Annotated in this window: 50 protein-coding genes, 1 tRNA gene and 1 pseudogene (1 of these 52 running past the window's edge); 11 read left to right on the top strand and 41 right to left on the bottom strand. The window is 44.2% G+C overall.

Translation table 11 applies throughout. The annotated features are described in order from the left end of the window. The 11 genes from recJ to K2Y18_07285 form a co-directional block, all read right to left on the bottom strand. On the bottom strand, positions 1-1,420 hold the 5' portion of the coding sequence (gene recJ, locus K2Y18_07335; GenBank protein ID MBX9805547.1) for a single-stranded-DNA-specific exonuclease RecJ. The gene continues 386 nt to the left of window position 1, outside the view; only the first 1,420 of its 1,806 coding nucleotides appear in the window; the start codon lies at positions 1,418-1,420; the stop codon falls past the left edge of the window. 96 nt (positions 1,421-1,516) lie between these two features. Next, entirely contained in the window at positions 1,517-2,011 is a 495-nt protein-coding gene (gene mlaD, locus K2Y18_07330; protein ID MBX9805546.1) for an outer membrane lipid asymmetry maintenance protein MlaD, read from the bottom strand. 27 nt (positions 2,012-2,038) lie between these two features. Further along, the gene (locus tag K2Y18_07325; protein MBX9805545.1) at positions 2,039-2,509 is read right to left on the bottom strand and encodes a DNA starvation/stationary phase protection protein; all 471 of its coding nucleotides are present in this window, start codon (positions 2,507-2,509) and stop codon (positions 2,039-2,041) included. Positions 2,510-2,699: 190 nt separating this feature from the next. After that, on the bottom strand, positions 2,700-6,305 hold the full coding sequence (locus tag K2Y18_07320) for a vitamin B12-dependent ribonucleotide reductase (protein ID MBX9805544.1): 3,606 nt from the start codon (positions 6,303-6,305) through the stop codon (positions 2,700-2,702). A 259-nt stretch (positions 6,306-6,564) separates the two neighbouring features. Then, on the bottom strand, positions 6,565-7,026 hold the full coding sequence (locus K2Y18_07315) for a copper chaperone PCu(A)C (protein MBX9805543.1): 462 nt from the start codon (positions 7,024-7,026) through the stop codon (positions 6,565-6,567). A gap of 107 nt (positions 7,027-7,133) precedes the next feature. Next, the gene (locus K2Y18_07310) at positions 7,134-8,564 is read right to left on the bottom strand and encodes a DNA photolyase family protein (GenBank protein MBX9805542.1); all 1,431 of its coding nucleotides are present in this window, start codon (positions 8,562-8,564) and stop codon (positions 7,134-7,136) included. 51 nt (positions 8,565-8,615) lie between these two features. Next, positions 8,616-9,284, bottom strand: coding sequence for a site-2 protease family protein (locus K2Y18_07305; protein MBX9805541.1), 669 nt, complete (start codon positions 9,282-9,284; stop codon positions 8,616-8,618). Positions 9,285-9,289: 5 nt separating this feature from the next. Then, positions 9,290-10,357 (bottom strand): beta-N-acetylhexosaminidase, encoded by a 1,068-nt coding sequence (nagZ, locus tag K2Y18_07300; protein MBX9805540.1) that lies wholly within the window; start codon positions 10,355-10,357, stop codon positions 9,290-9,292. Between the two features lie 15 nt (positions 10,358-10,372). Further along, positions 10,373-11,566, bottom strand: a complete 1,194-nt coding sequence (locus K2Y18_07295) for a hypothetical protein (GenBank protein ID MBX9805539.1) — start codon at positions 11,564-11,566, stop codon at positions 10,373-10,375. After that, a complete protein-coding gene (gene argS / locus K2Y18_07290) occupies positions 11,567-13,318 on the bottom strand; it encodes an arginine--tRNA ligase (protein MBX9805538.1) in 1,752 nt (583 codons plus the stop codon). An 84-nt stretch (positions 13,319-13,402) separates the two neighbouring features. Continuing rightward, positions 13,403-13,476 (bottom strand) — tRNA-Cys (locus K2Y18_07285). Positions 13,477-13,597: 121 nt separating this feature from the next. Here K2Y18_07285 and K2Y18_07280 point away from each other — a divergent pair. The 4 genes from K2Y18_07280 to K2Y18_07265 all read left to right on the top strand — a co-directional run bounded on the left by K2Y18_07280 (position 13,598) and on the right by K2Y18_07265 (position 17,575). After that, entirely contained in the window at positions 13,598-14,305 is a 708-nt protein-coding gene (locus K2Y18_07280; protein MBX9805537.1) for a protein-L-isoaspartate O-methyltransferase, read from the top strand. Then, positions 14,305-14,640: a sulfurtransferase gene (locus K2Y18_07275; protein ID MBX9805536.1), complete on the top strand. Its 336-nt coding sequence runs from the start codon at positions 14,305-14,307 to the stop codon at positions 14,638-14,640. Before K2Y18_07280 ends, K2Y18_07275 begins: the two co-directional genes overlap by 1 nt. 319 nt (positions 14,641-14,959) lie before the next feature. Further along, positions 14,960-16,495, top strand: coding sequence for a TolC family outer membrane protein (locus tag K2Y18_07270; protein MBX9805535.1), 1,536 nt, complete (start codon positions 14,960-14,962; stop codon positions 16,493-16,495). Positions 16,496-16,765: 270 nt separating this feature from the next. Continuing rightward, a complete protein-coding gene (locus K2Y18_07265; GenBank protein MBX9805534.1) occupies positions 16,766-17,575 on the top strand; it encodes a DUF2497 domain-containing protein in 810 nt (269 codons plus the stop codon). Positions 17,576-17,587: 12 nt separating this feature from the next. On the opposite strand, the gene K2Y18_07260 is transcribed toward K2Y18_07265, so the two are convergent. Continuing rightward, complete coding sequence (locus K2Y18_07260; GenBank protein ID MBX9805533.1) at positions 17,588-18,571, bottom strand: hypothetical protein; 984 nt, start codon at positions 18,569-18,571, stop codon at positions 17,588-17,590. Between the two features lie 340 nt (positions 18,572-18,911). Here K2Y18_07260 and K2Y18_07255 point away from each other — a divergent pair, with 340 nt between their 5' ends. Then, positions 18,912-20,732 (top strand): hypothetical protein, encoded by a 1,821-nt coding sequence (locus K2Y18_07255; protein MBX9805532.1) that lies wholly within the window; start codon positions 18,912-18,914, stop codon positions 20,730-20,732. A 137-nt stretch (positions 20,733-20,869) separates the two neighbouring features. Here the strand turns inward: K2Y18_07255 and K2Y18_07250 are convergent, their stop codons facing one another. From K2Y18_07250 to K2Y18_07205, 10 genes are all read right to left on the bottom strand, one after another. Then, on the bottom strand, positions 20,870-29,131 hold the full coding sequence (locus K2Y18_07250; GenBank protein MBX9805531.1) for a hypothetical protein: 8,262 nt from the start codon (positions 29,129-29,131) through the stop codon (positions 20,870-20,872). Positions 29,132-29,464: 333 nt separating this feature from the next. Then, complete coding sequence (gene secF, locus K2Y18_07245; protein ID MBX9805530.1) at positions 29,465-30,406, bottom strand: protein translocase subunit SecF; 942 nt, start codon at positions 30,404-30,406, stop codon at positions 29,465-29,467. An 11-nt stretch (positions 30,407-30,417) separates the two neighbouring features. Beyond that, the gene (gene secD, locus K2Y18_07240) at positions 30,418-32,025 is read right to left on the bottom strand and encodes a protein translocase subunit SecD (protein ID MBX9805529.1); all 1,608 of its coding nucleotides are present in this window, start codon (positions 32,023-32,025) and stop codon (positions 30,418-30,420) included. After that, the gene (yajC, locus tag K2Y18_07235; GenBank protein MBX9805528.1) at positions 32,022-32,423 is read right to left on the bottom strand and encodes a preprotein translocase subunit YajC; all 402 of its coding nucleotides are present in this window, start codon (positions 32,421-32,423) and stop codon (positions 32,022-32,024) included. The genes secD and yajC overlap by 4 nt, the downstream gene beginning before the upstream one ends. A gap of 144 nt (positions 32,424-32,567) precedes the next feature. After that, positions 32,568-33,362 (bottom strand): M23 family metallopeptidase, encoded by a 795-nt coding sequence (locus K2Y18_07230; protein ID MBX9805527.1) that lies wholly within the window; start codon positions 33,360-33,362, stop codon positions 32,568-32,570. A gap of 467 nt (positions 33,363-33,829) precedes the next feature. Continuing rightward, on the bottom strand, positions 33,830-34,582 hold the full coding sequence (gene surE / locus K2Y18_07225; protein ID MBX9805526.1) for a 5'/3'-nucleotidase SurE: 753 nt from the start codon (positions 34,580-34,582) through the stop codon (positions 33,830-33,832). Between the two features lie 9 nt (positions 34,583-34,591). After that, positions 34,592-35,884, bottom strand: a complete 1,293-nt coding sequence (gene serS / locus K2Y18_07220) for a serine--tRNA ligase (protein MBX9805525.1) — start codon at positions 35,882-35,884, stop codon at positions 34,592-34,594. A gap of 25 nt (positions 35,885-35,909) precedes the next feature. Beyond that, on the bottom strand, positions 35,910-36,668 hold the full coding sequence (gene tatC, locus K2Y18_07215; protein MBX9805524.1) for a twin-arginine translocase subunit TatC: 759 nt from the start codon (positions 36,666-36,668) through the stop codon (positions 35,910-35,912). After that, positions 36,668-36,913: a Sec-independent protein translocase protein TatB gene (gene tatB, locus K2Y18_07210; GenBank protein ID MBX9805523.1), complete on the bottom strand. Its 246-nt coding sequence runs from the start codon at positions 36,911-36,913 to the stop codon at positions 36,668-36,670. The genes tatC and tatB overlap by 1 nt, the downstream gene beginning before the upstream one ends. A gap of 12 nt (positions 36,914-36,925) precedes the next feature. Further along, positions 36,926-37,114, bottom strand: coding sequence for a Sec-independent protein translocase subunit TatA (locus K2Y18_07205; GenBank protein MBX9805522.1), 189 nt, complete (start codon positions 37,112-37,114; stop codon positions 36,926-36,928). A gap of 222 nt (positions 37,115-37,336) precedes the next feature. On the opposite strand from K2Y18_07205, the gene K2Y18_07200 reads away from it, so the two are divergent. After that, complete coding sequence (locus tag K2Y18_07200; protein ID MBX9805521.1) at positions 37,337-37,921, top strand: DNA-3-methyladenine glycosylase I; 585 nt, start codon at positions 37,337-37,339, stop codon at positions 37,919-37,921. 258 nt (positions 37,922-38,179) lie between these two features. Here the strand turns inward: K2Y18_07200 and K2Y18_07195 are convergent, their stop codons facing one another. From K2Y18_07195 to K2Y18_07185, 3 genes are all read right to left on the bottom strand, one after another. After that, complete coding sequence (locus K2Y18_07195; protein MBX9805520.1) at positions 38,180-38,428, bottom strand: SDR family oxidoreductase; 249 nt, start codon at positions 38,426-38,428, stop codon at positions 38,180-38,182. Further along, positions 38,425-39,147: a hypothetical protein gene (locus K2Y18_07190; GenBank protein MBX9805519.1), complete on the bottom strand. Its 723-nt coding sequence runs from the start codon at positions 39,145-39,147 to the stop codon at positions 38,425-38,427. Before K2Y18_07190 ends, K2Y18_07195 begins: the two co-directional genes overlap by 4 nt. Before the next feature lie 103 nt (positions 39,148-39,250). Continuing rightward, positions 39,251-40,048: a hypothetical protein gene (locus K2Y18_07185; GenBank protein ID MBX9805518.1), complete on the bottom strand. Its 798-nt coding sequence runs from the start codon at positions 40,046-40,048 to the stop codon at positions 39,251-39,253. A gap of 256 nt (positions 40,049-40,304) precedes the next feature. Between K2Y18_07185 and K2Y18_07180 the strand changes: the two genes are divergently transcribed. Both K2Y18_07180 and K2Y18_07175 read left to right on the top strand, forming a co-directional pair. Beyond that, positions 40,305-40,778, top strand: a complete 474-nt coding sequence (locus tag K2Y18_07180; protein ID MBX9805517.1) for a GNAT family N-acetyltransferase — start codon at positions 40,305-40,307, stop codon at positions 40,776-40,778. A 66-nt stretch (positions 40,779-40,844) separates the two neighbouring features. Continuing rightward, on the top strand, positions 40,845-41,369 hold the full coding sequence (locus K2Y18_07175; protein MBX9805516.1) for an AAA family ATPase: 525 nt from the start codon (positions 40,845-40,847) through the stop codon (positions 41,367-41,369). A gap of 58 nt (positions 41,370-41,427) precedes the next feature. Here the strand turns inward: K2Y18_07175 and K2Y18_07170 are convergent, their stop codons facing one another. The 11 genes and pseudogenes from K2Y18_07170 to K2Y18_07120 all read right to left on the bottom strand — a co-directional run bounded on the left by K2Y18_07170 (position 41,428) and on the right by K2Y18_07120 (position 51,800). Then, the gene (locus K2Y18_07170) at positions 41,428-43,056 is read right to left on the bottom strand and encodes a hypothetical protein (protein MBX9805515.1); all 1,629 of its coding nucleotides are present in this window, start codon (positions 43,054-43,056) and stop codon (positions 41,428-41,430) included. A 106-nt stretch (positions 43,057-43,162) separates the two neighbouring features. Then, positions 43,163-44,155 carry an aminoglycoside phosphotransferase family protein gene (locus K2Y18_07165; protein ID MBX9805514.1) on the bottom strand — a complete coding sequence of 331 codons (993 nt, stop codon included), beginning with the start codon at positions 44,153-44,155 and terminating at the stop codon, positions 43,163-43,165. A 6-nt stretch (positions 44,156-44,161) separates the two neighbouring features. Continuing rightward, complete coding sequence (locus K2Y18_07160; protein ID MBX9805513.1) at positions 44,162-44,596, bottom strand: GNAT family N-acetyltransferase; 435 nt, start codon at positions 44,594-44,596, stop codon at positions 44,162-44,164. Beyond that, the gene (locus K2Y18_07155; protein ID MBX9805512.1) at positions 44,593-45,489 is read right to left on the bottom strand and encodes an alpha/beta hydrolase; all 897 of its coding nucleotides are present in this window, start codon (positions 45,487-45,489) and stop codon (positions 44,593-44,595) included. Before K2Y18_07155 ends, K2Y18_07160 begins: the two co-directional genes overlap by 4 nt. Before the next feature lie 184 nt (positions 45,490-45,673). Further along, positions 45,674-46,504 (bottom strand): GNAT family N-acetyltransferase, encoded by an 831-nt coding sequence (locus tag K2Y18_07150; GenBank protein MBX9805511.1) that lies wholly within the window; start codon positions 46,502-46,504, stop codon positions 45,674-45,676. Continuing rightward, positions 46,505-47,150 (bottom strand): annotated as a pseudogene (locus K2Y18_07145) (alanyl-tRNA editing protein). Positions 47,151-47,238: 88 nt separating this feature from the next. Next, positions 47,239-47,766: a dihydrofolate reductase family protein gene (locus K2Y18_07140; protein MBX9805510.1), complete on the bottom strand. Its 528-nt coding sequence runs from the start codon at positions 47,764-47,766 to the stop codon at positions 47,239-47,241. Between the two features lie 98 nt (positions 47,767-47,864). After that, on the bottom strand, positions 47,865-48,878 hold the full coding sequence (locus K2Y18_07135; protein ID MBX9805509.1) for a hypothetical protein: 1,014 nt from the start codon (positions 48,876-48,878) through the stop codon (positions 47,865-47,867). A 222-nt stretch (positions 48,879-49,100) separates the two neighbouring features. Next, on the bottom strand, positions 49,101-49,853 hold the full coding sequence (locus K2Y18_07130; GenBank protein ID MBX9805508.1) for a MerR family transcriptional regulator: 753 nt from the start codon (positions 49,851-49,853) through the stop codon (positions 49,101-49,103). 59 nt (positions 49,854-49,912) lie between these two features. Continuing rightward, positions 49,913-51,301, bottom strand: a complete 1,389-nt coding sequence (locus tag K2Y18_07125) for a carotenoid oxygenase family protein (protein ID MBX9805507.1) — start codon at positions 51,299-51,301, stop codon at positions 49,913-49,915. Further along, positions 51,294-51,800 (bottom strand): hypothetical protein, encoded by a 507-nt coding sequence (locus tag K2Y18_07120; GenBank protein ID MBX9805506.1) that lies wholly within the window; start codon positions 51,798-51,800, stop codon positions 51,294-51,296. Before K2Y18_07120 ends, K2Y18_07125 begins: the two co-directional genes overlap by 8 nt. A 298-nt stretch (positions 51,801-52,098) precedes the next feature. Here K2Y18_07120 and K2Y18_07115 point away from each other — a divergent pair, with 298 nt between their 5' ends. Continuing rightward, a complete protein-coding gene (locus K2Y18_07115) occupies positions 52,099-52,458 on the top strand; it encodes a TfoX/Sxy family protein (protein MBX9805505.1) in 360 nt (119 codons plus the stop codon). A 175-nt stretch (positions 52,459-52,633) separates the two neighbouring features. Further along, the gene (locus K2Y18_07110) at positions 52,634-52,831 is read left to right on the top strand and encodes a hypothetical protein (protein ID MBX9805504.1); all 198 of its coding nucleotides are present in this window, start codon (positions 52,634-52,636) and stop codon (positions 52,829-52,831) included. Positions 52,832-52,922: 91 nt separating this feature from the next. Here K2Y18_07110 and K2Y18_07105 read toward each other — a convergent pair whose 3' ends face one another. Further along, positions 52,923-54,329 (bottom strand): hypothetical protein, encoded by a 1,407-nt coding sequence (locus tag K2Y18_07105; GenBank protein ID MBX9805503.1) that lies wholly within the window; start codon positions 54,327-54,329, stop codon positions 52,923-52,925. A gap of 119 nt (positions 54,330-54,448) precedes the next feature. Between K2Y18_07105 and K2Y18_07100 the strand changes: the two genes are divergently transcribed. Next, positions 54,449-55,279, top strand: a complete 831-nt coding sequence (locus K2Y18_07100; protein ID MBX9805502.1) for a LysR family transcriptional regulator — start codon at positions 54,449-54,451, stop codon at positions 55,277-55,279. Positions 55,280-55,379: 100 nt separating this feature from the next. On the opposite strand, the gene K2Y18_07095 is transcribed toward K2Y18_07100, so the two are convergent. From K2Y18_07095 to K2Y18_07080, 4 genes are all read right to left on the bottom strand, one after another. Further along, on the bottom strand, positions 55,380-55,901 hold the full coding sequence (locus K2Y18_07095) for a hypothetical protein (protein ID MBX9805501.1): 522 nt from the start codon (positions 55,899-55,901) through the stop codon (positions 55,380-55,382). Between the two features lie 14 nt (positions 55,902-55,915). After that, positions 55,916-56,404: a YbaK/EbsC family protein gene (locus K2Y18_07090; protein MBX9805500.1), complete on the bottom strand. Its 489-nt coding sequence runs from the start codon at positions 56,402-56,404 to the stop codon at positions 55,916-55,918. A gap of 79 nt (positions 56,405-56,483) precedes the next feature. Further along, positions 56,484-56,987, bottom strand: a complete 504-nt coding sequence (locus tag K2Y18_07085) for a hypothetical protein (protein ID MBX9805499.1) — start codon at positions 56,985-56,987, stop codon at positions 56,484-56,486. 106 nt (positions 56,988-57,093) lie between these two features. Further along, positions 57,094-57,525, bottom strand: coding sequence for a hypothetical protein (locus K2Y18_07080; GenBank protein MBX9805498.1), 432 nt, complete (start codon positions 57,523-57,525; stop codon positions 57,094-57,096). Positions 57,526-57,671 lie beyond the last annotated feature (146 nt).

Genomic DNA, 57,671 nt, shown 5'->3' with positions numbered 1-57,671 from the left:
GGTTCGATAGGAAGTCATAGAATTGATCATAAAGATCACGTTTCACAGTGAAGCCTGCCGCCATCGGATGCCCACCCCCATGAACCAGAAGCCCCTGATGGCAGGCCGCATGCATAGCAGTGCCAAGATCAACGCCAGAGACAGATCGGCCTGATCCTTTGCCCATATCATCCGTGAAGCTTATGACGCAAGCAGGGCGCCCATACCGCTCTTTCAGGCGGCTGGCGACAATCCCAATCACTCCTGGATGCCAGGCTTCCCCCTTCACGAGAAGAAGAGATTTTGTTTTCAAATCCGTTGTTTCCACAAGATTAATGGCTTCTTCCAAGACGGTCGCTTCAATTTGTTGACGTTCCCGATTCAATGCATCCAGACGTATGGCCAGAGTACGTGCGTCTGTTTCATCGTTCGTTGAGAGAAGGCGTGCCCCGAGGTCAGCAGCGCCGACCCGTCCCCCGGCGTTGACCCGGGGGCCAATCATAAAGCCGAGATGATAGGCAGTGGGCGCTTCCTTTAAGCCCGAAACATCCGCTAAAGCTGTTAAGCCTACATTTTGGCGCCACTTTGCAATCCGCAACCCTTGGGTCACAAAAGCCCGATTAAGACCGGTCAAAGGCATCACATCGCAAACGGTCCCAAGGGCCACAAGGTCAAGGAGAGTCATCAGGTCTGGCTCAGGCCCCTCAAACCAATTGACCTCACGAAGTTTGCGTTGAAGGGCGACCAGAAACACAAAAGACAATCCGGCAGCACACAAGGTTTTGAGTGGCGATTCCTGATCAAGACGGTTGGGGTTGATGATTCCATAAGCTTCTGGCAAAGAGGTTTGCGCGACATGGTGGTCAATGACGATAACATCCAAGCCAAGGGCTTTGGCTGCTGCCAATGGTTCAAAAGAGGTTGTGCCACAATCAACCATAATAACAAGGGTATGCCCCTCCTTTTTCAAAGTCTGCATCGCTTCAACGTTGGGGCCGTACCCCTCGTCGATGCGGTCAGGTATATAGATTCGAATATCCTTCTTCAGAAAGGCAAAGTAACGGTGAAGAAGGGCGCAAGATGTCCCGCCATCCACATCATAGTCTCCAAACACGGCAATTTTCTCATCAGCCTTTATGGCCGCAACTACGCGATCAACTGCCTGATCCAGATCCTTTAAATGGGAGGGATCCGGCAGGAGATTACGCAACGTAGGTTCTAGAAAGGCGGGGACATCCTCTAAGGCGACGCCACGATTCGAGAGCAATTGCCCGACGGAGGGGGAGAGGTCATAACGCTGGGTAATCGCAAGGGCTTGCCGTTCATCGTGGGTGCGAAATTGCCAGATCTTTCCAGATATAGATAACCTTCCCTCAAATAATGAATCTGGGGACGCGGTGGCTTTTGAAGGGTGATCAAGGGATTCTTTAAGTATATTCATTCATAATTGTCCCTTGCAATCCTAGTGAGATTTGTTGTTATTCTTCACTACCACATCGGGCTTATGGAAACAATCATTGACGATAGGGTTAGAGTTTTAGACTGTATTCTTCTTCTTTGATTTCTTTTCTTTTTTTTCCTCTTTCTCGTTGTCTTTTCCAGAGAAGAGGTATCTGCCGATCAGCGCTTCAAAACTGACCGAGGATTGGGTGTAACTAATCACCCCTCCTGGAGCGAAGATTCTTTCATCGCCTCCCGGAATAAGGGCGATATATTTGCCCCCCATCAAGCTTTCGCTTGTGATTTCGGCGGCTGTATCAACGGGTAATTTTAAGTCATTACTCACCGTTAAAACGACCTGGGCTAGAAAAGTTTTGGGATCGACATCAATCTTGGTGATACTTCCAACTTTTACACCACTAACCCGGACATCATTGCCGACAGTGAGCCCATCGATCCGGTCAAATGAGGCAACGAGTGGGTAACCACTATAGACGCCGCCTTTGCTAGAAGTATATGCGAAAACGAGAAAGAACGAGGCAATGATTAAGACAATAGCTCCCATCACAGCTTCAATCATATTGGTTCGCATGAATCTTTCCTTATCATTCTTTCAAAATCATTCAAGATGGCTGCGGAGCATCCAGGCAGCCTTTGAATGGATTTCCATTCTTCTGGTTAACATATCAACTGTTACGTCATCATTATTGGTTTCAGCAACATCTAATACTTCTTTCAAGCGTCGAACCACAAGCTCATTGTCGAGGACAAGTTGTCGCAGCATGTCAGCAGAATCGTAAATATGATGTGTTTCTTCCTTCACGGCAGAAATTCCGGCAAATTCTGTAATAGAGCTCGGCGCCCAGTATCCAAGCGTTCGAATGCGCTCTGCAATCATGTCTGTGCCTTCGATCAAGTCTTTATAAAGCTCTTCAAAGAAGTGATGGAGAGAATAAAAATTAGCTCCTGTCACGTTCCAATGGAAACTGTGGGTTTTTGCATAAAGAATAAAAGTATCCGCAAGCACCCGACCTAAGGCTTGTGTGATCACTTTACGATCTTTTTTGGGCATCCCAATGTCCATAATCATATTCGGTGTCTCCTGACCAAATGGCTTAAGTTCAGCTGTTTTATTTAGCATACAAAATGAGGAATTAACAAGGGGTTAAGGATTAAAAAATCCTTGGGGCAAACTGTTAACGATATTTGATTTTATTGGTTTTGATAAATTGGTGTTGTGTACCTCCCCCTGCAGGGGGAGGCCGCACAATCTTAATTCTTTAAGAACATCCGCTTGTGGCGCCGCAGGTGTTGCACTTCAGACAAGTTCCATTACGAACCATCGTAAAGTTGCCACAATCTCCACAAGCATCCCCTTCATAGCCTTGCAAACGCGCACGACGGGCGCTATCCAGGGCTGATGGTTTGTTGCGAGCATTAACCGCAAATCCGTCTGTGCCTGTTGCTGCGAGGACATTTGACTCTTCCCCTCTTACAGGCAAAACATAAAGATTATTGGGGCGCGCTTCTAAGGATTGTCCCATTTCTGCTTTAATTTCGTCTTGGACTGAAGCCACGATTTGGACTTCCTCCGTTGAGGCGGTAGGGTGGAGGGTCGAATCTCCAATCGTGTCAGGACGCAAATCCATATCCCCAATTTGAACATGGGCCAGGTCATGGCGCCCCAGGTAAGTGATCGCAAGTTCTCTAAAGATGTAGTCTAGAATAGACGTTGCCATCTTAATGGTTTGGTTGCCTTCTACCATTCCGGACGGATCAAAACGCGTAAAGGTGAAAGCCTCTACGTATTCATCTAACGGCACACCATATTGAAAGCCAATGGAAATTGCCATGGCAAAGTTATGCATTAATGACCGGAAGGAAGCACCCTCCTTGTGCATGTCGATAAAAATTTCGCCAATGGATCCGTCCGCATAGTCGCCGGTACGTAAGTAAATTTTATGGCCTCCAACAGAGGCTTTTTGCGTGTAGCCTTTGCGTCGGTTGGGCAATTTCTTACGTTGAGACGCTTGGTCGGCTTTTTCAATAAGGCGTTCCACAATGCGCGTGGCGATTGCTTCTGCTTTTGCCCCATTTGGCATGTCACAGAGCTCGTCAGAATCTCCTTCTTCAAACAGGGAAGAATTGAGAGGTTGAGAAAGTTTTGAGCCGTCGCGGTAAAGAGCATTTGCTTTCAGGCAAAGCTGCCAAGACGTCAAATAAGCTTGCTTACAATCTTCTATCGTTGCGTTATTTGGCATATTGATGGTTTTGGAAATTGCCCCTGAGATGAAGGGTTGAACAGCTGCCATCATATGAATATGACTATCGATTGATAGGAACCGTTTTCCTAATTTGCCGCAAGGGTTCGCGCAATCAAATACGCTTAAGTGCTCATCCTTCAAGTGAGGAGCGCCTTCAACGGTCATGGTGCCACAACAGTAATTGTTGGCGAGTTCAATTTCTGCTTTGGTGAATCCGAGTTCAGAAAGCATATCAAAGTTAAAGTCATTTAACTGTTCATCAGTGAAGCCCAATGTTTTTTTGCAGAATTCTTCACCCAATGCGTACTTATTGAAGGCGAACTTAATATCAAAAGCACTGGCGAGCCCCTCGTTAAGTTTATTCAAAATTTCATCCGTAAATCCCTTGGATTTGAGGGCTTCAAAGTTGATGCCAGGGGCGTCTTCGAGCGTCCCATGACCAACTGCATAAGCGATAATGTCTTTCATTTGGTCAGACGTATATCCGAGGACGGTGAGCGCGCGTAATACCATTTGATTGATGATTTTAAAGTAACCACCGCCGGCTAATTTCTTAAATTTCACAATCGCAAAATCAGGTTCAACACCAGTTGTGTCACAGTCCATAACAAGACCAATAGTACCTGTTGGTGCAATCACCGTCGTTTGAGCGTTGCGATATCCATACTTTTCACCAAGCTTAACTGCTTCATCCCAAGACGCTTTTGCTGCATTTGCAAGCCCAGCCAAAGGGCAATCCTTACCCTTTAAAGGAACAGGCAAAATTGTCAGGCCTTCATAGCCTTTGGTTTCCCCATGTGCCGCCTGGCGATGGTTACGCATCACGCGCAGCATTGCATCCTTATTGGGCTCGTAACCAGGAAAAGTTCCAAGCTCTTTGGCCATTTTTGCAGAAGTCGCATAGGATATGCCGGTGAGAACAGCAGCGAGAGCTCCCGCAATAGAACGTCCCTCTTTGCTATCGTAAGGGATTCCCAACGCCATCAAGAGTCCGCCGAGGTTGGCATAACCGAGCCCAAGCGTGCGGAATTCATAAGACCCTAAAGCAATTTGGCGCGAAGGGAACTGAGCCATCATTACGGATATTTCTAAAGTGACAGTCCATAAAGCCGTGGCATGCTCATACGCTTCGATATCGAATGATTCTTGCTTACAAAAGGTAACCAAGTTTAGGGAAGCCAAGTTACAAGCGGTATCATCTAAGAACATATATTCAGAGCAAGGGTTCGATGCTTGGATTCGACCACTCGCTGGGCATGTGTGCCATTCATTAATTGTCGTGTCAAATTGGACTCCGGGGTCAGCAGATGCCCAAGCCGAAAATGCAATTTTTTCCCACAAATCTTGTGCGCGAAGGGTGTGATGGACAGATCCGTCTGTTCGGCGTTTAAGTTGCCACTCTTTATCTTTTAATACGGCATCTAGGAAGTCATTGGTGACACGCACCGTGTTGTTGGAATTTTGTCCCGACACGGTGAGGTAAGCTTCAGAGTCCCAGTCTTTATCAAAGACTGGAAAATCAATGGTTGTGTGACCTTGGCGGGCAAGTTGGATAACACGCTGCACATAATTTTCAGGGACCATGTCTTTGCGGGCAGCCCGAATGGCTTCTTTCAACGCGGGGTTTTTCTTGGGTTCTAGGCGATCTTTTTCAGGAATGTCTGTAGCTTGACAAGCCGTTATCAAGGCATCTGCATGGTGTTTGTTGAGTTTAGATCCCGTAACAAGGGCCGCTACTTTTTGTTCTTCTTGAACTTTCCAGCTGACGAATTCCTCGACGTCAGGATGGTCGATGTCGACAATGACCATTTTCGCAGCGCGACGGGTTGTGCCGCCAGATTTGATGGCGCCTGCCGCTCGATCACCGATGCGAAGGAAACTCATTAATCCTGAAGATTTTCCACCACCGGATAAGGGTTCACCCTTCCCACGTAAGTTGGAAAAGTTGGTCCCCGTTCCAGATCCGTATTTAAATAAACGTGCCTCACCAACCCAGAGATCCATAATGCCGCCGTCGCCGACAAGGTCATCTCGAATGCTTTGGATAAAGCAAGCGTGGGGTTGTGGATGTTCATAGGCAGATTTAGAAGAGGTTAACTCGCCTGTTTTGAAATCCACATAAAAGTGGCCTTGTGCGGGGCCATCTATTCCATAAGCCCAATGAAGGCCTGTATTGAACCATTGTGGAGAATTGGGTGCTGCCATTTGGGCACACAGCATATATCGCATTTCATCAAAGAAACTTTGTGCATCCTCTTCTGTGTCAAAGTAACCACCCTTCCATCCCCAGTAGGTCCAAGCGCCGGCCAATCGATCAAATACGTGGCGAGCCGATGTTTCACTGCCAAAGGTTGTGCCTGGTTTTGGTGCACGACGCCATAACCAACTCGGTATGGTGTTTTCTTCAACCAAAATTGTTTCTTGAGGAATACCGGCTTTACGAAAATACTTCTGGGCGAGAACATCAGAAGCGACTTGTGACCAAGCTTCAGGTACGTCAATATTATCTTGACGAAACACTACTGAGCCATCAGGATTGCGAATTTCACTACTTGTTTGTCGAAATTTGAACGCAGAATATGGTGATTGGCCTGCGGTTGTGAATTTACGACAAATTTTCATATGTTTATCCCCTTTTAGCTACTAAATATAGTTTTGTTTATGGTTTTGACAACAACATCTTGTGTTAAAGAAACATATCCAGCACCCAAAAAACAGTCTTGTTTTTTATTTGGAATCATGCTTCGACGGTCATCCCTCAAAAATATTTTTTCGGTCTTAAAAAGCTAAGGAATCAGCCATTTCAAGGGGGGAGAATGTCTTGATGTTTGATTAATATAAGGAAAAAAACAAGCTTGCTTTCCTAATGTTAATCGCCTATTTAACTCGAAGCTCCCCTTTCCTTTGTTTTCGGTACTTTAACGTCAAAATCTAAGGTGACAGGCCCTGCCTTCTCAAAATGTAGCGTCAACGGGATGGCACTTTTGCCTTGAAAAGAGTCTTTAAGGCCCATGAGCATGATATGTAAACTGCCGGGTTTTAAGGACACAGGGTCTTTACCTACAGCGATAAATTCTACAGGGCGCATTTTCATGACGCCGTTGTCATCAATATGATTGTGGAGCTCGACGGTTTCGGCTTCTTTACAATCTACCTTAATCAACTTGTCATTCTGTTTACTTGTGATGGTGAGATATGCCGCCGTATTTGGCCCTGTGGAGGGTCGAATCCAGCGATGTTCTGAGATGGTCAAGTCCCCCACAGTAACCGGTGGACAGCTCAAGGCTGCGGCAACAAAGAGACTGAGGATCAAAAAGCAGGAAAGGGTAATTTTTTTCAGCATTAGGCAAAGGTCCGTTTCGGTAACAGTATTTTCACATGTATATAGCGTGAACTGAAACGCGGCAAAAAACCAAGGTGACAAAAAGACACAAGGGTAACCACATTGCGTTAAGAGTGCAGATGTTTGAATGCCATAAGCGCTTTTTGTCGCCGTAATTTATGATCCACGATGGGAGATGGGTAAGTTTTATTCAATTGGATACTACTATATTGCAATATGTGCGAGGGGGCTAACCAAGGCTTGTGAATATAAGAATTTGGCAATGCTTTTAATTCTGGAAGCCATTTCCGGATGTAATTGCCTTCGGGGTCAAATTTTTCTCCTTGAAGGACCGGATTAAAAATACGAAAAAAGGGAGCTGCATCCACACCACAACCGGTTACCCATTGCCAATTCATAGCATTACTGGCTTCGTCAGCATCAACAAGCGTATCCCAGAACCATGCTTCCCCTTTTTGCCAAGGGATCAGGAGATCCTTGACTAAGAAAGAAGCCACAATCATGCGGACGCGGTTGTGCATCCAACCGGTTTTCCAGAGTTGGCGCATGCCCGCATCAACAATGGGGTATCCTGTCTGGCCGCGTTGCCAGGCGAGAAAATTTTTAGGATGATCTTCCCAAGGAAAATTGTTGAACTCCGAGCGTAAAGGTATAGTCGATAGGTTGGGAAAACGAAGAAGACAGTCTTGGGCAAATTCTCGCCAGCCGAGTTCCGATAAAAAAGTACGTACATCATCGCCATAAGGATGTTGCTTTGCGAATTTATCCTGAACCACATTCCAAACCTGTCGGGGAGAAATTTCTCCCCAATGTAAATGAGGAGAGAGGCGAGAAGTTCCTTCTTGGTCTGGTAGATTTCGACGAACAGCGTAACCTGGCAATTTAAAATTGACAAAATCTTCCAAGGCTGAGGAGGCATTTTTTTCGCCGGGCTTCCAATGGGAGGGAAAATCAGCAGCCCAGTTTGGATTTGAGGGTTGTAGTTTCCATTCTTCTAAAGTATCGCAAGGGATTTTAAGGAGAGGAATTGAGGTTGGAGCTGGATCAGTTGGGAGAGAGATGATGTTATCAGCACACTGCTTCCAATAGGGTGTAAAGATCTGAAATGGTTTCCCAGAATTATTTAAGATCGTTCCTGGTTTGAGAAGGTAGTTGCTATTGAGGGAATGACAAGCTAAGCCTTCTTGGGTAAGGGTCTTTTCAATTGCAGCATCTGTCTTCTGGCCAAAGGGGTCAAATCTTTGGGTCCAAAAAATTTTATTGGCACCTGTTTTTGCAATGATGTCTTTCAGAATTTTTTCAGGGTTTCCTTGACGTAAACATAAATATTGTAAACTTTCTTCCAAGGCTTTTAAACTGTGATGTAGCCACCAGCGAGAAGCTGCGCCGAGGGGGCGATGGGTTCCTTCTTCCAAAATAAATAAAGGGATAATGGGCTTACCCGTAGACAGGGCTAAAGATAGAGCGGGGTTGTCTGTTAGCCGCAAATCTTGGCGGAACCACATAATAACAGGGGTGTTTTCTTTAGAGTCATTCATTAAATTTAATATATCATTTCGTAACAGAATTCCTGCATGCCCTAAAAAAGCTTAATGACCACTCAAAAACAAGACCCACTGTGTAAGCCATTGAATGGAAGGGACTAAGATCTCGCGTAGGGGGTTAAAATTGATTCCCATGGGTTGGAATAGCATGCTTGGCAAGATAATTAAGGCCAACAAAATAATAAACCCAAAGGGCTCGAGACTTGCCAACGCCCGGCTTAATGGTTTTGGGAGAATCCCGACAGCAACGCGGCCCCCATCTAAAGGAGGCAGAGGCATCATGTTGAAGATCGCTAAAACAACGTTAAAGCGAATGGAGTTGATTAAAATTTCATTTCCTAATGTATCTGAGCCCATGTTGATGTGAAGGAGTAATCCTGAGATCCAGGCCAGGAGTAAATTCATGCCAGGCCCCGCAGCGGCGACTAAAATCATGCCTAACCGTTTGGGATGTAGATATTCAAACTGCACAGGAACGGGTTTCGCATAGCCAAATAGAAAAGGCGCGTGGGAAAGAAGCATGAAGCCCGGCAGAAGGATTGTTCCAATAAGATCAATGTGTTTGAAGGGGTTTAAAGTTACACGCCCAAGTCTCGAGGCTGTATGATCTCCAAACAGACGCGCAACAAAGCCGTGGGCGGCTTCATGAAACGTAATGGCCAACATGATCGAAATTAAAAGAGCAATTGTTTGTATCCCGGTTTCTGTGGTCATGATGTTCATTTCCTTTCTAAAGAGGGAAGCAGGCCTTCGAGCTGAAGATGTTGATTAAGAAGCAAAAGAGTGTCTTCTTCGGACACAAAAGTAGTAGGTTGAGGGGCTATGACGCTTCGGTTCAGACGATTCAGAGAATCATTTTTTAACGGATAGGTTTGTGCAGCGACTTCAATCATTTCTTCTAGAACACCACTGCAATGTAAGACAGCATCACATCCCGCTTCTAAGGACCTCTTGGCTCTTCTTCCAAAAGTTCCTTCCAAAGCTTTCATGGTCAAACAATCGCTGATCAAAAACCCAGAAAATCCAATATGGCCTCGGATGACGCTTTCTATTACGGTAGGCGATTGTGTGGCGGGCGAGTTAGAATCTATGGCTGTATAAAGAATATGTGCTGTCATGGCCCAAGGGAGAATATCTGTTTGACGCTTAAAGTGTTGGCAAACTTGGCGGAAGGCTTCAAAGTCTGAAATACCAAGGTCCTCTATCGAAGCTGAGACAACGGGTAGTTTTTCATGGCTATCAACGGTTGCTTGCCCATGGCCGGGAATGTGCTTAATGACAGGTATAATTCCCGCTTCTTGAAACCCTTTAATGGATTGAAGAGCCAAAGTTGCAACAACATCAGGATGGTGACTCAAGGCTCGATCGCCAATGATGTGATGGGTATTCTTGTGTATAACATCCACGACAGGAGCACAGTTAACTGAGATACCAAGGGCATGCAGCTCTTGACCAATAAGCCAGGAATTGGCTCTCGCACACCAACTTGCCCGTTCCGGGTCTTCTTCGGCCATAAGGCCAAATGTTGCGGCAGGAGGTGGCGCTCTCCAAAGGGGGGGCATTAAACGGGCAACACGCCCACCTTCCTGGTCAATAAGGATTGGGGCATCGGGTCGGTCAACGGCCTGTCGTAAGTCTTGAGTAAGTTTTTGAATTTGTTCAAAAGTTTCACAATTGCGTGCAAAAAGAATAAAACCCAAGGGATTCGTGCGTTGAAAAAAAGCTTTTTCTTCAGCCAGAAGCTGTGTTGAATGACAACCGAAAATCACAGCTTTAGGGTTAGACATTTATGAAATTCCTGTTCATGAGTCACTATATGTTTTAAGGTTTCGACCCTGTTTCAGATGCTTTATTTTTGGTTTTGCCTTGAGTGAGGTTGTAGGCGATGCCTTTTTAATTTTGGATTTTCCAGAGTCCTTAGCATTGGATTTTCTAATTTTACCCTCGCTGTTTTTTGAAGACCGCATCAAGGGAGTTTGAGCTTCTTGTGCAATTAATCTCTCAAGGTCATTCGAATCCTCTTTTTTTACATAGGTGTTTTCTTTCACAGGGATACTGTCTTTTTCGTTCTCATCTTCCGCCTCTTGTGCCGGCTTGATCCCTTCAACAGCTGAGGGTTGTTTTTCTGGTATTGGATTTGCGGCTGCTTTTAATGGAATGGGATGGGTGGGCGCCAGCCTTTCAGATGGATGAGGAGATCCATACGGATTTGGGGCTTGCTGGGGTGTGACAGCATAAGGAGAGGGAGATGTCTGCTGATAGGGTGCATGGGGCGATTGAGCAGAATAGGGTTGATAGTGCCCCCCAGGTTGAGATTGTGGTTGGAATTGGGGGCTTTGGGGTATTGTTGGATTTGAGGGATAAACGCCTTGGGGCGGCTGATAATGATGTTGAGGTTGGCTATAGTTTGCGCCCTCAGGGTAAGGTTGGTTTTGTGGTGCGCTCATTGGCTGAGCATTCATGGGGGGAGTGGCCATTGGTTGTGCATTCATGGGCTGAACAATCATAGGCTGTGCACTCATCGGTTGTTCAGGTGGAGGTAATAAACGCTCTATGGGTTGAGATGCGTCCTGGCTTAACCGACCGTAAACAAGCTTATCTTGATGAGGAATCATCATGCCACCTGGATTTTCAGGTCGTACTTTGAAGGGAGCTGTATCTGCCGCAATGATCGGTGGCGAGTTCGTATTTTCGCCTGAGGCCCACTGAAATAAGAACCACAACAAGGTGCTGGCAACTACCAAAACAATCATGACAAGAATAAAAGGGGTAGGAGATTGACGGTCGCTCCATTCGTCTTCGTCATTTGCCTCTTGATCCGTATTTTCCCAAAAGGATAAGTTTTTGAGTTTCTGTGTTTCCTGGTGACGTCTTGCAAATGCAGAATCAGAATTTTCTTGTGCGTACGCCTCTGGGGTCATGCGAAGCTTTACCTCAGACTCTCTTGAATGAGGAGGTGAAGAGTGAGGTTGGAAACGTTGTTTAAACTGAGACATTTAACGCATCTCCTCAAGCGGGGTAATGCCGAACAAATTCAAACCAGATGCGATGACAGTTGCTACTCCTTTGACAAGAGCCAAGCGTGCAATAGTCATTGGATGATCATTCGTATCAATAAACCGCAAATGTGTTTGGTCCTTCCCTTTATTCCACAATACGTGGAAAGCAGCCGCCACATCATGCAAGAAATAAGCAATACGATGGGGTTCTCGAATCAATGCTGCAACCTCAACTTGTCTTGGCCAATTCGCTAACAGCTTTATCATCTCTAACTCTGACTCATCGGTCAAGAGAGAGACATTTATTATAGGCAAATCATCGAGAGCATCTGGCAAGAGGGTTAAACCATGTCTTAAGACAGAACAAACACGGGCATGGGCATACTGAACATAGAAAACTGGGTTATCACGAGTTTGTTCAACCACTTTCGCAAAGTCAAAATCTATACCCATGTCGTGGCGACGGGTCAGCATGATAAAGCGTGTCACATCTTTTCCAACGCGATCAGTTACATCGCGCAATTTAATGAAAGTCCCCGCCCGCTTCGACATTTTGATGGGCACCCCATTTTCCATGAAATTGACCATTTGGCATGTTTTAACCTCTGCATGCCCCTGTCCACCTGTTACAGCAGCCGTCGCTGCTTGAATGCGTTTTACATAGCCGCCGTGGTCCGCTCCCAATACGTCGATCATTTGGGTAAAGCCCCGTTGAAACTTATCAAAGTGGTAGGCGATATCGCTTGCAAAATACGTCCAGCTTCCATCCGATTTCTTTAAAGGTCGGTCAACATCATCCCCATAGGCAGTTGCACGAAATAAGGTTTGCGGCCTGGGTTCCCAATCTTCGACATCATGACCCTTCGGCCGTTCGAGGGTTCCAACATATAAGTCTCCCTTTTCTTCGAGAACCTTCAAGACTTTTTCAACACCACCTCCATCTACAAGATGTTTCTCGGAAGTGAAAACATCCATATGAACACCCAAAGCATCGAGGTCTTGTCGTATAAGAGCCATCATGGCTTGCACGCTGAATTGGCGAATTTCTTCTATCCACTCAGATTCAGGTTTTCCAATCCATACGTCCCCTTTTAAGGTGGCGAGCTCTTGTCCAGCTGGGACTAAGTAGTCGGCGCCATACATGCCTTCTTGGAAGTCACTATCTTGAATGGGCTGGCCAAGGGCTTCTTTATAACGGAGGTAAACGGAACGGGCAAGGGCGTCAATTTGTCCCCCTGCATCATTGATGTAGTATTCCCGACAAACCTCATAGCCTACTTTTTGAAGAAGGGAGGCGATGGCATCACCCAAGACAGCGTTCCGGCCATGGCCTGTATGCATGGGCCCTGTAGGGTTGGCGGAGACATATTCCACATTGACCTTTTGTTTGCCCCCAATGTCGCTATTTCCATAGGCTGTGCCTGTTTGCAGAATCGTCAGAAGTTGGCGCTGCCAGAAATCAGGTTTTAGGGTTATGTTAATAAATCCTGGGCCCGCAATTTCCACATGGGTTACTTCGGGTAGTTGACGCAAAGATGCGGCGATAATCTCTGCCAAGTCCCGTGGGTTCTTCCCGGCAGGCTTTGCCAAAACCATAGCGGCATTAATGGCCAAATCACCGTGGTTAGCTTCTTTGGGAGGGTCCACAGTGATGCGATTAAGGTCCATCCCATCAGGCAGATGTCCCTCTTGGATCAATTTTTGAATGATGGCGATAACAGCATCTTTAAAGAAATGAAAAACATTCATAGTTGGGGCATACTCTTTACCAGAAGATTTAAGACAAGTTGATTAATTGAATACCACAAATGACCAGAATTTTTCTAGAAATAATGGAGGCCGGGACCGGAATCGAACCGACGTACAAGGATTTGCAATCCTCTGCATGACCACTCTGCCACCCGGCCAAACTTATTTCATTAGAAGAACAATCTAAGCTTAAACAATTTTTTGATACAATAAAATATGTTTCGTTGCACCTTTTTCTCGTATAGTACTCTTATAACCCTTCAGTCAAGAAGAGATACGATGGCACCCACTGAAAGATTATTAAAAGATAGAGCTCATCCCCGTTTAAATATGGTCAACTGTCAGCTGCGTCCTAATGGGGTTGTGGAGGAACGTTTGATTCGAGCTTTTGAGTCGACTCCTATGGAAGAATTTGTTCCTCCAGCAATTCAGTCGTTGGTATATTCTGATGCTGATTTGAGCTTAACCCCTGATTACCCCTTCAAGCGATGGCTTATGGCCCCGCTCACTTTAGGCCTCCTTCTTCAGTTGGCCGCCATTAAACCATCCGATAAAGTTTTAATTCTTGGGTGTGGCACCGGATATAGTTTGGCGTTGGTGGCGCAATTGGCGGCTTGTGTCGTTGGACTCGAATGTGATGGGGATTTGGCAGATCAAGCTAGGGCGTATGTTGAAGGGCATGGTTTAGCTCACGTTAAAGTTATAAAGGGAGCTTTGAGCATTGGATATCCCAAGGATGCCCCGTTTGATGTCATTCTGATCGAGGGGGGGGTCGATAAGATTCCCTCGATTTTTATCCAACAGCTTGAGTCCCAAAAAGGCCGCCTTGTTGCGGTCGTCAAGGAAAGGGCTCATGACCGACAAATAAACTTGGGGAAAGGCACCTTGATTACAAGATCGGGTAAAACCTTCAAAAGAGTGAGTAAATTTGAGGTCAGTTGTCCTGACCTTGCAGAGTTTGTCTCGAGTAAGGAGTTTCGACTATAATGCAATTTGACCAAACCGTTGACTCAATCTTGCCCATGCAATTAAAAGAAATAATCGAAAAAGGGATTCCTCTCACGATTCTTGATGTGCGTGAGGTTGATGAAGTTAATATTTGTGCTTTATCGAATTCTGTCCATATTCCCCTTAGAAACTTAAGAGAACAATGGGAAACCCTTCCTCAAGATCAACTCATCGTAACGTTATGTCATCATGGCTATCGTAGTTTACAGGCGGCTTTGTTTTTAAAAACTCAAGGTTTTGATGCTGTTTTAAATCTTTCGGGCGGCATTGAAGGTTGGGGAGACCTCGTTGATCCAGAGATGACTCGATATTAACCATTTAGGTCTCACCGAGTGTGTTTTCCTGGCAACACACGCTCAAGATTCGTTAATAATTCCTCAAGTCTGAACCCCTCTAAAACACTTTATATACTTGTAAAAAGAACCCAAATTAGTTAAAAAACATTAATGTAAAATTTTTTTAATATTTTGGAGACTGTTAACCATCTGTTAACCTTAATTAATCGAAACTTTGGGTATACAAGGGGAAAAAGTTCCAAGGTTGGAGCGCCCAAATAGACGAGTTTCGGAGGTTTTGATGTTGTTTAAAGTAGGTCAAGCAAAATGTATAACAATTAACAAGAGGATCGAAACAATGAGAAGTACCAAATATATGGCCCCCTGGAATTTAAAATTTGCAATTCTAGGTTTAGCCCTAACAGCTTCACCCCTTTCTATTGGAACTGCGATTGCAGGTCAAGCTGCTACACCAACGGCACCAAGTGTGACTCCTCCGCTTCCGATGGGTGAGCCGATTGACAAAGTCGCAGCAGCCCGTATCCCTGAGGGAAGGCAGACAGTCACCACAATTGACGCAACCTTAGAGTCGGCCTACCGCAATAACACGGAGCTCAAAGAGTTGCAAGCCCAAGTTCGAGCAAAAGATGAAAGTGTTCCTCAAGCATTGGCTGGATTTCGTCCCACGGTTGCTATCAATGCCTCAATAAGGGGAGAGAAAAATATTCTATCTGGTGACGTCAAAGATGATGGGGATAATGGGCTAACCGATTCCACAAGTGGTAGAAACATTTCAACAGCCTCAGCAGGCCTTAGGATGAATCAGAATCTATTCAACGGTGGTAAAACAGTTGCTTCAACCGCTCAGGCTGAAAGCGCTGTTCAAGCCGCAAGGCAACAGCTGGCAGATAAGGAACGGGAAGTTCTTTTTAATGCAGTTCAGGCTTTCTTTACTGTTATCGAAAGAAAATCAGAACTCGAATATAATAATGCCAACGAAACTGCTCTTAAAAAGACCTTAGAGGCTACGCAAGATAAATTTAATGTTGGAGAAGAAACAAGGACAAGTATTGCACAAGCCCAAGCAAACTTAGCACAAGCAACGGCCCTACGGGAAGCGTCAGAAGCAGAAGTTCTTACGGCAGAAGCTACTTTTGAACAGGTAACAGGTGCACGTCCTGGGAATCTGAAAAAGCCTGCGACACCACCAACCCTTCCTAGTGCATTGAAAGATGCCATGGAAGTTGCGAAGAAGAACAACCCATCCATCTTAACAGCAATTTATCAAGAAAAAGCGGATCGGACCAACATCAAAGTAAATGATGCTGATTTGCTGCCTAAATTGGATTTACAAGCTGACGTTCAGCGTCAAGGCGTAAATACTCTACAAAATGTAACCCGCTTGGGTAAGACGAAAACAAATGACTTCACAACGGGGCAAAGCGTCTTGGTCAACTTATCTGTGCCCCTTTATGAAGCTGGGGCAACGCGAGCAAAGACAAGAGAGTTCCGCGAAATTGCTGAGCAACGCCGCATTAATATCGAAACAGTGCGTCGTAGGATTATTCAAGAGCTCGTCAGAGCTTGGGAATCCCACTTTGCAGCAAAAGCGAACGTTAAGAGCTATGAAACACAAGTCAGGTCTCTTGAGGTGAGCCTTGAGGGGACTCGTCAAGAAATGTTAGTTGGCTCAAAGATTTTGCTCGACGTTTTGAACGAACAACAGAAACTGGTTCAATCCCAAACAAACCTCGTCAGAGCAGAACAAAATTATTATCAAACTGCCTATACGGTTATAGCGCTTATGGGTCGTTTGAATGCCCTTGATCTCAAATTGAAAGTCAAGCGTTATAACCCAGAAGTCCACTATCGTGACGTGCGCAATAGTTGGTAAAGTCAGCAACTTTGGCAAGTTCTGGGCTTAAGTGGAAACATTGTTAATGAAAAACCTATTCTGCAAGTTTATATTTGTAGGATAGGTTTTTTTCTTGTATATAACTCTCTAAACCCGAATCGTTTGTATTTAACGGACTGCTTGTTCATTAAAGAAGGAGCTCTCGTTGAAAAAAAGACAGGTGACTTTAAAATCTAGTTCTGGAATATTCTGTCTTGTTAGGTGTAGACTATTTTTATATTGTGATGTTTTTTGCTTGAGGAAAAAGGAATGACGCCGAAGAGCGACCATGAAGATGACATGTCCATGGAGGAAATCCTAGCTTCTATCCGTAAATTTGTGACGGATAATCCTCCTGAAGATCCTAACAAACAGCGCGTTTACAAAGGTGATATGTCGCAGTCAGTTGTGACGCCACCTGCTGGACAGATGGTTAGTCAGCTTGAAACCCCTATTGGCAGTCCAGTGGGGATTCCTGTAACCACGGCAATTCAAGAAGAACGTATGCGCGTGTCAAGTCATGCCCCAGCGCACTCTTCTGTGCAAAGTTATCATCCAGAACAGGATCTAACCACTCAAGCGGTGCAGCGTCAGGTCAATGGTGCTCCTGTCTATGAGCCAGATATCTTAGAATTAAATAGTCCGTTTGTTAGCAAAGGGGCTCATGCAAGTTCATTTAGAGAAGCCTCCCTCCCATCCTCGTCTGCTAGAGTCGGTCGAAAAAGAGATCAAGAAGAGTCAATCATGACCTTATCGAACCCGATCGATTCAAAGATGGATAGCTCCCCTCGGTTTTCTCCGAAGCCTTCCCAATTATTTGACCGGGATCGTGAGGAGGGATTGGTATCTGCCCATGCCATGGCAGCTTCCGCAAGTTCCTTATCGCGATTGGCTCAAGCGTCGAAGTCTGCGCCTCGCAGGGCTTCAAATTTGGCAGATCAAAGGGATCTTACAATAGATCAGCTTATTCAAGATCTTATTCGTCCCATGATTAAGCAGTGGATCGATACTCATCTTTCTTCCCTTGTAGAAGAGATGGTTTCAAAAGAAATTAAGCGCATCACCAAGCATCTGGGGTAATTGTCTCAAAACTCATAAGTTCCGGGTGCAAAGATCGCTACGCGTTCTTAAGATTGATGTGTAAGAGAGAGCAGGGACACGGGCTTCTTGATATGTGTTCTTTTGTATTAATCTGAGAGCCTTCTCAATCTCGACCAAGGTAAGTCTCATATCGATCATCCCTTTAATATAGCCCCAAATTTTCATTTTGTGCGTGTGCCAAGCTGCAGTCAGGTGGAAAACCACAGAATCTTGTTTCTTGCGGCTATCAGAAGCTAAAATAACTTCTAGGATATAAAAGGGTGCCATATCGATGTAGTCGGCCCATACAGACAGAGCTCCCCAAAGGAGACAGCGCAGCACCATCAAATTTTTGCTCACCTGGCAAGGAGATACCTTTACCCAAGAAAACAGCAGGGGATGTCGATAGGGGAGCAGGAGATAGATCAATAAGACCATGCCCAATACTAAAAAGAGAGCCGTCGAGTAATAGGGAGATAAGAAGCCTAAGGCAAACAAATTTCCAAGATCCGTAAGGAGATAGATCGTTACAATGGTTTTGAAATAGGGAAGGGTGCTCAATCCAACTTTCAAAAGAATCCCATAAAACAGAAAGGTAAGTGCTGTCGAGAAGACGATGCTGAAGAGCCAACCGATAGAATACTCAAGATTGATGTCGAAATGGGCAAGCAGCCAAAGCTCCCCAAAATATAATAGATAATAGACAACCGTAAAGAGATTGGCGTCTATCCATAATCTGGAGGATGTGTTTGGTTTTGGTACCATGCTCAATAGGGTGCTGATATAAATAAAGCCCCAGACAGACATTACTTGGTCCCACAAGTCATGGGAGTCTACAAAAATATGGCTGAGCCACATTCCTAAAATGGGTAAGGCAAACAGAGCGCCTATTGTCTCAAGGTGCGGGATTAGGGGAAGCAACCAGCGAAAGCTCAAGCATATCCCAGGTGTCTTCAATGGGTCTTGAGATAAAACATTCAAAAGAATTTGGTTCATAAGCCAACTCTTCTTTACCTTCAACTTATCTACATTCTATTGCATAATGATTTCTATTTGTACATATAAATATGTGGCTGAAAAATAAGGGTTTCTTCTGTGGGTAAGGGGGTGAGAAATTAAAGGAAATCAAGTTCTTCTGGGAAACCGATCTCATCTCTTGGTTCCAATGAAGCCCAAGGTCCAAAAAAGTTGTGAAAAAAAATTTCCCAAAATTTTAGTCTTTCTTTATCATCTCATGGGTTGTATGATCCTACTTGTAAATTCAATTTAGCCGATAATTTTAATAAATATTTTTAAGGCATTGAATTATTAAAATATTATAAAATAGGGGACCATCATGAAACTTTCATACTTTCGAAAAATATTAATTTCATCATTCTTTATTGCTCTTATAATCGCTCAAGGGGGACTTGGGCTTGATAGGATGCGCCAAAACTGTTCCGGATCTCAAACTATGGTTATTGAAGTTCCTTTACCAGGGACAGACCATAACGCTCCGGCAACGATGGCTGAAACCGTTCAAGCGAATGAGACACCAAAAATGCCTTGGGGGGGAGAAATGAAAGATGCCTCCTGGTTGGATATGACAGGATTGTTTTTTTGGTCCCTGTTTGAGCCCTTTACTGAACCATTTAGGGATAATGGTGTCGGTGGTGTTGCTTCAAATGTTGCAAACAGTCTGAGTACTGCTGCCACAGAAAATATAGGTGACAATAGTATAAAGGTTGGCCTTTCTGTTCTCAGCGCCGTTTATGGGGGCCCAGATGCATTCTATGTTCCGCTTGTTGTTGATCTTGCTCAAGGCATTATAAATAGCAAAGTCTTTCTCTCTCTTGCCAATTCAATAGATTCTAAAACAACTGTGGACAAAGTAGGGAAAGTTGGCTTGATTTTGTTAGCCGCTTATATTATTGCGGAAGCGCCGGTTGCAAGAGCTGCCGCTCAAACGGTTTCCTATCTGCCAGCTGCTGGCAACAATGTCGTCAGTACAGCGGCACCAGGGGCAGCTCATTGTCGGGCATCTGCTACGGCAACGCCAGGGCAAGCTGTTATTGGATGGGTGGGAGGAGCCGGCCAATTTTTTGCTTCTGATGTCACCTCGAGCACATCAAGTACACCCTTTACAGTGAATGCAGCAGCTGGTCTGACTTCAACACCGTGCGTAACTTGCCCTTTGACAAATATTAATAACCCTTGTTTGGGAACTTGGATCAGTGGTGGTGTTGATGTTCAAGGTCAGTTTTTTTTCCCAAATGGAACTCTGTCAGGTCCCTCCTTCTTCGTGAATGCTGCAGTAAATTCAGCGATAACGGGTCTTCATTGTACTAGATTTAATGATGATTCATTGGGCGTTGTGTATGGTTCTGTGACGGCGGGAGCCAACAGAATCAGTTTCCGGACATACGCAAACCAAGTTTCGCTTTATGGAAATCCACTGGTTATTAGTAATACGCCCACTCTTGCGAAAGGCGCCCCCGCTATTGTTGACCTTGGAACCACACCAAGTACAGCACGTGTCGGGTGGCCAGGTGTGAATGGGGCGAATAATGTTATTTATACAGGGCGTTTTACGACGAGTACGGGGGCTCTTATAGAAAATGAGAATGCAATTTCATCAAGCACAACAGCGCAATCAAATCCAAGTTGTTATGCGATTCCCAATGGTCAAAATGGCATTGTGTGGAATAGGGGACAGTCTGAAATTTGGTTCCAAAACTTTCAAAGTGGTGGAGGTGTTATTGGTACCCCACAGATCTTATCGGGGACCACAGGTCAAGTTGGCCGTCCCTTTGGTTTAAATACACCTGATGGTAATATTTTTATTTCCGTTATCCAGGTACCAAGTACATTTTCCGTCGTCTACGGTGGTCTGTATTCCATTGGTGGTATCCCGCAAACTCCATTTGCAAGTATACCTTTTAATCCGTCCGTCAATGGACAAACTGCGCAATGTCCAACACTCTTGGCAGGTGGAAATGCGAACAATTACAATGTTTTGGTTGGGATTGATTCCACGGATAGTGCCGGAACGGAGCGAATAATTGATCGGGTTGTGAATGTTGCAGTGCCAACGAATGGTTCAGGTTCTTCGGGAAGTACACTAGCAGTTGGCTCAGCTCTGGTAGGGACTTTGATTTTGTCTCTCCTGACTTTATAATTTAATGTCCCGGGAGAGAACATGAAACTCTCTTCCCATGGATTTAAAATACCGTTGAGGAGTTGCGGCTGAAGTGACATCTAATGCCACGAAGCTGTGACTCCTCAACTTCTCATTTTAAGAAATCACCCAATAATTTAGGCATGGGCAACAACAAGGTGTTGCAGTTGATTCAGATCGGTTATGCCCATATTGTGTATGGTGATAGATCCTGTGGTTGCGCCATTTGTGACAAAGCTAATGACCGTATCCATAGCTGTCATGCCGGGTCCGGCATGGGTTGGGGCAAATTGGGCAGCCACTTCCGCGACCTGAAGATGAGAAGATGTTTGATGGTTTCCCACACCTGACTGGAGGGCCGCTGCCGTTACGTTTCCATTTAAGGTACCGTCATCGCTTAATACATTATAAAGGTTGTCTGGGAGTACGAGACGCAAGATATCATGGGCATTATCAAAATCAACGATGTGATTAAATTCTTTGAAGTCGGCAAAATTATCGGGTCCATTGTCTGGGATCCTGAGTGTAACTGTGTCAACCGCGCTTGTGCCGACGAAGGTTGTTCCCAGTTGAACATGTGTTGAAAAATCAACAAGGGTTGGGGAGCCTGTGTAGCCAGCTAAGAATATAGACCCATGATCCGTTGAGGCAGATGTTCCATTCATATCAAAGTAAATTGTCGTTCCAACAGGCCCATTTTGTGAATTCGTATTGACGGCCAGGCTTACATCGCTCAACGTGCTGAAGGATGTGTCTGTGATTGTCCCAATTTGATTGTAGAGATGAGGCGATAAATCGACGGAGAATTTATCCATAGCGGGGTCAAAGTAATAGACCGTTAAATTGCCTTCCATGATGGGATAAAAGGTCGTGGTTGTTGTTTGACCTTGTGTCGTCGTGACTGCTGAATTCAACAGGTCAATATGGATGGTGTCTGCAGCACTATGAGTGGTGTTTGCTCCGGCAGGTCCAGAGTCTAAGAAAACGGTATTGTTTGCCCAATTTATGGTGTTTGTCTCACTGGCGAGATTTGTGTAACTGGTTCCAAAGTGCGTACCATTTTGAATGACGGATAAATCTGAATCCCAGAAGGATGTGCGAGAGAGATCATTAATTCCGGGATAAAAGTTTGTTCCGCCAAGGCCACCAACGGCAACGCTGTCATGGAGTGTGAAAACATTCCCATCAAAGACAGCATCAAGCGTAACATTCGCCACATTTTGACTTGTTTGGCTCAGGACGACTGTTCCGGGTCTTTCATAGATAGAAAGACTATTGATGCTGGAGTATATGCTACTAGGTTCATTTCCCGTAATGGCAATGTATGTTGATGAGATTTGGAAAATATTATTATGCATATAAGCACTTGCATCATAGGTTGTGGCTCCCAAAGTTGTGGTTGCTGTTACATTTTGACCAGCGACTAGGTTAATTTCGAGGGAGTTTACAGTGCCATACATCGTCCCTTGACCATACATGGTTTGATGGCCAACATCGTTAAAACTAATAGGTTGCCCCAAATAAATAGTATTCGAATTAAAGCCGGCTGAATCGTTCACAAATGAGGGGTTAACCACAACCGTTTGACCATTTAGTTTATTTTCCACATCAATGAGGAATCGATCCGCAATGCCGTAGGCTGTGCCATTAATATCAAGGGCATTTTGACCGAATACCCAGGTTTGATTGGCGACCGTATTTTCATTGCTGGAAGTAGTTGACCGAGGGCTATCGGCGAACATGTTAAAGGTGATGGTGTTAAAATTCCCATAGGCCGTCGTGTCTGCACTCTTATTGATGAGGACGTTGCCGCCAAAGATCGTTGTCCCATACCCTTGGGTCAAGGCAGCTTGCCCGGGTGTTGGAGCGAAGGTCAAATTATTGGCATTTCCAATCATTGTTTCATTGGGGCGTGAGCCTTGAAGATAGGAAGGTCCTGTGAGACTACCCGTATAGTTTCCTGTTGTTGGCTCAGCGACGATCGTGCCGTTGCTGGTATCAAACACACCCAGCATGAGGGTTATTGTCTGGTCGGGACCATTAGGATCATGAGCTGTTACAACGATGGGGGTTAAGATCGGTGCATTTGGAATGACGGATGCGCCTTGATGAAGGGCACTCACATTAATTGTGCCAAAATTCGTAATACTTTCAATGCCACCTTGGATTGGATTTAATTGGCTCGAATATTGAATTCCCAGCTGAGGGAACGCGGTTGTGATGGTTGCATCAAAATAATTCGTAATCGCATAAGTGGATCCGGCATTACTAATGTCTACATTTGCAAAATAGGTATCTAAAATATTGCCGTATGTAGTGACGGCTGAGACATTGCCGGCAATGGTTGTACTTAAAACAAGAGCAAGCAATGGCGCTGGGTCGATGACAGCAATTGGCGCAACTTTGTAGGCAGCACTTGCCACTGGGCTGATGCCAGTATAATTTTTTATCAGGATGGATCCTGCGTTTTGTGCAAAGGATATACGCATATTTGCCCCTTCAGGGGTAAAATGAATGAAATTTGGATTTTGAAACTCAAGGGGGGTTAGAGTTCTGTCAAAATCAAGGTTTAAGGCCTTAAAGAGATCTGGGGAGAGCTTAAAATTGATTGTATCAATTCCATTGGTATAGTTTTCTATAGTGGCGTTACCTTGCATGGCGCCCTGACCGCCACCAAGAGATAGGATGGTAAAGGTGAAGGTATCGACGCCCGTGTTGCCATAAAAGGTATTGTTGCCCCAGGTGATGGTGTTGTCGAAGGCATCTTTGATTTCAACAACGCCAGGAGGAGCCGTCGTTACAAGCGTTACAGGCTGTAGAGCAAACGTGGTATTCGACATGTCAGCGATATCACTGAAGAGCATTGTTGCTCCCACACCGGCTTTAAGGGTGCTGTTGCTAAAGTTAAAGGCGTTGCCGGTAATCTGACTAGTTCCGGTACGTGTATAAGCCGATGTTTCGGTATTGACAATCGTAAGTGTCCCTATTCCAGCGTAGAGGTTAGAGGGTCCTGCGACGTCAGCTGTCAGTTTGTTGGCGCTAAAGTTAAAGGTGTTCCCTTCAATGGTTGCATTTCCAACGGTATTGGGGCCAATGGATGGGTCCGTGATTGACAGGGTAAGGGATTTCAAATTACCGTAAAAATTCCCGCTGCCGTACTCTGTATTGGGTCCAAAGTTGATGATATTATCGTGGATATTGGCATCTCTTGGACCTCCACCGCCCCGCGCGCCACTTGCTGTCATGATTAAGCTTTCCGCGTTGCCAAATATTCCATAATCTGAGCCTGTACCTGTGGTGGATTTAATCATATTGGCACCAAACGTGATTGTTTGTCCGTTTAGACCAGCCGTGTGCGTTCCATCATGCGTGAATTGAATCGAGGAGACATCAGCCACCATCTTTCGATCTCCGGCACCTACACTATAAATCAGTTTTGATCCGTAAGAGAGAGGGGTGGTAGAGGTTGCATGTGTTCCATCAAAGACGATATTATCCCCACCGCCAAAAATTGTTGTAGCGTCACTTGCTTCATAGGCTTGTGTTGCTGTTGTTCCACTCAGTGTTTGCGCGTTCTCTAAATTTCGGACAATGAAGCCGTTGGTCGTATTTCCAGCGAGCATGTCTTCTGGAGTGGTTGTATTTAAGGCAAAGAGCGGAATCGGGGTCGTCGTCGTTACGGTTGACCGACCATCGTATACGGTGAGGTTAAAATCTAAATAAATCGGTGTCGTTATTGTTAAGGCTATGGTTAAGGTCCCCTCGGAGTCGAGATAAATTTGGGGGGGGTCTCCATTTCCAACGCCTGGAAGAAGGGTATAGTTCATTAAATGCGTTGTAGTGTTGAGGACACCGGTAACGCCTGCAACACTAAAAGTGAGATTACTTTGATTGCCATTTGCCACAAAGGCTTTGTAAATGTCTGTAAAGGCGAAATTAACGTGAGCGTGATCAAATGTTGCATAGGCAGCATTGTTAATTGCAAGGGGAACATAAGCGGCGCCGACACCGTTAATGGAAAGGGTGGTTGGGAATTGAGCGATCAAAGATGCTAAGGTTTGGGGACCAGTAAAGGTAAAGCCTTTAAGATCAATACCCCCTCCAGCGGGGAACAAGATTAAAGTACCCCCCGCCCCATCTGAAACAATTTGGACGTCTTGATCAAGCAAAGCCGCTAATGTTTGAGCTGTGGCACCACTGTCGGGGAATCCTAAGTTTCCAGCAAGGTTTTGTGTCAAGTTCAAGGTAATCTTGTCTGTTACAGGATTAAAGCTTGATATGGTTTGAAAACCTTGCATGACAGCATCCCCGGCACCATTAGGCACAAGAGTAAAGTTATACTCATTTGTCCCCATTCCAGGGTTATAAGTATTATTGGCCCAGGTAATAGAATTTCCATCCCTTGGGTCTGAAATGGTTAGCACGCCATTGGTTAATACCCCGGTGCTTGACGTAACAGTGACCCCATTGACGAAACCATTATACCGAAGAGAAGTGGGATCGTAGGGGTTGCCAAATTCTTTTAAATTGCCATAGAAGATCGTATTTCCCTTGCCGCCGGAAAACGTCGAGCCCTCAAAAACAAAGTGGTTACCTGTAAAGATGGTGTTTCCAGAATATGAGAGACTTGAATCTGCAATACTTGGAGGAGGAGTTGTCTGGGAGCTTTGAGCTGCACGTTGACCGATCACCGCAGCTAGTTTGTATTCAGTCACATCTAAGACTTCAGCAAAACTATAAATCGTTGATGTTTGGCCTGTGACATCTCCCACAATTTTAATTGCTAAAGATTGGAAAGTGATACTATTATTTTGAAAGGTGGCTCCTGTATCGAGATTCCCTGAAAGCTGATTATAGGGAACATTCCCTCCAAAGGAAGCCGCATTAATGGAGAAGCCTCTTCGGGTACCTGCGGAAACACCTGCATTAACATCAATGTCGATCCTTTGTACACCACCGTAGATGGTGCCATTACCAAAGATTGTTTCTGGGCCAATGTTGATGGTGGAGCCATAAATTACTCCCCTGTTATCATATGTACCGACTTGTTGAAACCCTGCTGTAAATTGCACTTGAGACCCCGTACCTCCTTGAGCAGTCAAATGTAAATTCTGGGCGACACCATAAGTCGTTCCATAGGTATAAAAAGCGTTGCCATTAATGTTTAAATTATAACCATTAATCACGCCGGCTTGATTTTGAGATGAAGTTATTAAGACAGGTGATTGCGCTGTTCCGATATTGGTTAGAGTAAATACGGAGCCGCTAGTGCCTTGCGCTGTTATGTTGATGTCTCGGAAGTCACCATAAGACGTTCCGCCTTCAGTATTGATGATCATGTTGCTGGCAATGTTTGTTGTTCCGCCTTGGTTGGGGCCTATAAGCAAGGTGTCTTTTATTCCAATAATTGTTGAATTTAAACCACCAACATAAATGTTATTCGAGGTAAAATCTGGTGATTGCCTTGTAGCTCCATCTGGTACTTCTAGGACCGGTGCGTTCAAAAATCCAAAAAGGAGAGGGTCACTAGTGGCGGTACCGCCATGGTCATCAGTTGCCGTAATCGTGAGGGGGGCAAAGACTGGTGTTGTTGTTGTAACCGTGATGGATCCCCAAGGATCAATGGTAACGCCGCTAGGGAGGCCAGTCACCGTATAGGTGGCAAAAAGGGAATTGCTAAAGTAGTTGTCAAGTTCATTGTAGTAAGGAGTGGTTACCCCTGTCATATTGAGTGGTCCATTCCCATAGACAAAAGGTTGACCATGGGATGGGGTGACTGGAGTGATTTCAATAAGCGGCAACGCAGCTACCGGAATGTACGTGAGGTATACTTCTGTTGTCACAACCTTAGAGATATCAGCGAAACTGGCCAGATCAACACCCATTAAATTGATCGATCCGCCCCCTTTAAAGCTGATCATTGTCCCTGAAACATCAACATTCGTACCGAGTAGACGGTTGGGAAATAAGCTATTCTGCAAGAAATTGACCCCACTGTCCAAATCTGTCATCGAAATAGACTTATTATGGTCGGTGTCCAAAGACCGGAAGAGGTCAGGCGTAAGTTGAAATTTAAAGGTATCTTTGGCCAGATCAAAATCTGTGATGAGTGCATGACCTTGCATGATAGGGTTTCGGATTGTGTCCCCGAGAAGTGTGAAATTGTAGGTATTTAAATTTTTGCTGTTGTCTTGGTCTGGGTTGTAACCGCCGACATACACATCATTTGCCCAGGTAATCGAATTGATGCCGCCATTGGTGATACCACTCCCAACATCAGCTGCACCAGCGGTTGCAAGTGTTGTGATCACAACATGGCCATCAACGTCTGTTACGTTTACACCCGTGATAAAGCCGTTGTAACGTCCAGAAAAGAACGGTTTATTGACAGTATCTACCCCAGCAGGGATGCCAAAATCATTGAGATCTCCGAGGTGTTGAATGTCGCCATAGAAGGTATCTTTGCCCAGGTTTCCGTTGATAATGCTGTCTTGGAACGTGATATTTACATTGTTAAACTGCCCAACGGTGGGGGTTGTCATGGTGGGGCTCAATGGCTTATGCAACATATTTAAGTCTTCAATGTGGGGGTAAAAGGTCGAATCGACACTCTTATCTGCATAAAGGATGTTGCCCCTAAATATGATATCTGTTGGGGTAATGGTGTTTCCGGCACTGACATCTGAAGCAAACAGCGTTAAAGTCTTCAGGTCACCCACGCTTAAGCCAAATCCCCCTAAGGTATTATCCCCTAAAGTGATGATGTTATGGGGGCCTGATGTTGAGCCGTTACCGGAAGGTAAACTGAGATTTAAGGTGTCACCGACCCCAAGCTTGTTGCCATAGACATCTAAAACATTTCCCCCCATTTTCAGGTCGTAAGTCTTCGTCCCTTCAGGTAGAACAATGTTTGCCACACCAAACTGTCCGGACGCATCGGAAGTTGGGATAGTTGTCAAAGAAGTCCCAAGATGTCTAAAAATCGTATTGCTTGGAAATGAGTAGGCGTATTCGTCCCCAGTGGGAAGAATAGAAAAACTATGGAGGCCAGATCCGTTCAAAAAACCGACTGTCCCTGAACCATCAATCATATCGATGACGGAGGCAAGCCCTGCGATGGGGCCGGTCATCGCGGAGCCATTAATCCTAAAGACGGCACTGTTAAACTCCCCTGATGGATCAAGGGTTCCAAAACCAGTGGTTGAGGTAACCAGATCTCCAGGTCCTGCATTGACGCGGAAAACGAGTTCACTTGAAGCATTTCCGCCCACAGGTGTTGCTTTTACTAGGATCGACATAGGTTTTGTTATGTTAAAGGAGAGGACATCCCCGTCTGCTGTAAGAGTTAAGCCTTGATAATCCGGATTAACGATTCTGCGATGTCTAATCGTATCGCGCAGACCATCCTGAGGCCTTAAAATGTTGACGGCAAGCTCATCTGTTGAGCTGGGTATTGCCGTAAAGCCAGAAAGCCCCGAAGCGTTAAGGGCTTTGCCCACATCAATAATTGGACTGATGACTTGATATGTATACTCGTTAAAAGTTCCTAAGTTTGCAGCGGTAAAATAACTTTTAACAATCCCGTTCTGGCCTGTCGATTGATTCGTGAAGGTAAAGACAAGGTCTGCCGGAAAGAAAAGATTGTTTGAGTTAAAGCTTTGGATATACGTAAAACCACCTAAGTTTGCGATTGTAATTGAGTCTCCTTTACTTTTTCCTTCGTCACCTGCACCTGTTGCAGCATGGGCGCTAAGTCCAGATAAAAGGGATTTTAACGAATCGTCAACGCTTGCCTTGCTGTGACTGCCGGAGCCGGCTGCTTCAGCAACAAACTGTTTAGCTGCATTTTCTACTGTTTGTTCTACAGCTCCTCCAAGAATGACTTTTTGGCTCTCTTTTCCATCACCAAGGAGGCTTCCTTTTGCTGCCTGATTGTCGGAGCGTAAATTTAGGTTATTCAATTGGTTAGAAATGATGCGAAACCCACCAATATCAGCGCGCGCTAAGTTGGATGAGGAGGCAAATAAGGCCAGCAAGCTGCCAAAGTTACCAACGCCGCCGCCGCCGCTACTAAATTGAACGGTGGTTTGACCGGTTTGAAGGTTTTGAGCCTGTCCTGGACCAGATCCCCCAGATTTTCCACCCTTCTCACCACCCTTTTCGCCACCACCCCGTTTGCCTGTTTCAGGCTCATTTTCCTGCCCGCGTACAGACTTATTTTCTTTTCCCTGGAGCGCATCTTGCTTTTTACGGCGGTAATCCTTAGCTTGATTGGACTCATCTTTCTTTGATTTATCTCGAGTTTTCCCATCGCCTTGTAAGGTGGAATCCACCTCGGAAGAGCTTAAATTCTCATTTTTAGTGAGTAATTCTTCATCTTTTTTTACAATGTCCGCCATAGGAATCACCCCCTCTAGCATGCACAGACTAATACTTGTCTAAAAAAATAAGTATCATCCTATAATTTAATATAGGTTTATTTCCTCAATAATCAAGGGGTAGGGGTAATGAATAGAATATTTTGTGGGGCTTAAAATAAAGTAAAAAGAAAGATGAAAATTTAGGGCTTTTAAATAGAGAAGTTAATCTTTGGTAAAGGTGGACATTAAGGTTATCAATATGGGCTGAAAGGTGTTGTTTCAGCCCGAAAGCAACCTTTTACCGTTGTTAAAATCCAGGGTCTGATAATGAATTTGAGCGCATGGACCAACTGATGAAGAAAGATGCGAAGCTTAACGGTTAAGTACAGCTCCGGTATCTTTTAGGGCTTCTTCACCTCTTTTTAAGCGTAAATAAAGGAGCAAAGGTGCAGCAAGGCAGATGGAAGAAAAAGAACCAATAAGAATTCCGATAATGATGGGTAAGGTAAAGGTGGAGATAACCTTCCCGCCCCAAAGATATAAGGCCGTGAGAGCTAATAAGGTTGTAGATGCGGTGAGAATCGTTCGTGACAAAGTCTCATTCAAGCTTTTATTAACAAGCTCTCCCAAATTCATCTTCTTGTATTTGCGAATGTTTTCCCGTATTCGGTCAAAAATTACAATGGTATCGTTGATGGAATAGCCGGCTGTAATCAGAATAGCAATAACGGCATTTTCATTGAATTCCAGGGGAAATAATGAAAAGAGCCCCAGAATCGCTACACAATCGTGAATTAAGGCCATTATAGCACAGGCTGCAAACTGCCACTCAAAACGGATGGCGATATAAATAAGCATGGCCATTAGGGCAAAACCAATAGCTTTGAGGGCATTACGGATGAGCTCACCCCCCACTTTTGCACCAAGGGTTTCGACTCTACGATAATCAACCCCTGCTCCCAATACTTTCTTCACTTTTTCTAAAGTTTCTGCTTGAACTTGCGTGTCCTCTTTTCCTTCTTCTTTGTGGCTTTCTAGGCGGATCAATAGAGTATTGTCCTTGCCAAACTCTTGAAGCGAGACCTCACCAAGGTTCAGCTGTTCAATTTTGCCACGCAATGCAGGAACGTCAGGCTTTTCAGGCATGTGGACTTCGACGATAAAGCCGCCGCGGAAGTCGATGCCATAATTCAGCCCTTTAACAGCAAAGCTAATGGTAGAAGCCAAAATGACAATAAGGGAGATTGCAAAGGTAATGAAACGAAAGCCGACAAAGTCGATTTTTGTATTGTAGGGGATAATGCGAAGTGACATAAATGGGCCTCTTATATGGGCAATGTAGTAACGTTACGGCGCCGGCGCAGCCACGTTACAATGATTAAACGGGTTAAGGAAATGGAAGTGAAAAGCGAAATCACAATACCCAAAGCCAACGTAACGGCAAAGCCTCGAATCGGGCCTGTCCCAAATTCAAACAACACGGCAGCTCCAATGAGAGTGGTTAGGTTTGAATCAATAATTGTTGTGATGGCGCGGGCATATCCTGTCTCAATAGCAGCAATCGGGCGCAATCCATTGCGGAGCTCTTCTTTGATACGCTCATAAATAAGAACGTTGGCATCCACGGCCATACCAATGGTAAGCGCGATACCTGCGATACCGGGTAAGGTTAAGGTCGCTTGAAGGAGCGAAAGGGCGGCGAAAAGAAAGATGAGGTTAAAAGCAAGGGCAATGTCAGCATACAAGCCAAACAAGGAATAATTCATGATCATAAAGACGGCCACGAAAACAAAGGCTAACATTGTGGCCAATTTTCCATCTCGAATGGAGTCAGCACCCATACTGGGCCCCACGGTTCTTTCTTCAATGACTTTGAGAGGGGCAGGGAGAGCGCCCGCTCGGAGGAGGAGGGACAATTCGTTGGCCTCTTGGGTTGTGAAACTGCCGCTGATGATACCTTCTCCATTTGGAATGATACTGCGAAAGACTGGGGCGCTGATAACTTTGTCATCCAACACAATAGCAAAACGGCGACCGATGTTATTTCCGGAAAGTTCAGCAAATTTTCGGGCGCCAATGTTATTGAACTTTAAGCTCACTGCAGGGGTTCCGCTGTCGTGTTCAAAGGTTGCTTGGGCATTAATGAGATTATCGCCACTGATCCCAATTTGCTTCTTTACAACAATATATCGCGTTGTCTCAGATTTATCTTCCATCTTTAAAATTTCTGAGCCTGGTGGAACGTTAGCGCGAGGTTGACCCGTGGAAGTAACCTCAACAGGTCCTGCTTCTTCATCAACCATCCGAAAGGTCATTTTGGCCGTGCGACCAATCAAGCGTTTAACCTCACCTGGGTCTTCAACACCGGGCAGCTGAACAATGATTCGGTCTTTGCCCTGACGCTGGATGAGAGGTTCTTTGGTGCCATCTGGATCAATACGACGACGGATGACTTCAATAGATTGTTCAACAGCAGCGCGATTGCGTTGCTCAACAGAGTCCTGAGCCAAAGTAAGCGTACCCAAGCCTTCTGGAGTAATGACGACGGTAGCTTGAGGATCGATCTTCTTGAGAGCCTTAAGGGCTTTTTCATTTTGGGTTGCATCTGCGTTGGTATTTCTCAAAGTAAAGGTAATATTCCCTTGCTTCTGGTTAATCGAGAGGCCCGAATAGCCGATTTGTTCTTTGCGTAAAGTTGTGCGTGCCTCGTCCAGTGTGTTCAGCAATTGGTCTTTATGAACTGAGTTTAGATCAACTTCAAATTGAAGATGTGATCCGCCTCTTAATTCAAGCCCAAGATTTATCGTCTTTTGAAAGGCAGCGGGTAATTTACTGTATAGCTCCGGCGACAGGACGTTTGGCAAGGCAAATAAAACGCCTGCAAAACATACGGCTAGGATAGAAAAAATTTTCCAGCGCGGGATAAAAATCATTTCTTTGCTTTTCCTTTGGAACGGTTTGCTGCAGATTTGTTGGATCCCTTTGATTTTGAGGATTCAAGTTTGCGAACAATTGGAGAACTTGTTTGCGAAGGAGAAGAGGCTGATGGGGTAACAGGATCTGTTTTTGCCAAAACTTCTGCAATCATGCCGCGGACATGGCGAACGCGGATATCGTCAGCAATTTCTAATTGAATTTCACCGTCACTGACAATTTTTGTAACGGTGGCAATCAAACCACCATTGGTGACTACGCGGTCTCCTCGACGCAAGCTGTTAAGCATATTTTGGTGTTTTTTCATCTTTTGCTGTTGAGGGCGTAAAATTAAAAAGTAAAATACCCCAAAAATTAGCACAAAAGGCAAAAATGCCATTGGATCAAAACCGCTCATTATATATATTCCTCATTTAAATTTTTTCTATTCATACCATAGAGTTTGAAAACATCCAACTCTATAAACACTTGATTGTTAAGTCCTAGACCTCAAAACTTGCAAGGAGCAGAAAGCCGTGAGATTCTGTCATGCCTATCCCTATTATTTTAAGTAATTGTTTGGATTGATGGGTTTGCGGCCCTTTCGAATCTCAAAGTGGAGTTGAGGTTCCTTAACCGTTCCTGTTTGTCCAACAGTTCCAATTTTTTGGCCCGCGTTGACCACCTCCCCTTTTTTGACTGCAACTTTATCAAGATGGGCATAAACGGTCATTGTCCCATTGTCATGCTTCACAAGGACGACATTTCCAAAGCCGCGCAATTGATTGCCGGCATGGGCAACAACACCGTTATTAGCAGCAACAACGGGAGAGCCTTTGGCGGCGGCAATATTAATACCATCGTTTTGGGCTTTCCCTTTACCAGCAGGACTAAAGTCGCGAGTAACATTGCCTTGAGCCGGCCACGTATAGCCGGATGCAGCGGGGGGTGCTGCAGGAATGCCTGATGACTGTTCCATTTTAGGGCGCCTTGTGCCATCTTCATCTCCAACATCATCGTCATCATATTTGCCTTTTTGAGAAGGATCTTGGTTATCTATGGCGGGCTCAGCTTCAGCTTCATCATCCACCTCGGGATTCATTCTGCCTCCAGATTCAAGAGCTTCATGTGCCATTGCGCCCGCACCCAAAGCGGATACTGCCGCCAGAGGTTTTACCTGAACTTCATCATCCTCTGAAACGTTGCCTACTTCTTCCGTTGCTGGCATTTCTGATTCATCCATTTCCTCGCGCATCGAAGACTTTGTCTTGAGGGGTCGCACAAGTAAACGCTGGCCTTTTACAATGCGGTAAGGGGACTCAAGGCCGTTTGTTCGGATAAGCTCCCGTTTATCCATTTTATATTTTCGTGCAATGGAAGCAATGCTGTCTCCTTTTTTGACAACATGGTAGGGGCTGACAGCTTTGTCATAGTGAACAGAAGCTGGGGGGCCGCTACGCGTTGAGCATCCAACGAGAGTCGCAAGAGCGAGAATGGCCAAAGCAATTTGAGTCTTTCTATAGTTCTTCATGATTTACAAACACCTCTTCTAAATAGTTCATCGTTTCCTTATCTGCCATGATCAATACCGTGTCCTAGAATACGGTTGTCTGGGGGATGTGCTGCTAGGTTTCTGGAGTTTTTCTACATTTCTGCGTCCCGTTACTTCATCCAATCTACTCTTATTCCATCCAGATCTTGTTGTAAGAGGATCATTATCAGGGTTATCTGATTTTGATTGTGAGGTAAAGTGTGTACATCCTGCTAAGCTTCCAAGGGTGAAAATTGCCAAAGTAATTTGAGTTATTTTATTATTATTCATTTTTAGTCAAATACCTTTTCTAGTTGGGTCATTGTTTCCTTATGGGTAAAATCCAAAGATAGAGGCGTGACGGAAATCATTCCGTTGGCGTTGGCCTTGAGATCTGTGCCCTCGTCCCCACTCCCATCATAATGGATGGCTCCTATCCAATAATACTGACCACCGCGAGGGTCAACCTTTTCTTCCAGGTTGGATACAATTCTTCGTTGGCCTTGATTGGTAATCGCAATTCCTTTTACTGAAGAGGCGATCAGGTCTGGAAAATTAATATTGATAAATATATTGTCCTGAAATTTAATTTTTAGCAAGCGTCGGATAATGTCCGGTGCATAATGTTCCGCGGTTGACCATTTTGCGGGGTGGTTATAATCGACGACCAAGCTCAATGCGATTGCAGGGATTCCTAAAACAGAAGCTTCCATAGCGGCTGCAACTGTTCCGGAATAAGTGATGTCTTCCGCCATATTACTGCCATGATTGACACCGGATAAAACCAAGGTGGGTGGCTTTTCCTTCAAGATGTGTTTCGCTGCAATCATCACACAATCTGTTGGTGTGCCGCTAATGGCGAAGCGTCGTTCAGAGATTTCTCGAATACGCAATGGATCTCGTAAAGTTAAAGAATGGCTGGCACCGCTCTGGTCCATTTCTGGCGCAACAACCCAAACATCGTCCGACAACTCGCGGGCGATTTTTTCTAAGGTTTTTAAGCCTGGGGCATGAATGCCGTCATCATTACTTAACAGAATACGCATGGCTGTAGTTTAGACCTCTTTTTGAATAACTTCAACGCCTCCCATATAGGCTTGCAAAATTTTTGGGATGCGGATGCTACCGTCGGGTTGTTGATAGTTTTCCATAATCGCAATTAAAGTTCGCCCAACCGCTAATCCAGATCCGTTAAGGGTGTGAACAAATTGGAGGTTAGGTTTTGGTTCTGTTGACGTCGGTTGCGGGCGGTAGCGGCTGTTCATGCGACGCGCTTGAAAATCATTGCATCTGGAACAGCTTGAGATTTCTCGATAGGTATTTTGACTGGGTAGCCACACATTTAAGTCATAGGTTTTTTCAGCGGCAAATCCCATGTCGCCTGTGCAAAGCTCCATCACTTGATAGGGAAGTTCAAGGCGCTGAAGAATGTTTTCGGCAGCTGATGTCATGCGCTCATGTTCAGCGACGGACTGGTCGGGCGTTGTAATGCTAACCAATTCTACTTTGCCGAACTGGTGCTGGCGAATCATGCCGCGCGTGTCTTTTCCGGCAGCTCCCGCTTCGGATCGAAAGCAAGGGGTGTAAGCTGTAAAGCGTATCGGGAGAGATTGTTCGCTTAATGTTTCTTCTGCAACTATACTGGTTAAGGCAACTTCTGCCGTTGGCAAGAGCCACAAACCTGTTGTTGTCTGGAACATATCTTCCCGTGATTTGGGCAGGTGACTGGTCCCATAAACACTTTTGTCTAGCACCATGAGAGGGGGATATACCTCTTTGTAGCCAAACTCGCGGGTATGAATGTCGAGCATGAAAGCTGCCAGAGCCCGTTCGAGCCGTGACAAATCGCCATACATGATGACAAATCTAGAACCGGAAATTTTGGCAGCGCGCTCAAAATCCATCAAGCCAAGCGCCTCTCCAAGCTCAAAATGTGACTTCGGGGTGAAGTCAAATGTGGGGAGTGTTCCAACAGTTCGAAGCACTTTATTGTCGGATTCATCATTGCCCATCGGAACGTCAGGGGCGGGTAAATTTGGTAAAACGGCCAAAATGTCGTGCAAGGCTTGGTCTTGGGTTTCGACTTCTTTTTCCCACCGCGCAATTTCGGCCTTTAAGCGATCAGATTCGGCAGATAAAGCGGTGGTGTCTTCGCCCTTTTTTTTCGCCTCACCAAATTGTTTGGCAAGCGCATTACGATTGGTTTGGCAGGTTTGGAGTTCCGTCAATGCTGCCCGATGTTTGGTATCCAAATCCAGAATTTGCGCGCTCATAACCGGTTTCCCCCGGCGAGTGAGCGCTTGGTCTAGGATCTCTGGTTGGGTACGAATTAATTTCAGATCTAACATTCTTTAAACTCTACTAACGGGACCATTATTGGTTTCGATTTTCAACCCATCTTACCATGAGAATAGATACGCCATAAAGGATAATGAGCGGTATGGCCAATCCGACCATACTGAGCATATCAGGTGGAGTAACGATGGCAGCGAGGATAAATATTCCTACAATCGCAAAACGCCATTTTGTGATCAATCCTCGCGAGCTGACCATACCCACATTGGCTAATAATGTCAACAAAACGGGCAATTCAAAACTGATGCCAAAGGCGAAGATCAGTCGCATGACAAAAGACAAGTATTCGTTCACTTTAGCCTCAAGCTCTATGGGCAATTGACCCGTAGAACCTGGGGATTCAAAGCTTAAGAAAAAGGCATAGGCTGCCGGGAATATGACATAGTAGGCAAACGCGGCTCCGATGAGGAAAAGAACGGGTGTGGCTAGGAGCAGGGGGATAAAAACTTTGCGCTCTTGGCGATAAAGGCCAGGTGCGATAAACATCCAAAGCTGTGAGGCGATTACGGGAAAAGAAAGGAAAGCGGCGGCAAACGCGGAAACCTTGATGTAGGTGAGAAAGGCTTCTGTAAGACCAGTATAAATGAGGCGGCGTTGGCCCTTTTCCTGCAATAGGGTTGCTAAGGGCTGCACAAGAAAACGAAAGATCTCTTCCGCATACATGTAGCAAACAATGAAGGCGCAGAAGAACCCAATCAAGGCATAGATGAGACGGGTGCGTAGTTCTAACAGATGTTGAAGAAGCGGCTGAGGCGCATCATGAGGGGTTTCGGTCATCATATTTCTTGATCTTTGGGGGGCTGTGAGGGAGGTAACTCCTTATCTAGAGGAACTTTTTGGACGTCTTTTTCTTCCATGTGAGCCTCAAGATCAAGCTGAGAGGTAAATTCTTTGGCGAAGATGCGGACTTTTCCAACCCACTTACCGATATATCTTAAGAGGGTCGGAAGTTCTTTGGGCCCAATGAGAATTAACGCAATCAGCGCGATAAAGAGACATTCTGACCAGGCGATATCAATCATGGACTATCTCAATCAAGCAGCGTTATTTTTGTCGTCGGGAAGTTTTGCAATCTTATCACCATCTTCACCATCCTTCATGCCATCTTTAAAGGCTTTCAAGCCCTTGGCGATGTCGCCCATGACACGCGGCAGTTTACCGGCGCCAAAGATCACCAAAACAATGACTAACAATAAGGCCATATGGCCAAAACTCATTCCCATGAAATCCTCCTCTACTGAAATGTAGAAATTTAATATGATCTGTATTCCTCATCTTTATAGAATATTCGCAGAAAATTCAACTGCTAATGACATATGGCGGGGAGGGGGTTGGTAAATTACGGCCCCCAGTTTGAATTCTAGATTTTTGAAATGGAGCAGTCTCTATCTGGCATTTCTGCCAAGAATTGGGATATAAATCATGGAAAACGAAAGGATGATCAAATGACACAAGTGGGGACAGACGGTAAAAAGCGGTGTTTTGGAAGCAAGCCGGGCCAAGAATTTTATGCAAAGTACCATGATGAAGAGTGGGGCGTTCCGTCTCATGATGATCAGCATTTATTTGAGATGCTCATCCTGGAAGGAGCGCAAGCGGGGTTGAGCTGGGAAACGATTTTGAAGCGGCGTGAGGGGTATCGGCGCGCTTTTCACACCTTTGATCCCGTTAAGGTGGCGGCCATGACGGATGAAGCGTTGGAGAAGTTGCGCACCAATCCTGATATCATCCGCAATCGGCTGAAGATTTATGCAACCCGAAAAAACGCACGAGTCTTCTTGGATATTCAAAAAGAGTTTGGGACGTTTGATGCGTATTTGTGGGGTTTCTTGAAAGAGAAGCCATCCCCGAAACATGCTCAACAAATGAAAGATATACCTACCAAGACAGCATTAAGTGATGCGCTTTCAAAAGATTTAAAGAAGCGCGGCATGACGTTTGTGGGATCCACCATTATGTATGCTTACTGCCAGGCGGTTGGGTTGGTGAATGATCACCTCATCGACTGCTGGCGGTATAAGGCGAAGTGAAGACATGGTATTAAGGGGAATAGGTTCTCTCACAATATTTTCATGTGCCCCGTTCCCGCTTGATTTTTGAACCGGTTGGGGGTAAAGACGATTTATGCCGCTCATGCCATTTTTTTGAATGGCGGGATATCTATTCTTCTTTGCGAGAATCGGTAGCCTATGTTAGTTACTCATTCTGCAGCATATCAAAATAAATGGTGGTACCCTGGGGACTTCTCTGATAACAGCCATAAATGCCGGTAAGAGGCACCTATCAAATCAAAAATACCCCCCGTGGCACTTGGTGCTTTGCCCGAAGCTAAGGATATCAATTATGTCGACAACTTCCTGTATTTTAACAGGTTTGCCCGTTGGCATGGAGGCCAAGCATTGGACTTTTACGTCCTCCTTTAATCCTTCAAACATTTGCCCCTCCACAGGGCCGGGAGCAACGACAAAGACAGTGATACCGTAAGGGGCATTATCCCGTGCAATATCTTGTGAGTAACACGTCAGCGCCTCCCCTATTCTTTTCTTCCTTTATAAGTTGTCTTTTTCAGGCGATTTTCTTCTTTTGTCCAATAGGCTATATTCATACCTATCATCTGATGGGCAATAAAAAATCCCTCTCTTTGGGGGAGCATGTCTTGAAAATGCTTTTGAAAAACGGGGCTATTCCAATTGAAATCCTTAGGATCTTTAAGAAGCTTTTGGATTTGCTGACCAATGATCATATTCGTGAGGTGTTGAGCGTCTGAAAATAGTTGCACGGTTCTGTTTTCAACATGGCGCGTGTCTTTGACCTGGAGAGCCAACAAAACGCCCCTATGAATTTTAGTGCGGTTGCGTCCTTTTACAGCAAATTCAGCCGGATTGTAACCGATATAAGCTTCAAAACGGTTCCCGCTACTGCCTGCTTTCCCTCGAACAGCGACGATCCTTGTTAAGGATTCTGGCGTTGGGATGACAATTCCCTGACCTTGCATCGGTTGATGCCCTTCAATAGCGGAGGTGAAGAAGACTTTGACATCGCCAATGGGATCGATGGGAACGGGATCACATCGTGTTAAGGGAAAAGATCTAAGCTCTTTAACTGCCTTGGCGCCATACTCCCCATAATAGGATACTTGTGCGCCCGTGTGGTAGCCAACCTGTCCATCCTCAAAGTCAAGAAACCCCTGAGCCGCTATTATCGGCGTTGATAAAGCATAAAGAATAGCACTGATAAATTTTGTATAGATTTTCATGAAGACCGTCCTTTCATCTGTTGGATCATTTCTTGATTCTAAAGGAATGTCACCCCATGACCATGGGGCAAAAGCACTCAGCTCCTATAATAGGACGTCCTCACTAATTTCCCCGATACAACCCTTTGCTCTCGATAATTTTCACAACAGAAGGACTCACCATACCTTCGATTGATGCCCCTGAAGCAATGGCTTCTTTCACGGCCGTCGAGGAAATCTTTTGTGTTGCATCGTCCTTTACAATGGCAACGATGGGGCGGCCAGCATTAACACCGGTCAATGAAGACAAATCATCACCTTCACGCTCGCCGACAATAAAACTGGTTGTTGGAAGAGCCATAATGCCGCCAACCGTATGGTTTTTGTACTTCGTAGGGATTTGAATACCGCGCATAAAAATTTGTGAAGCTTCTGAACCCTTGTAAGCCAGGGCCGTATCAGACCCTGTGATGCCGATGAATTCCATTCCCTCAAAGGCGGGCTTTACAAACGTTTTGTCGCCCACAGGGGGTTCCTGTGTTGGTATGGTTAACAGGTCTTGAATATCTTGGGGAGGTAGACGCGTTACGATTACCCTTGGATGATCTGCAAATACGGAATACAACATGTCTTGGCGAATAGAAATATCCACGCGGCTTTTAAACCCATCTCCCCCCCAGGATGGGTAGACGATTACATAATCGCAAAGGCCCTTATTAATAGGAAGTTTAGCAAGTGCTTCATGTCCTTTGTGGAGGGGATCAAAGGAACCAATATAGAACCCAATCTTCTTATTTTTGAAGGTGGCCTCAACACTTCCTTTTGAGATCAGATCTTCTAGAACCAGCGCTTTTGTTGATGTTATGCCTGGCATCCCAATTAAAAGGGCAAGCACCATTTTTTGAAAGTAGTTCTGACTCATTGATGGGTCCTTTTAAATTTAATAGAAGAGACACGCAATTAATATATATCTCAGGCATATCAAAATCTTGCATTGTAATCCACACTTATTCAAGGTCTATCTTGTTCAATAAAAGAGGCTCAAAAGAGAATAAATTTTCAACCCTATGTCTTTGAAAGGATTCCTTGTTCATTATAGCTATTTACTGTGTCTATCAAATTCGTTAGAACCGAGTAGGTTAGGGGAACGAAAGATCAAGAAATAAGGGGGAGGGTTTATGATTAGTCTTGCACTTTTGAAGGATCATCCACATCATCTTGATGAATTGGCTCAATGGATGTTTGAGCTATGGGGCACCTTTTATCCAGGGTCGACTGTTGAGAGAGTTCAACAATGGCTCGTCAAAACAACTCAAAGTTCTGATTTGCCCATCACTATGCTGGCGTTGGACGGCCCAAAACTTGTGGGGTGCGCGATGCTTCAGCGGGAAGAGCTCTATCAGGAGAAGGACATTACCCCTTGGCTGGGAGCCTTTCTGGTCAAAGATGCGTATCAGAAACAAGGTATTGGAAGTCATCTTCATGAGTGGGCCCTGAAGTACACCAAATCTTTGGGGTACAAAAAACTGTACCTCTTGGCCTTAGATCCCTCCCATTGTGAGTGGTACAAGAAAAAAGGGTGGACGATATACAAAACAGATGAAACGGGGGATCATCCTCTGATTGTCATGGAAACTCTTTTGGTACAATAAGGCGAGGTCTGCTTGAAATATGTTTCTCAGACAGCAGACTAAAATCCCAAATCAATAGAGTATTTTATGACCAAAATGCCTTCGAAAATTACAATCTTTGGTGCGCCGGGCAGTGGAAAATCCACCTTGGCCATAAAGCTTGGACAAAAATCGGGACTCCCTGTATTTCATCTCGATAAATTTCTATGGGATAAAGGGTGGGTATTACGCCCGAGAAAGGATTTTATAGAGGACCAGCGAAAGTTGATGGATCAAGAGGTTTGGATCATTGAAGGCACCTCCCGTTCCACGTTAGATACCCGGTACCCGATCAGTGATCTCGTTATCTTTCTCAATCCCCCGAGATATGTATGCCTATCCCGTGTTTTTAAGAGGCTTCTTTTAGCACGACCTCAAATGCCTGACAAACCTGAGGGGTGTGAGGAAAGGATCACTTGGGACTTTCTCAAATACCTGTGGCGCTTTAAAAAGGGTGCTGCACTCCAGATTGAGAGCCTGAAAGAGAAATATCCTGAACCGAGATTGATTGAGATTCGCTCTAACAATGATTTAAGAAAGTTGATAGACTATCAAGACTTCAATAAATTGTAGCACCCCTTTTCAAGGACCATATCTTAAATTTCTGTCCGAATTGTTAGGTACACTTCTATTAAAAAAATCCTGACTGAATCCAATAGTCTAGTAATTTTTCCCAATCACTTGTCGACATATCGCTCGGCTTTATATTTTCTTCAAGTATGCGAGAGTGCGGACCTGCATTAAAACTTTTTTTCGACCTTATAAAAAAAGCTTCGGCATGTAAATTCAATGTCCAACACCAAAAATTACCATTAGTTCTCAATGTAAGGAAATGATCAGGAAGATTTATTGTACCAGAGAGTGTAAGATCTGAATGAGTAAAGATATCAAAGCCTCTTTTTAAATCCAGCGGATCGTCGCAATATACTCCGGATTGACTGCATTCTGGATCGATAAAAGATATTGAGAGTGTAAAATCTTGTAATCTATTCTGCAAATCAGTGATTTCGGGTATGGATTTTGCTATATAGATAAAAGGTTTTTTCGCACAGACAATATCTGTATGTGTCATTTCTACTTCGGATCCACTTATAACACACACGTTAGGGCAAAGGTCAAAGAAACTTGGATACTTCCAAGATTCCTGTTGGCGAGATGTTTTCCGATCTTCTAAAAGCTGATAGACATCAGCCGTTCTTTCAACAAGGAGCTGATTATTAAATTTCTCAAGAGCACTGGATAAGTAATGAGCTCCAGTGTAACTCCTTAAGTTTCCACTGGAAATTCCTCCCTTGCATCCTAACGAAAGCTTATATTGCTCAACTGGTTTTGAAAAATAAATAGGATAAGGAAGTTCGTCTGGAATTACCCCGGTAACTCTTACAGGAAACTTTGCCGTGAAGTAGAAAAAGTAACCTATTTCTATATCACCTTCTGTTGGTACTAACTCTTCGAAATCTTTTGCATTCCTATCGTGAACGAAGTAAAGTCTTTCTTTGACTTCAATCCGAGGTATTCTTTCGACAATATCCCTTAAATGCTTGGGATCACGAAAATGGACTTCGATAGATCCATTTGTCACTTTAGCTTGTTGGACTAATCTAAGTTGTATTGACAGTGGGTCAAACTGATCATCTTGCATAACAAACTGAACCTCTCTCAATCGCCATATAAATTGTCTGGCGTAAGGACTTTTTGAGGTTAAGAAGTTCGTGTGAGTAACGGCTAATATGACAGCTCTATTAGCTCTAAGGGAAACGGTATTGAACCGTGAGAGATCTTGCATTGTAAAATATGAAACGATGTTGGTAAGCACTTCATATGGTAATAACAAAAAAAGAAGGTTCATTCGTTCCAAGCTTCTCCTGGAGGGTTCAAATCTGTATGCGGTAACAGCTCTGGCTACTTGAAACCAATGATACGCTTCAAACTCGTTACCTGATTGAAAATAGCAGAGAGCAAGATTGTGTGCTGGTATTGCCCTGTCTTCGGGAGGGTTAAATGTTTGCTCAGCAAGTGGTTTAAAACAATTAATCGCTTCTAACCATTTTCTATTTTTTGCGAGTTCTAGACCCTTTTGAAAAAGATCAGTTTCACTTTCATGTGGCTCTGAGGCTGAAATGGTATTCATTAGAATGAGAAAAAAGCTTATTACAACATAAAAATAATACTGCTTAGCCCAAACACCCCTGAAATTTTGGAAACTGACAAACTGCGTATCAACTTTCTCTTTTCTAGCTTCAAATTTCTTTCGTTCCAAATTTTCCTCCATAATTTATTTTCAAGGTGTGCCTAATGTATTTTCTGGACCTTATATTCGAGGGAAGGACATGCCTTCATAAAGACATTGCCATGCATCAGACATTTTATCTGTCTTTCTCAAAAGGAACATTCCGGGATAGAATCCTCTCGATAAGCTCACAGATATCCGCACACTGGTTGGGGCGTTGATCGGGCGGGCATCGAATAAGACAATCCAGGAGGGACAGCAGATTATCAAGATCACACCGAAGGCACCAGTCTTCAGGCAGCTCAACTCCCCCTTTATGTAACCCTTTGAGAAACGCACTCTCATAAGCAGCCGGCATACGGTGTGCATACCGCAACATCTTAGCCACATCCATTAAGGGCGACGCACTAAAAGCAAACTCCCAATCTAGCACACCGGATATTTTCCACACACCGTCGGTTTTCAGAACCAAAAGATTTGCCGGGTCAAAATCGCCGTGCACCAAATGGTTGTCGTGCGCTTCTGGAAATAGAGTGGCATGGGTTTCAAGAAGGGTGAGGATCTTTGAAATCGAGTCCTTTCCAAGTTGATCGATCGCCGTAGGATGGTTTAAGGATTCTTTGGCATGGGTGAGATAATCCTCTTGCGTCAAGGGCTCTCGGATCTTCAAGTCCCTATCAAAGAAGCCGGAAGAAGGAAAACGAATCGCTTGTATCTTGCCTAAAATGTCACCCGCTTCAATCATCAGGGGTTCCATATCAAACGGTTCACTTCCCAACAGAAGATCCCGGAAAGGGATGCCGTCCATAAAGTCGAGAATCGCAAAGCGATGCCCCTCAAAGTCACCCAAAAAGGTCACTTGGGGGATAGGGATAACGTCTTTGAGGCGGCGTCCGAGAGTTTGCTCCAGATAAGCCGCCTCCTTATCCCGCAAATAAATTCGCAAGATATGGGGATGAGCTTGTCCCTCCAGATTGATTTTAATATTGAGGTTGGCGCATCCTCCAGAAATAACTTCATGAGACGCTAATTTATTTTCCGGAAAGGCAAGCGCGACCATTCCCTCAATCATAGGAGGTGAGAGGTCATAAAGTTGATCAGCTTTTTCCCACGTTGTCTTGAAGGTCAACGGTCTCTAACTCCTGCTTTCAGGTTCATTCAGCTCTCTTTTCAGATAATAAAAGCTGGCTCCCTTGTCATACCCATGGCGGACAAAATCAACCTTGAAGCCAAGTTTATTGTAAAATTCTGGAGCTTGGAAACTTAAGGTTTCTACAAACACAAAGTGACACCCTCGCTCTTTTGCATAGTCGCACGCCTGCTCGACAAGGCGGCGGCCAATCCCTTGTCCACGGCAAGACTCATTAACGACGAGATATTTGATATGGAGTTGTCCCCAGAACAGTCGAACGACAATGCATCCAACACGCTTGTCGTCTTGATGAATCTCAAAAGAGATAGGGTCTTCTGCAAACCCATCGATCCCTGTGGTTTCAATGGCATGTTTAGAAAACGTGTCATAAACATACTTTTGGGTTTCGGGTGTGAGGGGGAATTGATGTTTTTTCATATCGCCCTTTTCTGTTGGTTTTTAAGGGATTTTACCCACTGCAAGATTCTTTCATCAAAAACCTCCGGTTTTTCAAAGTGAGGCCAATGACCGCTTTCATCAAAAATGCTGATGGCCATACGGGGAGGCAAATCCTTCACGTTGTTCCATAACCAGGGACAACAATCATAATCGCTGACCCCTGCGGCAAGGAATATTGGTGTCGATATGCTGGACAAATGGGTCGTAACATCAACGGCATGCAAGATGGTTGAAAAAAAGTGGTCAATAAGCTTATCAAGTACAATGCCTTTCCAAATAGGTGTGCAGTCATAAGAGGAATCATGCCAATATCGAGGCGCATCTCGATAAATATATTCACGCAAGAAACGCTCCGAGGTATTCAAAGAATTTAGGTCTTCGCTCGCAATCTGTGTGCGTCTTTCGGCATCAATACGCTTGCGGTCCTGGTCAGCTTGTTGTTCAAAAATTCTGTTGTTTTGCTCGGCTACTTGAGGATTTAAATTGACAGGGGTCCCAACCATAATGATGCCTGATGCCAGGTGCGGATATTTTTTTGCAAACTCCAAAGCGACAATTCCATAAGCAGAGTGCGCAAGGATAATGTATTGGGATAATTCCAAAGCTTCCCCCAATGACTTTATATCGTCAACCAGAGTGTCCATCGTAACGGAAGAGGGATTGGTTAAGGCATGATCAGTCACCCAGTAAAGGTCGCTGATATAGGTTTCAAAATGGGCAAAAAAAGTTGGGGAGAGTGTGTTTTCAAAAAGGGTGCCAATACCAATGACGAGGCAAGGAATTCCTTGACCTATTTTCTTAACAGGATAAATTTTTCCCTGAAGATCAATATCCCTCACTGTTATGCTGGTATGATTGATTCCTGTCATCATAATATCCCTGGTACATAGACTTTGGAGTCAAGTATCAATCCCATCACAAGAACGGGCCCTCGACTGAACTATAGCAAGAATATCTGCTATTTCAGGATTAATTTCAAGAAAAACGCTCTAAAAATGGTTTTTGTTTTGTATCATATACCTTCAAGCCTAGGGACGGGGCTCCGGGTTGCAGATCTTAGTCTGACTTCTGCCGGGAATAATATCGATTTCGGAATAAGGTTTGAAAACCAATTTTTTGATAAATAGAAAGACCGGAAACAGAAGATTCCAGAAAGCAATGTGATGCCCCCAATTTTGAAGCTTCTAATAGAGCATACTTTACAAGGCTCGTTGCATTTCCCTTGGCCTGGAATTCAGGCACCGTGCCTACGTCGTCTATTCGTGCGTTTTTGCCTTGAATAGATAGGGTCAATGAGGAGATGGGTTGACCCTGACGATAGAGGGTATAATGATAAAGCTCAGCCCCTTTAGACAAGGCGTTTTCATGACAATGCGCATAAAGGGAGGTGACTTCTGGAGTAGAGTCAAACGCTTCTATCAGGGGAATCATCCAGTCAGTGAGATTGGCATTGGTTGGCTTAATAGTCGCCTCGTCATCTAAAGAGGCTATGACTTTATTTTCTAGATTAATAGCCATGGCAACGGATTTGCCGTCCTCGAGATAACCATGGGTTTTGAGAAGGTCAGCCAATCCCTCTTGACAATGCTCTACTGGAATCATCACCTCAAACTCAAGATTCCTAACATCATAAAACCGGTTGATTTGCAATACAGTATCTTCTGTTACGATCCCATCTTGCTTCACGTAAACCACGTTTGTCCCCTTTTCCGGAACCCCCGACATATAGGCTGTTACGCCTTGACCTATATCCAGGCAGTCAATTGAGATAGATCGGAAGAAATAATCTCCCGCCTGGCGATAGTCGTTGATGAGGGGGTTATCAGGCCGTTGATCAAGCCCCGAATGAACGAGATCTGGTGTGCCGGAATGAGTCGTCGAGCTCATTCACGCCTCCGCATCGATCAGTGTAATCTCAATCCGCTCGATAGACTTCCCCGGATGAGATCTCTTTAATTGAACAAGACCAACTTCGGCCGTTGATTTTACATGAGTTCCGCCACAAGGAACACGGGCGAATCCATCAATTTCCCAAAAACGCCTTTGGGTGGCAATGTCTGTATACCCGGTCCTAATTTCCTGATCAAGCCGGATAATTTCAGCATAATCTGTCAAAAGATCTTCAAAGGTGGAAGAGATATTTGTGTCGGATAGAAAATCGATGCGCGCCTTATTCTCTGAAATATGCGCACCAACCTTTTCAAGTTGATACTTCTTCGTGACAAGTTCTAAGATGAGCTCCGCTGCAAAGTGTAGACGCATGAGCCGATAGCGACGCGGCCAATCAATAGTCATAAGGACTTCTTGATTCTGCGAGAAATTATGACCTTCTGGAAGCGAATAATAGATCAGAGGCCCTTCCATTCTCGAGGCGACAATCTCGACCTCATTGAGATGTGCTTTATCACTTTCTTGCCCCCTCAGAAAACGAATAAGCTATTGTTTTTTCAAGCAAAACTTCATTGCCATTTACCTGCACAATTCTGGTCTGAAGAGCCTGTTGATATGGGTCTATCCAAAATGTTTTTTCCATGGGGCAACCTCGTTGGGTATAATAATTTTTTAGGTTACGGTGCGAGAGAAACTTGGGATTCGAATTGGAAATCCTTCCCCTTAAATCATCATCCTGTCTTTCTCACATAATGGTTCTGCTCAATCCCGTAAGAACATTTCTTTGCTTCCTGCAAGATGTAATCTTCCAAAGGAAGCTTTAATTTGATGCCTTCCCCCAAGGTTGAGGGAACAACCGTTAGGATGCATTCATCAATGAGTTTCTCTTTTGCAAATGACGTCACCAATTCAGCACCGCCAAGGAGCCAGATGTCTTGGGTCAGATTCTGACTTTTAAGCTTTTCCATAAACCTCTTAGCGTCTTCATTCACAAACAGAATATCGTCTCGTGTTGTTGTTAAGGGTTGAGAAGTAAATACGTAAGTCGTTTTATCCCCCCAGGCCCACTCCCCAAAGCCTAGGATTTGGCGATAACTTCGGCTTCCCATCAAAATTGTTGAGACACGGTGCATAAGCGCTTTGTACCCAAATTCATCCCCCTCATCATTTGGGGGGTGGGGCAACCAATCAACACCGCCGTCTTTGTCTGCGATAAAACCATCGAGGCTGGTGGCAATGTAGAGAATAACTTTTGTCATAGTTGGCTGTTTGTATGTGATGTACCCTATTCCTTTTCTATAACCTATTGTGAGATTAAATCCAACCATTCCTGTTGGGAAGAGAATGTAAGATGGGGTTATAGAAGGGAGTCACATGAAATGACCCCTTTAAATTCATTATATTTGGGCTTATCAAAAAAGCTCTCAAGGGCTTTGTGTTGAGTATAGTAATGGCTCGCTCCATAGACCACGAGGACTCTTGCGTGAGTGGACATTGCGTTTTGAGTTACTTTCAGGATTTGCAAGTCTCTAAAATACATGCTTTCCACATAAAGTTTGTAGAGTGTGAGAGATGTCTCCTTAGGATTGTAAATTCTAAAGCTACCCCATTCAGCTAATGTCAAGGGCCGCTCATAAGTCTTCATGAACCAAGATTTACAACCGTTGAAGCTATATTTGCATCCAAATTGGGGAAGCCATTCTTCACCACCTATCGTTGATACGTTTGATGCACAGGGTTGGCAAATTGAATTGAAATATAATTCTATTGGCCCCTCGCCTATGACACTATTATTGCAATAATATTGTTGTGTTTGGCGAATAAGATAAAAGTAGGCGATCTCTTCTTCGGTAAAATTCTTATAAAGAAGGAAAGCGACTTCATCTTTCATCCGTGGCTCACCGCTTACAAAAGGGATGCGATGTTTTAATGCTAAGTATACTGCAAAATGTGGTTCCCCCCAAAACCCGCAACTTGGTTCTTCTAAAACACCCTCTCTAAAACAGCTTTCGGAAATATTTCGAATAGAAGCTTCAGAGTTACTAAACCCTTCTAATATCATAAAAGTTGGCCGAAATTCTCTTACTTGCTGTTCAATAATTTGAAAAGTTGGAGATGCTTTGTCTGAGCTGTGAGCGGGCGCAACGAAGCATAACTGATGACTATTTTGCGATACAAAATTTGCCGTTGCGGGTAAGGATTGAAGTCCTATTTCCCCCATAAATCTCTCTTCTTCCACAGGATCGTAATATAAAGGGGTGCAAACTCTCTCTGCTTCATTTGCATGTAGGGTGTCCATGGCATTTATGATGGTAGGATCTAAAAACAACGCAATAATAACGGGGAAAAATTTTTTAATGAATTCTATCAATTTTGAAATCTAACATTTTTTGGAGATTAAAAAAAACTACCACATCTCTGCTTTGTATGTAAAGTTTTTTCATGAAAGAATGTGTTACATACTCTTCCTTCGAACGATCATATTTAGAGAGGAGTCTATAGCACCATCATTGTTGAACTGAACAAGAAAACTCTTGAAAAACCATTGGAATATAAAAGGGAGTCACATGAAGTGACCCCCTTAATTCAAAGGCTAAGATAGGTTTTTTCGCGCATACACGCCCATGGCTTCGGTGATAAACTCAAGCAACTCAGGGTGCAGTTGCTTATAGAATGCTGCAAACTCAGGGGTGTGATAAAGTTCGCTCAAAGCCATATAACGATCCTTGGTTGGATTCCAACCCACCCAAGCGTGATGCCGATGGATAATTGCTTGGACTTCTTCGCAGGAAGGGAGCAGCTTTTGATTCATCGCCGCGATCAACGCGTCGTTAATATCTTTTCCTTCCGTCACAAAATGATCCTTGTCTTTTTGAGTCCATTGATTTGTCTTTTCATTGTATGTGTCCATGAACTCCTGATTGACAATGCCCATTTTGACCAAGTCTTTTTCGTAACGCTTTTGCTGTTGCGAATCAAAGCCATAATACAACTCTTTGTCTGTCATTGGTTTTTCCCCTTTCAAGTGTAAGATTGTTTTATCGATCGTTTGAATTAAGGATTTCAAACGACGGTTACTTTCCACCAGGGTAGATCTGTGAGTTTGCAAGGCTTCGATCTTGTCAAAAGCATCACTCTCAATGATCTTCTGGATATCATTCAGCTTGAAACCCAATTCGCGAAAGAACAAAATCTGTTGCAATAACAGAAGCTGCTCTTTCTCGTAGTACCGGTAACCATTGTCTTGATAATAGGCAGGCTTCAGCAAGCCGATCTCATCATACCAATGAAGAGTCCGGACACTGACGCCTGATATCTTGGCTAATTGAGTTACCGTATACCGCATGTAATTTCCCTTCTCTGAACGATATAATTCAAAGGCTAAGATATCACGTGACGTGAGGGTCAAGAGGGATTTTTTGCAACCCAACATCCATGAAATCCGAAAGGAACCCGATGGGGGAACTGGATGACAGCGATTGGCTCCTGATCAATATGCTGTGCATCAAGAATTACCAAATCGCTTCGGTTAAGGGCTTCTCGATAGACGTAACTTAACAAATGACCATCCCCTTCCATCGACGAGCCCGCACGAGGAACAAATAGGGGCTCGAGGGGAAATGATCCCGCACCAAAATGATGGATAGTCTTATTGTTGCTTTTCTTGTCATAATGGACGATCGCATCAAAGAGATTGTTGGGGTTCTTATGAATCGTGCCATTCATGTAAGCATGACGATTCTTTTGTCCCACGAAACGCTCGTCAATGCGCGGAAATTCCACGTTCATATCATCCAATCTTTCTTTCGTGACCCTTCTTGTTTCAAGATCAAAGATCCACCGTGTCAAATAATTTACATAAGAGGCATTGTCATCCGCAAAGGCAACCGCATCCTTTGGTATATCTTCCATCACTACCATATCAAGAATAATTTTATTCTCCTCTTCATGGGCATTCACAACGTGAAAGCCCAAGGCGGCTTGATCCTCAAACCAAATCACATCCTTCTGATTGCCGTACTTTGGCAGTATCGCAAAGCGTGTATTCAAGTTTGGTTCCCATTTAAAAATAGGTTCCCCTTTCATAAGACGCGAAAAATTCCAAGTCAAAGGAAAGAGGGGAAATATACAAAAGCTTTCTGTTATGGCAAAATCATGCATCATACATATAAAAGGCATCGCAATGCTTTCTTGATGGGTGATTTGCCCATTTTTATCTGCGATGAAATACCTAAAATCAGGTCCAAAATAACTATAAAAAAATAGTTCCCCTGTTTTGGGATCAATCTTTGGATGGGCCATCATGGTGCGGTCCATTGTGTTGTTCATAAAGGCGTACGGCTGGCATTGCTTGAGATCGTGGACATCAAGTTCGACAGGTTGAGCTCCTTCGTTCAAGGCTAATAATTTATTGTGATGCCAAATGATATTCGTATTAGCCGTATTGCCAGAAGCATTTTTGACGGATTCATCCCGCGCCATGAAATCACGCATGCCCCCAAACAAACTTCTGCCGGATTTTCGTTCCTTCAAAAACTTTTCTGTACGTATCCATCGATTCTCATAACTTATTTTGCCATTGTGAAAGGTGACAGCATGGACCATCCCATCCCCTTCAAACATATGATAGTTTTCTGAGTAGACATATTGGGGGTTCGGGCCATTTCGATAATATGTACCATTGAGCTCTTTAGGGATCTCACCCACAACGACCGGGTCGTGGATATTGCATTCAAAAGCCAAAGGTTCCCAAATGCCCTTCAAGAAATTATTGTTTGGAAGAGGTTTACCCATGGCGACCTCCCTTGGATTGAGACCAATTCTTATAGAGTCGTTGCCAAGCCTTTGTATCCTCAGGAACTGCCCAATCATACCCAATCAATAGCCAATCGGGATCGTCTGGGTTAAATCCGATATGCTTCATGTAATCGGCTTCACAAATAAAAAACTGCTTTTTATAGGGCAACAAAAATCCTCCCGTTGCCTTAAGATGTGTTTTTGCTTCGTTGTAATTTGCAAACCAGGGATTGAGATACCCCCCAACGATGAAATTGATCTGCATCTTAAGGTCAAGCCAAGAGCCAAATCCATTTTCAAAGGCAATGAGGAGAAGAGCGTGTTTGCGTTTAATATCTCTTTGCAATATTTCGGCCGTGGAAAGATTAGCATATTCTGGCAGACGTTTCAATCGTTTGACAGCCTTTGCCGCGTCTTTTCCTTTTAATGATTTTAACAGGATAGATGCTTGGATTTTGTATTCTTCAAGAGTCGAGGCTTTACGTGATTTATTCATTTGAACACCTTTATGTTTTATCGCCATATAACCCACAATCTGGCAAAACAAAAATGTTAAACGAATAATATAAGATCCGATAACGAGTCTAGGGTGAGATCCTCTTTTGTGGGTATAGGCGTCCCTTAAAGCCTAAGTTCACTATAGCCAAAAATACAGTATAAGTAAATAGTTGTTTAAATATATACGTACATCTAGGATTTGCAGCATGGGTTTCCTTTCTGTATAGTGTGACTGGTTAAATGAAAGAACAATCACCCTGGCATTGGATGTACACTTAACGAAAAGGGACTATATTATGGCCTCTCAACAAAGCAGCGTTGATTTTATTCTTGAACAGATTGCTGACGCTGGGACCTGTCTTGCAAAAAAGATGTTTGGCGGGTACTGCATTTATTTTGACGGCAAAGTTGTGGCTTTGGTCTGTGATGATCAATTGTTTGTCAAACCAACAGTGGCTGGAAAGGCTTTTATTGGCGATTTTGAGGAGGGATATCCCTATCCTGGCGCAAAGGCCTACCTCCATATTTCAGGCGATCAATGGGAAGACGCTGATTGGTTGTCCCACTTGATCAGAATCACGGCTAAAGAGTTGCCTTTGCCGGTAAAAAAAGTGCCACGGACAAAAGCTCATAAAAAGAAGTCTGACAAAACGTAAAGTTCGATGCCAAAAAATAGGGCCTCAAAAGAGGACTCATAAGATCATCCCCCGATCACGCCTTTGATATATGCCCAACGCTAACACACTACAGATCAAGACATATAACGCCAAGCCGACTAATCTTGATTCATCAGCCCATTCTGCGCTGAAGCTCCCGATATAGGCAGAGCTGATGGAAATAAGGCCAAGTATTGAAGAGGCTTGTGTCCTAAGGTCCTTAAATAAATTAAGGGAAGAGCTCGCCATGCTTGGGAACAGAATTCCGAACCCCAATAAAAATAAGGATAACGATGAACATATTGCCAAGATGGAGTTGGGAAAGAAGAAGAATGTAGCCCATAACATGAGCACCGCAATAAGTCCTAAATAGAGTCCCGTATGTATCGTTTTATGAACTCCGATGGAGGCAATTAACCTGCTGGCAAAATAACTGCCAGTAGCATACCAGGACAACAATATCCCTAGCAGACAACTTTATTCTCTTGAATTGCGTTTCGAAAGTTTCTGCCTAAATAAAAGGCCACAAAAAGCCACACGGCAAGTAGGGGAAATCCGATCGCTCCACTTAAAGTTAGGTAGTGAGCTCTTCCTGTGACAACGCCAAAAGTGGTTTGCAAGGGTTTGAGTAACATATTAAAAATGGAACCTGCTTCTTTGGAGGCTCGAGATCCAAAAGTCTCAATCCAGGCTTGCGCTTTGAAACGAACATCGGTCGTCGTTGGAATGTAAAGCTGCTTCAGGGCGGGTCCGTTTAAGGCATAGTTGATGGCCTTTGACCCAACCATTAAAGCAAACAAAAATGACAATGTGTCGATGGTCAAAAAGCCAAACAGTGCAATTCCCACAATGATTGGCATGGCAGCCAGGGCAACCCCTACACCCAGAAATCGTGTAACATTGCTGATGCCTAAGAGCAAACACGCTAAGGAGACAATATTGACACTTGAACCGTAGAGGCTCAAATAGTTGCTCAGCGCAACCCCTGAGTAGGCTGTCCCTGCTGCTAATTTAAAATTGAAGTCAAAGATTGTCACGATGAGCTCATAGATAAAGTTTGCGGCAAACATGCCGATGAGATATCGGTGGGAGAGCATGAGCTTCAAACCTTCCAAGAAGCCAGGTTCTTGCTTCACTTCCTCTTCCTTCTCATTTTTCCCGTGAAAAGAGGTGAGAAGATGGTTGGGGGTTGCCCGTAAAAAGTACCGTACCATCAAAATAATGCTGAGACTTAAGAGCCCGAGGATCATCATAGAAAGCGTATCCGTGGTTAACCCAAGGCGATGGGGGAGTCCCCCAATCCCATAAGGGCAAATGACCCCTCCCATCTGTCCCATCGTTACGACTAAAGGAAAGCCTCTTTTGGCGGAAGGGGCTTCCGTCGTGTCCGTTGCAAATGCCCAAAAGAGGGCAACGACGAGGGATCCAAAACTTTCGACAAATAAATACCAAAGGTAGCCCAAAATCTTAGTGCCAATATAAGGGAGCATTGAACGGACGGCGATTTCTTCTGCGGGGGCTTGGGCAATAAACATGACAGCACCAAACCCTAAAATAGTAAGGCCGTAAAACGCTGGCAAAATGATGAGCATCTTTTCTCGAGATGTGCTCTCTAACAATCGTGTGTAGAACATCACCAAGGGAAGCAATGCCAACACCGATATTGTCTTAGCGTATGGGAGATCCATTTTATCAACCAATTGGATGAAAATAGAATCCTTTAAAGGCCTCAATGTCCAATAGATACCAATGATGAGGGCAAATATAAGGCCCATCCGTAAGAATTTCTGAAACTCTTCTTTTTCGAAAGTCCCGAAGTTAAAACGACATATGTGCATTAAAATGTGTAAACTTTTTCCCTGAGCACTCATAAATTTTTCCTTATTCGTTGTCATATATTTCTCAGAGCATAATTCATTGCTTAATATTTGTATTGACGATATAAATGATATTACATATCGAAAATATCGATATCTCTTTCAGGGGAAGTATGATGAATCGTCTTTTAAGTTATTTGAGGCTTGCGGATTTAGAGTTGTTCATCACCGCAGGGCATTTGAGAAGTCTCGGCAAGGCTGCATCCTTTCACAATTTGAGCCAAAGCGCAGCAAGTGCTGCCATATTGCGCGTGGAGGCTGCCTTTGAGCGGCCCTTATGCACCCATGAAAAGCGTCAATTCCGCTTGACATCTGAAGGTGCGACTCTTGTCCCAAAAGCGGAAGAATGGTTAAAGCAATTTCGAGACACAATTGCAACGGATGCGCCCCGCCCCATTCGGGTCGCAACAACCCACGCCATTGCCCGCGCCGTCATCCCAGCCATCTTATCGGTTGAATCTGTTGATCTAAATCTCATGCGGCCTGACGGTGCCTATGGAGCTGTTCTGATGGACGAAGCTGACATTGCTCTTGTTCTCGACAATGCCCCTTGGGAAGAGGTGATTTCTGTTGAAGTGGGTGCGGGGTCCTTCCAACTTTACTCATCCATTTCTGAAACGCCCTTGGCACCTGTTATTCTACCTGAAAACCAGATTGAGGTGTTAAGCCTTATGCAGCGCTGGGAGCAAACACACAAGAAGCGCTTGGAGATTAAGGCGCGTATTCCGAGTTGGTCTCTCATTGCCGATATCTGCGCTGATTCACACGAGGTGGGATTCTTGCCAGATTTTTTAGCAAAGAAAGCGGGGCTGTGGCCCGTTTCTTGGCAACCTAAACCTTCACGATATCGTATTTTGGCTTTGCATCGTCCATCCGGAGAGATCTTCCAAATGCGCCTTAACAGATTTATCAATCAATGCCGCGAGATTTTTGCATCGAGTTGAGGAGGAAAAGACCAAAAGTCAACCCAAAGGGCTTACTCAAAATTTCTTCACGCAAAGTCGCGTTGTCAAAGGATGGTTAGAAAGTATGTTCAAAAGAGTCCTATAGGCTGTGAAGCTGTGAGAGTTCTTGTTCACTGGATCTTGCCAGGGATAAGATAAGTGTACAGTCATTTGGCGTGAGCCCTCCCTCATTTCTCAATAAGCTGATTTTGTATTTATAGAGAAACGTCCTTAATGAAGCCGCTTTATGGATCCCATAATCATTTGATCCAAAGACCTCGCTGTAAAGATCCACCATTATTTGATAAATCTTCTCAAAAGAGGCCTCAAGGCTTTGTGCCATAATAAGCTTAAATTCATGGCGGGCTGCTCTTTCAATATTAAATTTTAAGGGGGTTTGATTCTCAACTTCCCGGTATGCTGCTCTCAAGTGAGGGATCATCGCTTCTTCTAAGGCCCCAACTTCAGTTTGAATGCCTAATTTCTCGAGCTCACAAAGAGCCTTTAAATAATTGTCAGCGATCAGACGAGTATCTTTTGCCCCATAGAAATAGGTAATGTCTTCCTCAAACTTCATCATTTCTTCAGAATCAGATTGGGTAAAGATCACTGGGTTTTTCATGCAACGGTATTCCCTCACTGAATTGAAATTACTTGTCCATTTGTAAGTGCCTTTAAGTCATGACTTTGTAGATTAAAGACGGCATTGGGCGTTCCAGCTGCTGCCCACACACTATCGAAACTCATGAGATCTTCATCAATATAAATGAGATCAATGGGATGCTTATGCCCAATGGGAGGAATGCCGCCAATGGCAAAGCCCGTTACATCCCTTGTAAAATCAGCATCTGCTTTTGAGATTTGTTCACCTACCAACGTCTCAATGGTTTTTTCATTCACGCGGTTGGGCCCTGATGTCAGGATCAGCACAGGTTTGTGGGTTGATTTGGTTTTGAAAATCAGGGATTTTACAATTTGACCCACGTCACACCCGATCGTTGCAGCCGCGTCCAAAGCTGTTTTGGTGCTGTCGTTAAGCTCAATTACTTTGCATTCTAAACCGCGGGTTGATAAGACATCTTGGACACTTTGTGCACTTTTTTTAAGAGCTTGATTAGGATTCATCGATACTATCTTCAACATCCATTATCTTGTGAATACACATAAAAATGTTCAAAGGTAATGGGGCAGGTTAAATTCACAATTACTTGCCAGGAATACCATCTACTAAAGATTCCAATTCACGTATTGCAAGGGAAAATGCAGAAATAAATGCTTCATTTTTTAGACCTGGAAGGGCAAACGAATCAATAATTAATTGTGCTTGTGTCCTTTTATCACTATCATCGACATCTTCATCTTCTGTTACATCTTCTACAAGAATTTCTGTAAGCTTTTGTAAAGTAAGCTGTTGGGAAATTATGTTTTGATCAACGCCTGCATTGTTTAAACATTTACAAATAATATCGAAAATCACTTGTTGATGATTTTGAAGTGTACAATCACTTCGATTTTTTTGAGGTTCTTTTTCACTATCTGCATATTTTGTTTCAATAAAAGTCAGCGACAAATGTGGAAAATTATTCATAATTCTTTCATGTTTTTTCTGCTCAGTAACAGTATCAAAGTTTTTTTCCGCCGCCAAAATACCAGTTTGCAAACCCAATAATACAACACTTGGTAGGCATAATTTTAGTATTTTAGTCATATTTTATACTCCCTTGGGTTAATTCTAACACTTTAAGATCCGCGTTTGTGGTGCGAATCATATTATGGATATCACATAGCCATAATAGGTTGCAATGTGCATCAATTTACCTGTGAGAAGTTCCAAGTTTTCGAATTGGGATAGTATCTACTTTTTTGGCTAGCTCTGACGTTTGCGTCTTTGCTTCCTTCCAACGAGTGAGTCGCTGGTCGAATGTTGCGGATCTCAAATCGGTTTTACCATCGCGTAACAAATTCTCTTTTACTTTCTTCAATCGTTGGGTAAATTTTTTTTCAGCAACATCGAGAGATTGTGCGGGAGAAATGGACAAATATCGGCAAATTTCAAGGCATCCCAAGAGAAGATCACCCACTTCTTCTTCCAATCTTGCGGGACCTTCTTGTTTGGTGAGGGCGTCTTCAATCTCAGAAATTTCGCTTTGAACGGCTAATAATAGGGTCTTTAATTCTGGCCAAACAAACCCAAGGTCTTCTGCTTCTTGCAAAGAGTGTAAAGTTTTTTTTACTGTTGCATCCATAGGAAGTTCCTTATTATTTTTTAAATTTTGCAATGAACACAACAGGAATACCGGGCAGCTCATGCCACCCCTTATGTTCTTTAAGTTCCGTGTCATGAGGAAATGCTGGTTCTGCAATTCCACACATTGAAAACCCCTCCTCAAAT

This window comes from Alphaproteobacteria bacterium (assembly GCA_019746225.1).
In the GTDB taxonomy this organism is placed as follows: domain Bacteria; phylum Pseudomonadota; class Alphaproteobacteria; order Paracaedibacterales; family VGCI01; genus VGCI01.
Note: the sequence above shows the minus strand (reverse complement) of the source record. Positions and strands in the feature narration are given on the sequence as shown.

Excerpts from the sequence above, each read along its gene's own strand:
- mlaD (MBX9805546.1), bottom strand. The coding sequence starts at position 2,011 with ATGCGAACCAATATGATTGAAGCTGTGATGGGAGCTATTGTCTTAATC.
- K2Y18_07325 (MBX9805545.1), bottom strand. The coding sequence starts at position 2,509 with ATGATTATGGACATTGGGATGCCCAAAAAAGATCGTAAAGTGATCACA.
- K2Y18_07320 (MBX9805544.1), bottom strand. The coding sequence starts at position 6,305 with ATGAAAATTTGTCGTAAATTCACAACCGCAGGCCAATCACCATATTCT.
- K2Y18_07315 (MBX9805543.1), bottom strand. The coding sequence starts at position 7,026 with ATGCTGAAAAAAATTACCCTTTCCTGCTTTTTGATCCTCAGTCTCTTT.
- K2Y18_07310 (MBX9805542.1), bottom strand. The coding sequence starts at position 8,564 with ATGAATGACTCTAAAGAAAACACCCCTGTTATTATGTGGTTCCGCCAA.
- K2Y18_07305 (MBX9805541.1), bottom strand. The coding sequence starts at position 9,284 with ATGACCACAGAAACCGGGATACAAACAATTGCTCTTTTAATTTCGATC.
- nagZ (MBX9805540.1), bottom strand. The coding sequence starts at position 10,357 with ATGTCTAACCCTAAAGCTGTGATTTTCGGTTGTCATTCAACACAGCTT.
- K2Y18_07295 (MBX9805539.1), bottom strand. The coding sequence starts at position 11,566 with ATGTCTCAGTTTAAACAACGTTTCCAACCTCACTCTTCACCTCCTCAT.
- argS (MBX9805538.1), bottom strand. The coding sequence starts at position 13,318 with ATGAATGTTTTTCATTTCTTTAAAGATGCTGTTATCGCCATCATTCAA.
- K2Y18_07280 (MBX9805537.1), top strand. The coding sequence starts at position 13,598 with ATGGCACCCACTGAAAGATTATTAAAAGATAGAGCTCATCCCCGTTTA.
- K2Y18_07275 (MBX9805536.1), top strand. The coding sequence starts at position 14,305 with ATGCAATTTGACCAAACCGTTGACTCAATCTTGCCCATGCAATTAAAA.
- K2Y18_07270 (MBX9805535.1), top strand. The coding sequence starts at position 14,960 with ATGAGAAGTACCAAATATATGGCCCCCTGGAATTTAAAATTTGCAATT.
- K2Y18_07265 (MBX9805534.1), top strand. The coding sequence starts at position 16,766 with ATGACGCCGAAGAGCGACCATGAAGATGACATGTCCATGGAGGAAATC.
- K2Y18_07260 (MBX9805533.1), bottom strand. The coding sequence starts at position 18,571 with ATGAACCAAATTCTTTTGAATGTTTTATCTCAAGACCCATTGAAGACA.
- K2Y18_07255 (MBX9805532.1), top strand. The coding sequence starts at position 18,912 with ATGAAACTTTCATACTTTCGAAAAATATTAATTTCATCATTCTTTATT.
- K2Y18_07250 (MBX9805531.1), bottom strand. The coding sequence starts at position 29,131 with ATGGCGGACATTGTAAAAAAAGATGAAGAATTACTCACTAAAAATGAG.
- secF (MBX9805530.1), bottom strand. The coding sequence starts at position 30,406 with ATGTCACTTCGCATTATCCCCTACAATACAAAAATCGACTTTGTCGGC.
- secD (MBX9805529.1), bottom strand. The coding sequence starts at position 32,025 with ATGATTTTTATCCCGCGCTGGAAAATTTTTTCTATCCTAGCCGTATGT.
- yajC (MBX9805528.1), bottom strand. The coding sequence starts at position 32,423 with ATGAGCGGTTTTGATCCAATGGCATTTTTGCCTTTTGTGCTAATTTTT.
- K2Y18_07230 (MBX9805527.1), bottom strand. The coding sequence starts at position 33,362 with ATGGATAAACGGGAGCTTATCCGAACAAACGGCCTTGAGTCCCCTTAC.
- surE (MBX9805526.1), bottom strand. The coding sequence starts at position 34,582 with ATGCGTATTCTGTTAAGTAATGATGACGGCATTCATGCCCCAGGCTTA.
- serS (MBX9805525.1), bottom strand. The coding sequence starts at position 35,884 with ATGTTAGATCTGAAATTAATTCGTACCCAACCAGAGATCCTAGACCAA.
- tatC (MBX9805524.1), bottom strand. The coding sequence starts at position 36,668 with ATGACCGAAACCCCTCATGATGCGCCTCAGCCGCTTCTTCAACATCTG.
- tatB (MBX9805523.1), bottom strand. The coding sequence starts at position 36,913 with ATGATTGATATCGCCTGGTCAGAATGTCTCTTTATCGCGCTGATTGCG.
- K2Y18_07205 (MBX9805522.1), bottom strand. The coding sequence starts at position 37,114 with ATGGGAATGAGTTTTGGCCATATGGCCTTATTGTTAGTCATTGTTTTG.
- K2Y18_07200 (MBX9805521.1), top strand. The coding sequence starts at position 37,337 with ATGACACAAGTGGGGACAGACGGTAAAAAGCGGTGTTTTGGAAGCAAG.
- K2Y18_07190 (MBX9805519.1), bottom strand. The coding sequence starts at position 39,147 with ATGAAAATCTATACAAAATTTATCAGTGCTATTCTTTATGCTTTATCA.
- K2Y18_07185 (MBX9805518.1), bottom strand. The coding sequence starts at position 40,048 with ATGAGTCAGAACTACTTTCAAAAAATGGTGCTTGCCCTTTTAATTGGG.
- K2Y18_07180 (MBX9805517.1), top strand. The coding sequence starts at position 40,305 with ATGATTAGTCTTGCACTTTTGAAGGATCATCCACATCATCTTGATGAA.
- K2Y18_07175 (MBX9805516.1), top strand. The coding sequence starts at position 40,845 with ATGACCAAAATGCCTTCGAAAATTACAATCTTTGGTGCGCCGGGCAGT.
- K2Y18_07160 (MBX9805513.1), bottom strand. The coding sequence starts at position 44,596 with ATGAAAAAACATCAATTCCCCCTCACACCCGAAACCCAAAAGTATGTT.
- K2Y18_07155 (MBX9805512.1), bottom strand. The coding sequence starts at position 45,489 with ATGATGACAGGAATCAATCATACCAGCATAACAGTGAGGGATATTGAT.
- K2Y18_07150 (MBX9805511.1), bottom strand. The coding sequence starts at position 46,504 with ATGAGCTCGACGACTCATTCCGGCACACCAGATCTCGTTCATTCGGGG.
- K2Y18_07140 (MBX9805510.1), bottom strand. The coding sequence starts at position 47,766 with ATGACAAAAGTTATTCTCTACATTGCCACCAGCCTCGATGGTTTTATC.
- K2Y18_07130 (MBX9805508.1), bottom strand. The coding sequence starts at position 49,853 with ATGCGGTATACGGTAACTCAATTAGCCAAGATATCAGGCGTCAGTGTC.
- K2Y18_07125 (MBX9805507.1), bottom strand. The coding sequence starts at position 51,301 with ATGGGTAAACCTCTTCCAAACAATAATTTCTTGAAGGGCATTTGGGAA.
- K2Y18_07120 (MBX9805506.1), bottom strand. The coding sequence starts at position 51,800 with ATGAATAAATCACGTAAAGCCTCGACTCTTGAAGAATACAAAATCCAA.
- K2Y18_07115 (MBX9805505.1), top strand. The coding sequence starts at position 52,099 with ATGGCCTCTCAACAAAGCAGCGTTGATTTTATTCTTGAACAGATTGCT.
- K2Y18_07110 (MBX9805504.1), top strand. The coding sequence starts at position 52,634 with ATGGAAATAAGGCCAAGTATTGAAGAGGCTTGTGTCCTAAGGTCCTTA.
- K2Y18_07105 (MBX9805503.1), bottom strand. The coding sequence starts at position 54,329 with ATGAGTGCTCAGGGAAAAAGTTTACACATTTTAATGCACATATGTCGT.
- K2Y18_07100 (MBX9805502.1), top strand. The coding sequence starts at position 54,449 with ATGATGAATCGTCTTTTAAGTTATTTGAGGCTTGCGGATTTAGAGTTG.
- K2Y18_07095 (MBX9805501.1), bottom strand. The coding sequence starts at position 55,901 with ATGAAAAACCCAGTGATCTTTACCCAATCTGATTCTGAAGAAATGATG.
- K2Y18_07090 (MBX9805500.1), bottom strand. The coding sequence starts at position 56,404 with ATGAATCCTAATCAAGCTCTTAAAAAAAGTGCACAAAGTGTCCAAGAT.
- K2Y18_07085 (MBX9805499.1), bottom strand. The coding sequence starts at position 56,987 with ATGACTAAAATACTAAAATTATGCCTACCAAGTGTTGTATTATTGGGT.
- K2Y18_07080 (MBX9805498.1), bottom strand. The coding sequence starts at position 57,525 with ATGGATGCAACAGTAAAAAAAACTTTACACTCTTTGCAAGAAGCAGAA.